Source organism: Chitinophaga sp. Ak27 (assembly GCF_012726295.1).
Lineage (GTDB): Bacteria > Bacteroidota > Bacteroidia > Chitinophagales > Chitinophagaceae > Chitinophaga.
Genome location: NZ_JABAOB010000001.1, coordinates 1 through 57,671, shown reverse-complemented (window position 1 = coordinate 57,671; position 57,671 = coordinate 1). Strand labels below are relative to the sequence as shown.

Below are 57,671 nucleotides of genomic sequence, written 5' to 3'. Positions count from 1 at the left end.
CAGCTGTTGCTCAAAGATCGGGGAGTTGGTCATTACCACGTAAGCCGGGTCTTCGTGAATCACGAGCTTTCCATGGATGTACTCAAAAATGGCATTATCTCCGGTAGGATCAGAAATAGATAAATGTAACGTAGCCAGTCTCGGCTGTCCGGGCACATTGTCAGTAACCACATCAAACTTGTCGGCTTTCAGGGCAGCCACCACTTCTTTTACGGTCGTAAAGTTATCCAAAACATATTGCATCCAGATGGCTACCGACATTGCCGGGCGCTTGTGGTCCCATTGAGGATACTCCGATTCCGCCAGCCAGAGAATATTGGCTACCAGGCCCTTTTCATTCATACCGTCGGTGGTGGAAATATCATAGCCGGAAACAATTACGCTGCCATACTTCGAGGTCCACTTTACGGAGGCCGGGCCCACTTCGCCATTACGCTCCATGCCCCGGGGGAAAATCCACATATTGCTCAGGATATCGTCCGACCAGTCCATTGACCTGGCCGTCATCAAGATACCATCCAGGCCCTTATATACCACGCGGGTACAGGCCATCGCCATTCTTACAGTCAAGGGCGTTAACAGCAATACAAAGAGTAAAGAAAGTTGCTTATAGCGTTTCATAAGACCTATTTGAGGGTTAAATACTTTCTCAAACAAGCTACCTGCACAAAAGTTCAATGATTCAGTATAAGTGCCGGGTATGCATCAGCGCGCGGGCAAACCGGAGTGATAAATGCAGTATAAAGCGTAACCAGGAGGTACGATATATAGATGTTGACATGATTAATTATGGTTGTCGCAGGAAGGTAAAGATGATGTCCGCCACATAATCAGGCAGGCGGCCTTGTTTATCTGGTGCGCACACTTCGCCTGGAGCTCCACTGCAATGACCTGGTAACTTTTAGCAGCAGGGGCAGGATCCGGCTATAAGTACTCTGAATGGTGGAACCGCCGCCAGGTATTAATATCAGGAGAAAGCCGGCGCCATGCAGCTCGTAATACATTTTTAAGCCGTTGACAGTGGCATATTGACCGGTAGTGTGTTGAGCATTCATACGTGTAAAGATGGATGTTAACAGGATTAATATGAATAAAGAACGATTAATCATAAGGCATTGTTTTCGAACGTAAACTTACGCCAAAAAGCAGCCCTGGGGCGGGGCAAAAACGCCAATTTGAGGGAAGATTACGTCAATGTTTTTCGTGTGTCAGATATCCCATTTTCCGGGAAATGAAAAACGCTATACCGGTGACGCTCATACGAATTTATCCCACCACCCCCGGCAACCGTTTATTTAGTAACTTACGGGCCATATGGATCAGAAAGCAGACATTCTTAATTATCTTACCCGGTACTTCCCTACGCTGGACACTCAATTGCGGGATCACCTGTCGGCCGTAGGCCTGTTGAAAGAAGTAACCGCCGGTACAGTGCTCATGAAACAGGGGCAGTATATCAAGTATACCATGCTGGTGTTGGAAGGCCGTATCAAGTTGTACCGGGAGGGGGAGGAAGCGGGTGAGTTCTTTATGTATTACCTGGAGCCAGGCGATGCTTGTGCTATTTCTATGGTTTGTATTGCCTCCGGTAAATCCAGCGAGGTAATGGCCAAAGCAGTAGAGGATGCGGTAGTACTGATGATACCGGTACAACATATGGAAGCCCTGATGAAAGATTATAAAAGCTGGTACCAGTTTGTGATAGAATCTTATCGCCGGCGTTTTGAAGAGTTGCTGATGGTACTGGATAGCACCGTTTTTAAAAGCATGGATGAACGACTGCTCAACTATATCCGTGAGCAATCCAGGCAGTTACAGACCCGCGAGCTAAAGTTAACCCACCAGGAAATTGCTAATGACCTCAACTCCTCCCGGGAGGTGATTTCCCGCCTGTTAAAGAAAATGGAGCAGAAAGGTATGGTGAAATTATACCGGAGTTATATTGCTGTGTTGGCTGTGTAACCGTAGTCACCAACTTTGGCGGCCGCCCACCGTAATATTGCGGTATGGAAATGATAGGTTATATAGCGGCTGCCTTCATTGGCATTTCGCTGGGTTTAATTGGGGGAGGAGGATCTATTCTTACGTTACCGGTGCTGGTTTATCTGTTTGGTATCCCACCGGGCCTGGCCACGAGTTATTCCCTTTTTATTGTAGGCGCCACCAGCCTGATTGGCGCTGCAGGCAGCTTCAAACGTAAACAGGTAGATGTGCGGGTGGCCCTGTTGCTGGGTGTTCCAGCAATTGTCACTGTTTTTATTACCCGTCGCTTGCTCATACCGGCACTCCCTTTAAATTTATTTTATATTAGTGATGTTCCTGTTACGAGGGAACTGGCTACCATGTTGCTTTTTGCCGCACTAATGCTGACCGCCTCCGTGTTCATGATCCGCGGGCATCAGCCTGTGGCGGAAATACCCGCTGGGCCCATGAATGGTAGTAAGCAGGCGGCATTAGCAGGCTATGGTATTGGTATTGGCCTGGTAACGGGGTTACTGGGCGCCGGTGGCGGATTCCTCATCATCCCTGCCTTGATATTGCTCGCCAGGTTGCCCATGAAAAAGGCCGTAGGTACCTCTTTACTGATTATGACCCTCAGCACCAGTATCGGTTTTATGGGGGATGCGGCGTTGCCGGACATCCATTGGCCTTTATTACTGGCTATTACCGCTATCGCCGTGGCAGGTATTGTAGTGGGAGGAAAGCTGGCTACCCGGATAGGCAGCCAGCAGTTAAAAACTGCCTTTGGCTGGTTTGTATTGGCAATGGGCATTTATGTGATCGTACTGGAAACTGTATTCAAGTAAATATATTCTGTAACAAAAGTCACCAACCACCTGAAAGGAACCGCGCAATTTCGCACCGGCAAAAATACAACAGTAATGGATATATTTAATTTTGTAAAGCAACCCTGGCCCTGGTATGTGGCAGGGCCGTTAATTGGGCTTACAGTACCGGTATTGTTATTAATCGGCAATAAATCTTTTGGTATCAGCGCATCGTTGCGGCATATCTGTGCGGCCTGTGTACCCGCGAAAATTCCTTTCTTCCAATACAACTGGAAAAGCGAAAGCTGGAATCTCCTTTTCGTAGGGGGCATCCTGTTAGGTGGTATTGTAGCGGGAGCGTGGCTGTCCAACCCAGCGGCCATGACCATACACCCCGCCCTGGCGAAAGAGTTGGCGGGATATGGGATCACTAATTATCAATCCCTGGTGCCGGCAGAATTGTTTAACTGGCAGGCATTATTCACCGTACGGGGACTCCTTATGATGGCGGGAGGTGGATTCCTGGTAGGTTTTGGTACCCGCTATGCCGGCGGCTGTACGAGCGGACATGCAATCATGGGGTTGTCTACCCTGCAATGGCCCTCTCTGGTAGCCACCATCTGCTTTATGATAGGTGGATTGGTGATGGCCAACGTTTTTCTGCCCTGGATACTTGCACTTTAATGTTAATGAACCGTTTTATGTATAAATCGTTAAGTCAGTTAAAATATTTATTGGCCGGCCTGGTATTCGGCGTCATATTCGTAAAAGCGGAAGTGATCAGCTGGTTCCGCATCCAGGAAATGTTCCGGCTACAGTCGTTCCATATGTACGGCGTAATTGGCAGCGCCGTGCTGGTAGGTATGTTGTCGGTGTGGATGATAAAGCAATTCAATATTAAAACCATCCAGGGAGAAACTGTTACCTTTCAGTCCAGGAAGTTCAACCGGGGACAGATCTACGGCGGACTCATATTTGGCTTGGGCTGGGCCATCACGGGTGCTTGCCCGGGCCCGTTGTTCGCACAGATAGGTACCGGTGCTACGGTGATCGTTATTACCTTGCTGAGCGCTATTGCCGGCACCTGGGTATATGGAAAGTTTCGCGAAAAATTACCTCATTAAATACTATAGATATGGATATTCAACAATTTGAAGATAAAGGGCTGGCACATTACTCTTATGCCATTTACAGCGAGCAAACCAATGAAATCGTATTGATAGATCCGGCCCGGGATATAATCCCCTACCTCGGTTACGCAGCCCAACAGAAGGCGAAGATTGTAGGGGTGATTGAAACGCATCCTCATGCTGATTTTGTGAGCAGCCATCTCGAGTTACAGGATACCACCGGTGCCGCCATTTACTGTTCCCGCCTGGTAGGTGCGGGATACCCGTATACCGGTTTTGATGACGGAGACGAAATATTGTTGGGAGATATCACCCTCCGGGCGCTGAATACGCCCGGCCACTCGCCGGATAGCATCAGCATCGTATTGGCCTATAAGGGGCAGGACAGTGCTGTTTTTACAGGAGATACTTTATTTATCGGTGACTGTGGCCGTCCTGATCTGCGCGAAAAGGCCGGTAATATTACAGCTGGCAGGGAGGAGCTGGCGAAACAGATGTATCATTCTCTCCGGGAAAAATTAATGGTGCTGGCCGACGATGTCCTGGTATACCCGGCACATGGCGCAGGTACGCTCTGTGGAAAATCGCTCAGCGATGCCGATAGCAGTACCATTGCAGCCGAAAAGGTGAGCAACTGGAGCCTGGGAGATTATACTGAAGCGGAATTTGTTAAAGAGCTATTGTCGCAACAGCCTTTCATCCCAAAATATTTTCCTTACGACGTATCGCTGAACAGGAGCGGGGCGCCGGCGTTGCAGGCGCAATTAAATAAGGTACCGGTGATCGCCTCCGGGGAGCCGGTTTTTGAACCTGGTGTATTGATCATCGATACCCGTCCTGAAGCGATATTTAAACAGGGGCATGCCTCGCTGGCAGTCAACCTGCAGGATGGCGGTAAGTTCGAAACCTGGCTGGGCAGCATTGTAGGGCCGGGAGAACGCTATTACCTGCTGGCGGCTGGTACGGAGCAGTTACAGCAAGTGATCCGCAAAGCGGCTAAGATCGGGTACGAGGTGAATATTAAAGCAGCCGTCGTATATAACGGGGGAACAGTAACAGTGAAACAGATGCCGCTGGCCGATTTTACCGCGCATCCCGGTCAATATACCATCGTGGATGTACGGATGGCGGGTGAGGCAGCTACTTCCCCCGTGTTCAGCAACGCCCTCGTGCTGCCGCTGGACCAGCTGCGGGAACGTATCACAGACATCCCTGTCGATAAGCCTATTGTAGTGCATTGTGCCGGTGGCTACCGGAGTGCGGCAGCCAGTAGCATTGTAGCTGCTGCCGTGCAGGGTAAAACGGCTGTGTATGACCTGGGAGAATCGGTGAAAACGTTCCTGCCTTAGCGGTGTTAGCCGTTAATGAAAGATGTTAGTATACCTGACTAATAAAAGAATAGCTGTAAATTCGGGTTATTACTTCACCAGTAAAAACTTGTATTATGTTCGGTAACACAAAAGCATTCAGCGGGTTTTCTGTGAATGACCTGGAGAAAGCCAGGGCATTTTATCAGGATCAACTGGGACTGGAAACAGAAGCATTGGGTGAGCATATGTTCACGCTCAAATTGGCAGGAGGTACCTCCATCCTGGTGTATGCTAAACCTAATCATGTGCCGGCTACCTTTACGATCCTTAATTTCCAGGTAAGTAATGTAGAAGAGGTAGTAGATAAGTTGTCGGCGAAGGGGATAAAATTTTTACAGTACACCGGTCCCATTGCCACCGATGCCAGGGGTATTCACCGCGCTGGCGTAGAAGGGCCTACAGTGGCTTGGTTTACTGATCCTGCTGGCAATATACTTTCCGTAGTAGAGGGAAAATAAATGATAGCACTGCTAACCATGCCGATGCCTAATTTAGGCATCGGCATGGTTGTTTAAGAATATTTTATATTTTCGGCACGCTGATAAAGTGAATGTATACTGTTTGTAGCATGCCCATTACCATACTTATTGAAACCTGACTGTTAATGGAAATAACATGCCCCCAGATTGTTATTCGTCACCTATCTGTTGCTTCTATAATCCATTTTTAAACAACATCAAACGACAAAAAATGAAGAAGACCATTTTGTTTGCTGCCCCGATTGCAGCCGCACTGGCATTTAGCGCCTGTGGTGCTGAAGGTAAAAAAACTGGTGGCGATAGTACCGCTACCCAGTCGGCTGCACCTGTATCCGCATCTGTTAAAGACGAAAAACTGAGTGGATTTATGCTCGGAGGTATCTATTTTATCAATGGCTATGGCGGTGTGGATGCGGTGAATAAAATGATTAACAGTACGGATAAAGCAGCAATTGTAGACAGCTATAAACAGATACTGGAGTTTCCTTTCAAACCTGATGATGCTGCGGGCGCACAGGACATGCTCCGGGAAGGATGGGATATCCGCGATAAAGAAAGCCTGGTAAAAACGCTGGATAAGTTAACTCAGGGCGATCCTAAAAATACCCATCGTGCCTGGGATTATGCCCGCCTGGTGAACAATGCCTGCATGGGTTATGCCGCCGGTTATATTACCCGGGGAGAAGCGGAAAAATATATCGCGGCTGCTTTGCCACTGGCGCGAAGGGATTTCAAAACCTGGGACGATTACTTCGCCGACTGGCTGGAAGGCCGCAAGACGTGGGGTGGTGATCAGGAAAATAATAAGACGTATGAAGATCTCGCTAAAACCATTACCAGGGGAGAAAACAGTATTTACCAGATACAACCGCTTAACTAAGCCATTTTTTATCTTTTAAAAGTGGCAGTACCACCTTGTATAGTTTTTCCTATTTTTGCCGGCTAAATAAGGAAAATATTTATGGCTACCAAGATTACGGTTAACAACAACGGCTCCCTGAAAGTAGAGGGAGATTTTCAGATTGTAGATAAAGACGGCAATGCGTATGACCTGGGAGGTCGCGAAGTGGTGAGTATCTGCCGCTGCGGACGTTCTGCCAACAAGCCTTTCTGTGATGGTTCGCATAAAGGACATTTTGAGCATGAAGCCGTGGCTTTTGCGCTTCCTCCTAAAAAACAATAGGATCAACTTATTTTCAGGGGCATCATATCACAACAGATATGATGCCTTTTTTATTTCCCGCTGCTCTATCTGATATGGTCTAAATTGACAAAATTGTACCTGTTTTTGTACCATAATTAATTGCACTTTTGTACCTCACATTTACAGGAGCCATGAACATACCTTATTTCCAGGTAGATGCCTTTACCCGTGTACCTTTTAAAGGTAATCCCGCTGGTATTTGCCTGTTGGAAGCCATGCCGGACGACACATTACTAACGGCTATCGCTGCAGAAAATAACCTGTCGGAAACAGCCTTCCTGTTGCCGGAAGGCGCAGGCTATCGCCTGCGCTGGTTTTCACCGCTGGTAGAAATTCCGCTTTGTGGGCATGCTACGCTGGCCAGCGCGCATATGCTATGGGAAAATGGGCTGGCGCTGCAGGGTGCGCCTATTTCCTTTTATACGTTGAGCGGCACGCTTACAGCATACCAGGAAGATGGATGGATAGTACTTGATTTCCCTGCCAGGAGCCATGAACCGGCTACATTGCCGGATGCATTAAAGCCTTTGTTTAAAGAGGCGGTACAGGTAACGTATAGTGTTGACCGTTATATCGTAGAACTTCCCTCCGGCGGAGCGGTGGCTACCTTTGTGCCGGATCCTGCTATTTTACGGTCTTACCGCTGCATTATTACCGGCAAGGCAGATGCGGCTACTCCCTATGATTTTATTTCCCGTTATTTTGCCGGACCTGTTGGGGTAGATGAAGACCCGGTTACCGGGTCGGCTCATTGCAGCCTGGCGTCCTACTGGGCGGAGCGGTTGCACAAAAATGAATTCCTCGCCTGGCAGGCTTCAAAGCGGGGCGGCGAGCTGAAAGTAACACTCCGGGGCGACCGGGTGCTGTTGAAAGGAGAAGCCGTTACCGTCCTGAAAGGCCAGTTCAGTATTTGATAAATCTATAATTTCCATATCATGAATCAGTATACCTTATTTAAGTCACTGCACGGGCAAGATACCCCGTTGTTACTCGGCAATGCCTGGAATGTATCCAGCGCCCGTGTTTTACAGGACAGCGGTATTATGGCTATCGGCACCTCCAGTTCTGCAATTGCAGATACGCTGGGATATGAAGACGGAGAACAGATATCCTTCGACGAGTTATTTTTTGTCATAGAGAAGATATCTCGCCACGTGCGTGTGCCGTTATCGGCCGACATAGAACGGGGCTACAGCGCAGACCAGGCGCAGGTAGTGAAGCATCTCGAACGGCTGCACGATATCGGGGTAGTGGGTATTAACCTGGAAGACTCTATGGTGGGCGATAGCCGCGTATTGGAGCCACTGGACTTATTTTGCCGCAGATTGGAGTTTATCCGGAACGAGCTTTCCCGGAAAAATATCGACCTGTTTATCAATGCCCGTACAGACGCCTATTTACTGAATGTTCCCAACCGATTGCAAGAAACGTTGCTGCGGATGAAAGCCATTGAAAACGCAGGCGCCGATGGAATCTTTGTTCCCTTTATACACGATCTGGCCGACATACGCGAGGTGACCGCCGCCACTACGTTGCCGGTAAATGTATTATCTATGCCGGGGTTACCGTCTTTCGATACATTGCAGGAAGCCGGTGTTAAAAGAATCAGTATGGGTGGCAGCGCTTACCGCGCAGCAAATAACTGCTTGAAAAATGTAATCGGGAAAATCGTAGAACAGGGGTCATTCGCCAACATATAAGCAGCTGGATCTATTTTAATACCCAGTAGCCCAAAGCAAGCCATAGCAGCCCTTTCAGCAGGAAAAAAAGAAAGCCCCAGAAGCCCACTCTTTTTATCCATTTAATGATTTTTGCTTTCCTGGTGTTATCGGTGTTCATAGTATATCAAAATTACAGCTTTTTTGAATAGAGCAAATGTATCTGGATAGACTATAGCATCCCGAAAATACCCGCCTTGGAAACAATGATTAAATGCGTACTTTTGCGCTCTTTTAGCAACGATTTCAACAAATGCGCCTAGCAATACCGAATAACAAACTATTATTGCCGCTGCTTCTCGGGCTCTGTGGCAGCGCCGCAGCACAGCAACGAACAGATTCTTCCCTGCCGGCTTACCATCTTGATGAGGTGATTGTCCAGGAAAACAGGCTGGCAGCGCCGGTAAAGGCGATCAACCGGAATATTACCATTATTACCCGTAAGCAAATTGAAGCCATGCCGGTTACTTCTATCACGGAAGTGCTGAGCTATGTACCGGGGCTCGATGTAAGACAACGCGGTCCTGCAGGTATCCAGGCCGATATAGGTATTGATGGCGGTACTTTTGACCAGACCCTCATCCTGGTCAATGGGGTGAAAATTACCGACCCGCAAACCGGGCACAACGTGATGAACCTGCCGGTATCTTTAAACGATGTGGATCATATAGAGGTGCTGAAAGGCGCCGCTGCCCGTATTTATGGCATCAATGCATTGAATGGCGCTATCAATATCGTGACACGCAAAGCCACAGAAAATGGTATAGGGATAAATGCCAGTCTCGGTAGCAGCTTTAAAAAGAACGAGAAAGGCAATCTATATGGGGCTGTAGGATTCGGCGCCAACGGCGCCCTGGTAAAGAAAGGCAATAGCCAGTCTTTGTCTTATAGCCGTAACCAGGGCAATGGATACCGCTATAACACCGATTTCGATAACTACCGGGCCTTTTACCAGGCGGCCTTTGAAAACGACTCCCTTCACAAATACAATGTCATGGCGGGATTTGTGAGCAACGATTACGGCGCTAATGGTTTCTATGCTGCTCCGGGCGACCTCAACTCCAAAGAAACAGTAAAAACTGTGCTGGCCGCCGTTAGCAACACTTCCCGGATCAATCCCAATTGGGTTATGGCGCCACGTATCAGTTATCGGTATACGAAAGATGATTACGTTTACATTAAGCCCGATCAGTACCGCAATCTCCATAATACCCACGTGGTAGACGCAGAGCTGAATAATACCTTCAATACGCATATCGGTACTTTCGGCGCCGGTGTGGAAGGGCGTTATGAACATATTAAGAGTACGAGTCTCGGTAACCACGACAGAACTAACCTGGGACTGTTCGGAGAATATAAATCCATTGCCGACCGCCGTTTTACCTTTACCGTCGGGGGATACCTGAACTATAACTCCTTCTATGGTTGGCAATTTTTCCCGGGTGCAGATGTTGGTTTTAACTTGACGCCAACGCTGAAGCTCTATGCCAATGCGGGTACCGCCCAGCGGCTTCCTACCTATACCGATCTTTATTACAAAGGGAAAGGTATTATCGGTAACGAAAACCTGGGACCGGAAAAAGCCCAATATGCAGAGCTTGGATTACGTAAGTTTACCGGCCAATTCTCCTATGGCGCGTCCGCATTTTACCGCCAGGTTAATAACTTTATCGACTATGTAAAAGATACCGCAGGCGTGAGCAATCCGGCAACGCTCAACTGGCAGCCGCAAAACTTCCAGCGGGCAGATATGAAAGGATTCCGGTTAAATGCCGGTTATAATACCACCTTGCAGGCCCATGGTATATTCAATAGCCTGGGTATCAACGCCGGTTATAACTATCTTTCGCCTTCCTTTAAAGGAGATGCACTCTCTACTAAAATATCCCGGTATGTCATTGAAAGCCTGCGTCATCAGTTCAGCGCCAATGTTCAAACTACCGTGTGCCAATATTTCAATATCTCTGCTGCCGCGCGTTACAATATGCGTATTAATTATAAGGACTATACAGTTATCGATGCCCGCATAGCGTACAAGCGTGCCCGTTACCAGGTGTATATAGATGCCAATAACCTGCTGGACGTTACCTATATTGAAGCGGCTGCAGTGCCCATGCCTGGCAGATGGATTACCCTGGGAGGCGGATATAGGTTCTAACGATATATCAAATGAAAGCAACGGGCGCCTGACTATCCAGGCGCCCGTTGCTTTTAGGGAATGGCGTAATGAAAAATGAATGCGTTATTTGGCATTAGCTACCAATACAACATCCAGGTCGAAGTCATCATAGATTGCTTTATCCCCGATGCCTTCAAAGAAGCTTTTAGAGCCATATTTAATATTGTATTTGGTACGATCCACCTTGATGACCGCCCTTGCAGTGAGCTTGTCGCCAATCACAGTTACAGTAGCAGGGAAAGTGATCAGATTAGTGATGCCTTTAATAGTTAACTTACCGCTTACTTCATAATTGCCATCACCTTTCGTTACAACGCTGGTTGTAGTAAAGTTGGCCGACGGATATTTTTCTACGGAGAAAAAATCTTCGCTTTTCAGATGACCAAGTAGTTTGGCGTTGCTGCCCCCGTCTTTAATGTCGGTCACTGCTATGGTGCGGGTATCAAGTGAGAAACTTCCTCCTTTCAGGATATTGTTTTCAACGTCCAGTTTACCATCTGCGATGTTGATAGTACCCTGGTGTTGACCGGTTACTTTTTTACCTGTCCAGTTCAGTTTACTTTCTTTACTGTCTACCAGGAATACAATTGTTTTCCTGGCCGTAATAGTTTTGGTTGGCTTTTCTCCATTGTCAACAGTAGCAGGCGTGGTAAAAGACATGAGGATAACAGATCCTCCAATAAAGAGCAGAGATGCTAATCGTTGCATATATGTGTGTGTTTAATTTGCTGCAATTTAAGCGGGACAAGCGGATTAGCAGTTACGGGATCCGGAAAATAATGTTAAAATTATTTTTCTTCGTTGGTTATTCGCTTCGATGCTTTTCGCCTTTAGCTTTCTGCTTAAAAAGGGGTATTTTTGCGCCTTAAACAATTCCCGACTTGAGTAGTACTGTTTTTTTTATAACGCCGCCATTTACACAGTTGAACACGCCATATCCGGCCACTGCTTACCTGAAAGGATTTTTGAATACCAAAAATATTGCATCCTTCCAGGCCGACCTGGGTATTGAAGTGACTTTGCGTTTGTTTTCCAAAGGGGGATTGCAGCAACTGTTTGCGCATATTGCCGCGCATCCGCCGCAGGAAATGACGGAGAACATAGCCCGTATACTGGTATTGCAGGAAGATTATATAGACACGATAGATGCGGTGATTTTGTTCTTGCAGGGAAAGAACCCTACGCTGGCACATCTCATCTGTAAACGGGATTATTTGCCGGAGGCAGCCCGCTTTGAACAGCTGGATGATCTGAACTGGGCTTTTGGCTCCATGGGTACGCAAGACCGGGCAAAACACCTGGCTACCATGTACCTGGAAGATTTGTCGGACCTGATCATGGCATGTGTAGACCCGCATTTTGGCTTTAGTCGTTATGCAGAGCGCTTAAGCCGCTCCGCCAACAGCTTTGATGAACTTTATGATGCCTTACAGGCCGAGTATACTTATATCGATCAGATTTTAACCGAATTATTTGCCGCGCATATGGAGCGGGTGCAACCAGCCATGGTAGCTATTTCTGTGCCCTTTCCCGGAAACCTCTACGCAGGGTTGCGCTGCGGGCAATGGATCAAACAACATTACCCGGATGTGAAAGTAGCTATGGGAGGCGGTTTCCCGAATACAGAGCTGCGTTCACTGGCTGATGCCCGGGTATTTGAATTCGTGGATTTCATCACCCTGGATGATGGAGAGGCGCCGCTGGAAAACCTGTTGCAGTTCCTGGAAGGACGAAAAACCGCCGCGGAGCTGAAACGTACCTTCCTGCTGGCCAATGACCAGGTGACCTATGTAAACGATAAGGCCACGCATGATTACAAACAATCGCAGCTGGGCACCCCGGATTATACCGATCTGCTGCTGGATCAGTATATTTCGGCTATCGAGGTGGTAAACCCCATGCACAGCCTCTGGAGCGATGGGCGCTGGAATAAGCTCACCATGGCGCATGGCTGCTATTGGGGAAAGTGTACCTTTTGCGATATTTCACTGGACTACATAAAGATTTATGAGCCCATTACAGCGTCGCTGTTGTGCGACCGTATGGAAGAAATCATCGCGCAAACCGGGCAAAACGGCTTCCACTTTGTAGACGAAGCCGCGCCGCCAGCACTGATGCGGGCGCTAGCGCTGGAAATCATCCGCCGTAAGCTCACCGTAAGCTGGTGGACCAATATCCGTTTCGAGAAGAGCTTTACCCGAGATCTGTGCCTGCTGTTAAAAGCATCCGGTTGTATTGCCGTTTCCGGCGGGTTAGAAGTAGCATCCGACCGGTTGCTGGGCCTCATACAGAAAGGTATCACGGTGGCCCAGGTGGCCCGTGTAAACCGCCATTTTACCGAAGCGGGTATCATGGTGCACGCCTACCTGATGTATGGTTTTCCTACGCAAACCGCGCAGGAAACCATTGATGCCCTGGAAATGGTACGGCAGATGTTTGCCGCAGGGATCCTGCAATCGGCCTTCTGGCACCAGTTTACCATGACGGCCCATAGCCCGGTAGGACTGGAGCCCGCAAAATTCAAGGTAGAAAAAGAAACAACCGCTATAGGCGCCTTTGCCAACAACGATATCCAACACATTGACCCTACGGGGGCAGACCATGAAAGCTTTAGCTATGGCCTGAAGAAGTCGCTGTTGAATTATATGCATGGGGCCTGCCTGGATTATCCTTTGTCGAAATGGTTTGAGTTTAAAGTGCCCAAAACCTCCGTGACGCCCGATTTTATTGTGAAAGCCTTATTGGAAGAGGAAGCAGGGGTGATCAAGCCCACGTCAAAAGTGATATACCTGGGCAAGCAACCAGCTATGGAAATCATTACCAAATCAAAGAAGGGTAGTACCTGGGAGATGTCTTCTTTTACCTTCCAGGGTAAAAGGGAGAAGATAAACATCAGCGTGCAACCGGAGCAAGGGGCCTGGTTAGCGGGCATGCTGCAACAGCTGGCTGTATCCAATCCTAAAACGCATACCCTCCAGGAAGTGAAAGACAGCTATGAAGCGGCGGGGCTGGAGGATTTCGAGCTTTTCTGGGATAATAAGCCGGTGAATGGATTACACCGGGTAGGGTTGTTAAAATTATAGGCAGTCGGTGGAAACGATCGATTTTTTTGCTTACCGGGTATTTTCCCGGTATTAAGCATGACTGAAAAGTTAAATATTTGTTTCCATTAAACTGACCTACTATGAGTGATCAAATGTCCTTTGCAGGCTATGGTTGTGATGACCAGGGCCATCTGAATCCCAGCACCGAGCAACTGGATTACCGGATGCCATTTACCGATGCGGTGCAAACCTTTGGAATGCCGATAACCGTGGCGGCCTATTTTGGGATGCTGAACAACTTCTATAAGCAGTTGATCGCAAACCCTGAATTACTTCAATTTTTTAACGGTACTTTCTTTGTAGATTTCAGTAAAGCATCGTTACTGCGTATCCTGAGCCAGGAAGGCTGTGAGTTTATCCGCTTCCATTTTGCTATTCCGGAAGCCAACAACAAGATCAGCCTGGTAGCAGAAGGGCTTACCCTTAGCCAGGACCAGGTGGGATATCCGCAGTTGCTGGCAAAAGCCACCACTAATACGATGGTGCATGATGCTATTGATCCTAAGATTGAAGAAAGAGGCAACGGCGCGCCTTATCCGCCACCGTTGAAAGCCTTGTTCGATTTACTCAGGGCGCAAGGGTCCCCGCTTGCGACAGTAGACCTGGGTACAATACTTTAATGTCAACATTGAATCTAAACCTTTGTGCCAATGAACGGATGGGTATATGCTTATTATGTACTGCTGGTAGCCTGTTTTATTATCAGTTTGTTTCACCTGGAATACCGGGAAGTAAAGATATTGACCGTATTGCTGGCAGTATCCATTATCACGGAAGTGATCGTGGAGTTGATTGGTACAAAGGGATTAGGCTTTTTTATAGTATACCATTTCTTTGTGGTGCTGGAATATAGTCTGATAACAATTATTCTTCGATCAGGGATCAGGGACTATCGCTGGAGATTATTAATGGGTGTCTCTATTTTTATATTCAGTATAGTTTCCCTGTTTTACAGCTTTGTATTGGGAGGATGGCATGCCTTTCCCGGCATTAACATCACAATAGAAAGCTTTTTGGTCATCTGCTGGTGCCTTTTATCCTTTTTTTCAATAACCCCGGATAGTGAAGCGTCTATATTTCAGCACCCGATTTTTTGGTTAACCCTTGCTTTTTTTATTTACTTCGCCGCTTCGGTAAGTGTTAATGCATTCTATAACCTTTTGCTGGAGAACGACACCAACAGGGCCCGGCACTTTTTCGCGGTTTTGAACTCATTATCCAATTACCTGTTGTATATTATGCTGATAAAAGGCATAGTATGCTTCCGGTCAAACAGGATCTCTTTGTAGCAGTGGTTTTTATTTCATTGTTGGTTACCATCATGGGACTGGTGGTAGTAGCTGCAGTGATTAGTTATAAGAAAAAGCAGGATGCTTATTTACACCAGCTTAAGCTTATGAAAGAAGATTACGACAAACAGCTCATGTGGTCCCAGATTGAAATGCAGGAAGAAGCCTTTGCCCACCTGGGGCAGGAACTGCATGATGATATAGGCCAGTTACTGAGCAGCACCAAACTCCTGATTAATGTAACCCAACGGAGTATGGAGGCTATTCCCGATACCTTGCAGGCAGCGGAAGATACGTTGGTATTAGCCATTCAGCATCTTCGGGCGCTGTCAAAATCATTCAGCCGCCAATGGCTCGACCAGTTCAGTATGATAGATAACCTGAAGGCAGAAGTAGACCGGATTAACTCCAGCAGGGCCATTGCAGTAAAGTTTACCCATGAACTGATGGTACTACCCCTGCAGGCGGAACCACAGATCATCCTGTTTCGTATTATCCAGGAAGCTATTCAAAACTGTATCAAGCATGCCCGTCCACAGGTGATTGATATCAGTATCCGGAAAGATGCCAGTGAGCTCATCGTCATTATTGCCGATGATGGCGCTGGGTTTGATAAGGCCGGCATGGCTTCTATCGGCATGGGGATCCGTAATATGCAGCACCGTACGCGGCTGCTGGGTGGGGATATCCGTTGGGAGGTAACTACTTCCGGAGGTACGGCTGTTTTAATTACATTACCGTTAGAATAATTTTAATCTATGAAAATCCATATTGGCATTGCAGATGACCACCAACTCTTCCTCAAATCACTTAGTTTACTGATTGGTGGTTTTGAAGGCTTCCAGATTGTAGCGGAGGCGATGAACGGAAAAGAAATGCTGGATAAATTACAACTGTTGCCCACCCCGCCCGACATGCTTTTACTGGATGTAAATATGCCGGTAATGGATGGCGCAAAAACTACAGAAGCCGTTTTAAAGCTATACCCCGGTGTAAAAGTGATTGCGCTGTCGATGAAAGATAACGATGCTACCATCGTTGAAATGCTGAAAGCAGGCTGCTGTGCTTATCTCCTGAAAGATATCCATCCCACAGAACTGGAAAAAGCGCTACGGGAAATATACAGCACCGGCACCTATTACAATGATGCGGCCAACGTAAACTACCGCCGCCTGCTACTCCAATCCGAACAAAAGCAAACCCTCACCGAGCGGGAACATGAGTTCCTGACCCTGGCCTGCAGCGATCTTACCTATAAAGCGATTGCCGCTAAAATGAATGTTACTGAAAGAACCGTAGACGGATACCGGGAAATCCTGTTTAATAAACTAAATGTGCAAAGCCGTACCGGTATGGTGTTGGAAGCGCTGCGCCGGCAACTGGTGTCGTTATAGTTTTCACCGCCGGGATGCCGCCGTTTACCGGTATTTCGGCGGTCTTTGCCTTTTTAGCTCCTGGCAAACAGGTGATTGTTGTACTTTCGACCTGCGTTTAAAACCCGCTTCCAATGAATGAACAATCACCTGCGAGCGCATCACCCATCCTGGATGTGCAGCACCTCAATGTCAGCTATGGCACATTCCAGGCGGTAAGAGAGGTATCTTTCAGCGTATATGGCGGCGAAATTTTCGGTTTACTGGGACCCAACGGCGCCGGTAAAACCAGTACGCTCAGTGCGGTGGAAGGTCTGTTAAAACCCGATACCGGCACCATCACCGTGGCCGGGTATGATACCCGTCAAAAGCCCCTGCATGCCCGGGCTAACATGGGTGTACAATTACAGGCAACCAGTTTCCAGCCGGAGCTGACCATCGCAGAAATTATCCGCCTCTTTGCCAGCATCTACGGTGTTAACCTGGACGATGCCTCTGTTAAGGAAAAGCTGGGGGCCATCAACCTGGAGGCTGCCGCAGGTAAGAAAATCGCTGAGCTATCAGGCGGACAACAACAACGGGTATCCCTGATCATTTCCACTATACATAATCCCCAACTGGTGCTGCTGGATGAACCTACCACAGGGCTCGACCCACAGTCGCGGCGGCAGCTGTGGGAGCGAATGGAATACTTCCGCAACAACGGGCACGCCGTATTACTCACTACCCATTCCATGGAAGAAGCCGAGGCTGTTTGCGACCGGATCGCAATCATTGACCACGGACGGATTATTGCCATTGATACGCCGGAAGCGCTGATCGATAAGCACCGGCATGATCCCGAAGTGCTGAAAGCAATGAGGAAAGGGAAAGTAACCCTAGAAGATGTTTTTATTGGCTTAACGGGAACGGCCGTACGTTCTTAAAAATATACCTGTTATGTTGGAAACAAGCATACCTAAAAATAGCGCGGTACTGGCAGCTTTGCTGAGAGCCGATTTTACCATCCTTTGGCGCAACCGTCGTTCCCTGCGACTGGTATTATTGCTGCCGCTGATCATTCTGTTTTCCTGGAAAGGCCTGGTAGATAAGTTGGGTGGCGTATTTGTACTTTCCTCCTGTATCACTATTGGTCTTACCAGTATAGGCCTGATGGGTTATACCAACGCTATTGCGCGGGATCGCGACCGCGGCGTTTTTCAGCGGTTAAGGGTAGGCCCGGTATCGGCATGGACCATTATGACCAGTCGCTTGCTGGTACAGGTGGCCATGATCCTGCTCATGACGATATTGATATTTATTGGCGGTTATTTCGTAGATCATATACAGCTTTCACCTGCCGGATATATAGCCGGACTACTGCTGGCCATGTTGGGGGGCGCCGTATACCTTGGTATGGGACAGGCGATTGTAGGGCGTATTAAAAATCCGGATACAGTTAACTCAACCACCCGACTGGTGTATTTCGTGTTTATCATGATTGGTATGTTTGGCGAGTTTGGTATGCTGGGAGAGATATTAGGAAAGGTCGTGGTATGGTCGCCCTACGGTGTAGTGAGGAGGGTATTGGCTTCCAGCTTGGCGCCGGCTACTTGGACTACAGAAAATACTTACGCGTTGCTGGCATCGGTGGGGTATGCTGCGATATTTATTGTATTGGGCGTGAAATGGTTTAAGTGGGAGAGTAAGTAACGGGGATCAAATTTACAGGGAGATGGTATTTATCCATCTCCCTGTAAAATACAATGATTATCTGGCTGCTTTCATTTTCGAGTTGATAAATTCCCATTCATTGAGGTGAGTATTCCGGTGTTCTTTTTTCACGATGGCGTCAAATTCTTTTAGCAGGTCGGCGTGCATGCCGGCAACATCGTGTTCTTCTGCTTTATCTTTATTGAGGTCGTACAGCTCCCAGTTGGCGCCGGGATTTTTCTTCAGCCCATTTTTAATGCCTTTCCACTGACCCATGCGAATGGCAATAGCCCCGCCCTTTTCCGGGTATTCGAAGTAGATATATTTCCTGGTGGCTTGTTGCGCATGTTTTCCTGTCATTTCCGGTAACAGGGAGATACCATCATTTGCGGGGGCCTTAATGCCGGCAATTGCTGCCAAAGTAGCCATTATATCGTATTGTACGCCCGGTAGCTCGGACGTTTTGCCAGCCGGTATTTTGCCAGGCCAGCGGGCAATGAGCGGTTCGCGGATACCTCCTTCATAGAGGTCCATCTTTAATCCCCTGAGGCCGCCGGTGCTGTTGAAGAACTGCGGATCTACCCCGCCATTAAACGTGGTGCCGTTATCGCTCGAAAACAGGATGATGGTATTATTGTCCAGTCCCAGCCTGGCTACCAGTTGCATAATGATACCTACCTGTGTGTCGAGATAAGTGATCATGGCCGCATAGGCTGATAGGGGATATTTATGTGCGGCATACCCCTGCTGGCCATAGTAGGGCTTTTCATCGAACTGCCCGATATAGCGTTGCACGGCGCTATCGGGCACTTGTAGCGACACATGGGGGAGGGTATAAGGCAGGTAGAGGAAAAAGGGTCCGTTACGATGACTGCTGATAAACTGTGTGGCTTTTTTCGTCATTTCATCTACCGCATAATCTTTTCCTTTGAAATAATCGAAATCCTGGTCGGTAGCGGTTTTAGGGTCTACATGGCGGTGTACATCGATAAAGGTATTGTGGAGGCTGTCGGCTTTCCCGTTTTCCCATAGATGGGTAGGGTAGTAGTTATGTGCCTGTTTCTGATCGAGGTAGCCGTAGAAATAGTTAAAGCCCTGATTATTTGGACTACCGGTAGTAAAAGGCATGCCCAGGCCCCATTTGCCGATGGTGGCGGTGGTGTAACCGGCTTGTTGGAGCATGTGACCAATGGTAACGGTACCTTCCGGCAGCGGCATTTGTCCTCCTTCCAGCGAGTCGGCAAAACCGCCCATTTCATAGTTGCCACGTATGTAGGAATGTCCACCATGGCGGCCGGTGAGCAGCATACATCGCGCGGGTGCGCATACCGGCGTGCTGGTATAAAACTGGTTAAAGTGGATGCCTTCAGCTGATAAGCGATCGAGGTGAGGTGTTTTTATTTTTTGTTGGCCATACGGGCCTGTTTCTCCGTAGCCCAGGTCATCCGCATAAATGAAGATGATATTGGGCTGTTGCCGCGATTGTGCTGTCATTGCCAGGCAATATAGCAGCACAGCAACAAATAAGGAAGCAGCTTTCATTATAACGTGTTTTTGCGTCAAGATAAGCTGCGGGTGGCGAAAATACTACGATTTTATTGCGCAAGCGTTTGCGTACGGATGATGACTTCATCTATCCGGTGGTGATCCATTTTTTTAACTTCGAAGCTTACCTGGTTCAACAGCACTTTTTCGCCGGGAGCCGGAATATGTGCCAGTTTATCGATAAGGAGGCCCGCTATGGTGATATCTTCTTTTTCATATTCCCGCAGCCATTCGAAGTTGAGGGTTTCTCGGATGTAGCTTAACCTCGTGTAACCATATGTGAGCCAGCTTTTATCGGGTTGTTGTACGAGATATCGTTCCCGGGCGTTATAACCGGGGAGGCTGCCGCCCAGCAGGCCGGATACAATATCATGGTAGGAAATGACGCCTTCACATTCGCCGTATTCGTTGATCACTACGCCCATGTTTGTGTTTTCGCGGCGCAGTTGCTGAAAAATATCATATACCGCTTGGTTGATCGCCAGGAAAGAGACAGGTGCCATCAGCTCCGGCAACGGTTTCTCGGGGTACAGGAAGAATTCTTTCGCACCCAGCGCGCCTAACACTTCTCTTTCGCTGGCTACCGGAAAGGTGCGATGAATGCTACGTTTGATCGTTTCCGTTATTTCGTCCCGGTTCATACGGTCGTTGATATACGTAATCATGCTGGCGGGTGTCATGATGTTTTCTGCGGTAAGGTCATAAGCAGAGAAGAGATTTTTATGCAGGGTAAATTCGCCTTTGTCGATCAGTCCCTGTTTATAGGCTACGATGAGCATGCCACGGAGGTCATTCTCCGTTAGTTTTTCCTCGTGGATAGCATTAATATTAAACAGGCCCAGTATGGACTTGGTACTGGCAGTGAGTAGTTTAATAAAAGGCCAGGTTACGCGGGAGAAGAATATCATAGAGGGTGTAATGAGATAAGATACTTTCGTAGGGTTAACCAGTGCCAGGGTTTTGGGGATGAGCTCACCTATCACAATAGTGAGGTAAGTAATCGTTCCCACGCCGGTGATGAGCGCCGTAAGATGAGCCACCGCCCTATGCATGCCCCAGCCCCTGAAAACGGGCTCCAGCCAGGCGGCCATGAGGTCGCCTCCATAGAGACCTTCCAGTATACCCACCAACGTTATACCTACCTGTACCGCGCTGAGGTATTCATCGGGATCTTTCACCAGCTTAAGCACGCTGGCAGCCCTGGCGTTGCCGCTATCAGCCTGTTGTTGCAGGGTGGTCTTATCTACGGATATCAGCCCGATCTCCGCAATAGAGAAATAGAAATTGAGTGCAATGAGAAGGACAATGATGAGGATAGAAATCATAATCAGCATAGTTGTTACCTGGATTAACAACTCCTGGCATAGATTGTTTATGGCATATATAACTGAGAAAATATTTCACCGGAAATTTTTGGAAAAAAGAAATCGCTGCTTATCTTTGCAACCCCTGACACAATATCAGTTGCCCAGATGGCGAAATTGGTAGACGCACTGTGTTCAGGTCGCAGCGCCCGCAAGGGTGTGCTGGTTCGAATCCAGTTCTGGGCACTAAAGTGGACAAATCGAGATTACTCTTGGTTTGTCCATTTTTATTTTTATCTAAACCCGCGTCCAGCGCGTATATTAGCCTCACAGCTTCGTTGAGGCGGGCGGTTCGATAATGGCTTCCGTAAAAAGTGAGTTTTTCCGGGAAAATCGAACCATATATTCTTTTAAAATTGAGTTATTCTCTCACTGCATTAACTTTCAATTAACGCATACTATTCTTTGGGTATTTAACTTTCAGGTCATTCATTTAACCTGAAAAAACTGCATTCCTCTATATTGGATTGCTGATAAGAATAAGTACAATGGCAAAAAAGAAAAGTGTAACGTTAATCGATCAATCTTTATTCATCGAGCTTTCCGAGCTTATCGAGCAAAGTCAACAGCAAGTATTTTCATATGCTAACAGTACTCTTACGCTACTTTTCTGGCGGATTGGCCAACGCATTAATGATGAAATCCTTAAAAATAAGCGGGCGGAGTATGCTAAGCAGATTGTGTCGACACTGTCGACACAATTAAAAAGCCACTATGGAAGAAACTTTGAGATAAGAAATTTAAGAAGAATGCTTCAATTTGCTGAGCAATTCACAGATCTGGAGACAATCCAACCATTGTCACGACAGCTAAGCTGGTCGCATTTTGTGGAATTACTACCGTTGAAGCACCAGGAAGCAAGGCTTTTCTATGCACAACTAGCCGTTGATCAGACGGATTACAAAACACATATATGGAAAAGGATCTCGAAGAAGCAATACTTCGGGAACTAGAAGCTTTCATATTGGAGCTGGGCAAAGGGTTTGCCTTTATAGAGCGTCAGAAAAGGATGATTATTGATGGCGAAGATTTTTATTTAGACCTATTGTTTTACCACCGAAATTTAAAACGTCTGGTAGCTGTTGAGCTGAAACTGGGAAAGTTCGAAGCCCAGCATAAGGGACAAATGGAATGATATTTAAAGTGGTTGGATAAATACGAAAAACAAGCAGGAGAGCAATCTCCGATTGGTTTAATCTTATGTGCCGAAAGCAGACGAGAACAAGTAGAATTGCTGGAAATGCATAAGGATGGGATCATGGTAGCGGAATATTGGACAGAACTACCTCCTAAAAAAGAACTGGAGAAAAAAATACATCATCTCTTCATTGAAGCTAAAGAAAGGATTGAACGGAAGAAGGTGCTGGAGTAATAGCTTGGTCAATTATATTTCAAATGCAGGAGCATGATGAAATTGATCGTTTGGGTTTTACCAAAACATAGCTGGCAACCAGGCAATGACCAGTTAATAATACTCTCTTTTCATCAGCAAGTAAATTTCAAAAGATCCCTTTCTAGCTGGTGAAAAAGAATAATAAATCCCCTGGACTAATAACTGACCTTGAATTGCGTATTATCCGGAAGTAACCTTTGGTTCGAGAAAAGTACACTCCGGTGCATGTAATAGGCTTGTAAGTAATTGACTTACAGGCCTTTTTTAATTCTTTCAAGTGTCAATTATGAACATGCTGCAAAGATTAAGTAAGAAAGGAGATAAAATCATAGAAAAGAATCACAACAAACAAGCACTATCACTTATAGAAATTAAAAAAAAGCCAGCTAGCCATCGAGCAGCAAGCAATTGGCAGTGCTTTTATTCCTTCTCATAAGTTTAAAGCCAACTTTTTGGAATACTATGAAGAATACGTAACGGTCAACACACGTAAAGGGAACCGCCGCTTAACCAATAGCCTTAAACAATTCAGGAATTTCATTAAGGCTGATTTTATTGCACCAATTGACATCAGCGAGAACTTCTGTAAATGCTTCCGACAATACCTATTGGACAATTTTACCGGAGAAACGCCATTGAACTACTACTCCAGATTTAAATGAGTTTTAAAGGCGGCGACAAATGATGGTTACTACAAAGTGAATCCAACGGAATATGTCAACGCTAAATCTAATCCAAGCAAGAAGCGAAGAGAAAATCTGGAAGCTGAGGAATACATTCCGCTCCTACAAACACCTTGTATAAATGAAGAAGTAAAAGAAGCCTTTATTCTATGCTGCTATACAGGCCTTAGGCATGTTGACGCTGATTTATTAATGGGTGCAATAGAATACTAAAGAAATGGATGGCAGATACTGGCATTGATAAGCTTATTACCTGGTCATGTGCTCGGTTGAGCTTCTCTATTTTGTTACAGGATAATAATGTGGACGATGCAACTGTAGCCTACTTAATGGGACATACTACCACTGATCAAGTTAGAAAAACATATAAAAGACATAGACCCAAAGATCAGACGGTAACTATTAATCACCTAGTCCTGAACTAATGCCTTACTTCCTGAATTTATCAAACTAAATGCAGAAGAGGGCGTCTCAAAAATAACTGAGACGCTCTCTTCTTTTTTTAATCTTTTAATCCGAGATATGCTTTTACAGCAGCATAATTGGACCAGTTTACCGGAGCAGCCGATCTTGCCTGCGCATTGCCGGGTATGATCATGTAACGGTATTGTTGATACTTCTTGCCATTGACAGACCGCGTACCCACATCCGCATTGGCATACAATTCAATCTTCTGTGTGTAAGCCGATACATCGATTCTAAGACCTGATTGAGCAGTATAAGGCAACGAATAAATGACAGGATCACTTATATCGTTGGAGTTGATGTATACTTTTACATCTACGCTGCTTAACAGCTCTTTGGTGAGTTTAGGGGCGTCGATAGTGGCATAATAACCTATCGTATCAATTCTACCACCTGCAAGGTGTATGGTATCCGGCTTAAACGGCACATCCAGCCATCCGGAATAGAACACAGTGCCAACGCCGGAATCACCTTTGGGGCCAGTATCGCCTTTGGGGCCATTTGCGCCGGCAGGACCAACGGCACCATCTTTACCGCAGGATATCATGAACATAACAAAAAAAAGCCCTGACAGCAGGGCTAATGGGGAAATAAGGTTGTGTCTTTTCATATTTAAATTAGTGTTAACGGCATGAAAGGTTAGGGGTTTCACACCTGATTTTGATTAGGGAAACTAAAATACAAATTAATCCGACAATTTTTTATCACCACATGATAAGTACAGACCCATGTACGCCGCCTCCTGGTGCGTGGAAGAGGAATCTTAGTAAAGAAAGAGGCTGTCTCGCAAATTGAAGTGCCCCAAAAGGTTAGACACTTTTGGGGCACTTCAATTTGCGAGACAACCTCTTTTAAATTTTGCTCAATTCTTATCCCAACCCTCTCTTTTTCATACAGAAATATTTTCTTGCGTATTACGCTTGAATTCAGGCTCAAGCTCTAACAATCAGCTCTAAAACATAAAAATGGACTTCCCGACAACATGCTTAAAAGTCATATTAAATATCGAAAGCTTGCGATCTATACCCAACGCCGCTTTGCAGGCTTTGAGAGAAGGATGTGATACCCCTTTGCTCTATATTCTAGCAGGATTCTCAGATTACGATGACACTTCCGACATCCTACATTATTACGATATTGCATTACATGAACCAGGTATTGAATGCCGGATAAATCCACCGCAGCCCTTGAAGTAGCACTTTCCATAGCTGATGAGATATTTGATAATAAAAGAGATGTTATCGAAGTAACCACGAAAATAGAAAGGATAGCTATTGGGCATCTAAATGGCTGCACTGGCCATGATAATGCGAGTGTCCTTACAAGCGGCAGCATATATTCCAGAAGAAAGGCAGCGATACTTGAAATGCAAAATTTTTCACCTCAAGCCTTAAGGAAGGAAGATGATTATTTGAATTTTAAGAGGAAGCAGAAAGAATAATGTGATTTTATTGAATTATACTCTAAGCCAGTCAGCTGAAATCTGTGTAATAGTCCTATTACATTTTCATGATAATTATAAATTGAAAACATTAGATAAAAGTTTCATTATCAACATGAACTGGTTCGATAATATTCCCCTAGTGGGCACTAAAAACCGCAAAGAAATGTTTTCTTTGCGGTTTTTTTTATTAACGGCTGTTCTCTGCATTATTCATTCACCCAAAGACTCCACTTAGCATCAAACTTGTACCATTTACCGTCTGAACCTTCCCACTTCCAGTCTGGTACTTCGCTCCATTGTTTACCATCTGTACTCCAGACAAGTTTGCCCTGATAAATTTTAAGCCATTTGCCCTCTTTGTCTGCCCACAGGCCATCCTTTACCGCTGCCCATTTCTTTCCGTCTGCACTCCACCAAAGACTGGCATTTTTGTCCAGTTTATACCAGTATATTTTTCCATCCTTCATGCCAGGCCATGTCCCAGTGGTTGATTTTTTCCATTCAACCGCGGGTGCGTGTATGCTGAGGGATAAGTTGGTATTGGCCATTGACGTGTCCACGTTGCTGATAATGAGTAACATTACCATCGCTGTACTAAGCAATTTGAATATCTTTTTCATGTTTTAGTATTTAAATTTTGTTTTGAAATTATACGATAAAAGGTTTTACGATGGCCAGCACCTGGTTGGCTGTAAGCGGTTCATCAAAACTTTCGCTTGCAGCATTTGCGTTCACAAAGTTCTGTATGTTTATCCCAGCCTGGGTTGTGAGTTCCTCGCCGTTATAGCTGGCCTGTACTGCACTGCCAATGCCGCCTGTATCGTTCCCGGTTATCCAGGGTTTAATGTTGGCGCCTCTGGCCTTGCGCATCTGGCGTATGTGAGAGGCGTGCCTTGCTTCAACTGAATGGATTTGCAATGCAGCTGTCAGTACTGCGTGGTTGGAAATCAGATCCCCCGCTCTGCCTTTATAGGCCCTGACTCCGGTGTCTTCAAAAGTTTGGGCCACCGCCAGGAAGGTATCATAGTTAGTGAATACATTGGCAAAGGTCCCACCTGCTGTAAAGTCGAATGTTGGTTTTGATACAGGCGTTGCACCGAGCGAGTTAAGAGTGGTTTTCAAAAACGCAACGTGGGCGTTTTCGTGGTCCCTGATGGTATTGATAGCTCCAACAGCAGGAGTACCGGCGGGAACAACACCTGAAGCAGCTCCTTTGGTATAGAACTCGGCTTCCAGGTATTCAAGCGTGAGTGCATAATTTAGAACGGAAGATACGTCGCCGGTAGATTGTCCGTAGGCCGTTTTGAACATACTACCCAATGCGAAAGGTATCGCAGCCATAGCAATTTTGCCGCCTATTTTCGCGAATTGTTGCATTGCGCCTCGTCTACTATCAAGGCGATCATGCAACTCCGGATCTATCTTTTCGATTGACGATATAATATTTGCGAGATTCATAACTACTTTTTTTCAGGATGAATGTTTGGAGACTTCAGGATGTTGGAAGATTACCTGCGTAGAGTTTCGATTTAAGGAATACACTGGCTGTCGCCAATACATCGGTAGGTTTACTGGAAAGGTCGAGACCATTCAAATTAACGACTGTATTGTCGGCAAAAGAACCATTACTGATAAGATCGCGTATCAGCGCAGCGTGACGGGCTTCAACGGATACAATCTTACCTGCCAGCAGCAGGTAGCTGCTGTTTTTAATAAGTTGCCCCGCCCCATTATAGGCTGAAACGCCAAGATCTTCGAATGCCTTCGCGGTAGCAAGTACACTGTCGCGACTTCCAAAATTTACTGAAGAGAAATTTACCTCAAGGCTTTTGATCGCCATTGTTCCTAAGGCAGCCTTAAAAAACTCACGGTGCGCTATTTCATGATCACGTATATCTGTCAGCAACAACTGCTCATTGGCAGTCATTCCGCTGAAGGGGCTACTAATTACCTGCGTGTAGAAGGCCGCTTCCAACTGTTCCAGTGCGTATGCACAATTAAGTATCCCCATGTCGCCAGCTCCAAGATCAATACTACCGGGCGGCACGGTATTTTTGTCGTCTTTGTCTTTTCTGCATGCTGCAATCACAGTAGCGGAGGTAGCGGCGAGCCCCAGGTAAGAGAGAAATCTTCTCCGCCCCGGCATTTCGGGCAATGAAAGGCTGTTATTGCCATGCGCCGGCAAAAGAGTGTTTTTGTTGTCCATAATTCAGATGTTAGGTTACATAATCATTCAAGAATAGTTTTGGGTTGCATGGAAGCATACTTACAGCTGACTTGTTTTCGTTGATGCCAGTCAGTTGCCATCTGAGATACGAGATGTTTTCTCTAAAAGTTTGGTTGGTTGATTTTTTTAAAAAATAAAGCCGCCTTATTGAGGCGGCTTCTGCATTTGAATCTGCTGACGTGAACAACTACCAGCTATTTATGATTTCACATTTCCGATTACGAACATTTGGTCCAGCGTTGGAGTTGGGCTTCCGCCCGTCTTTTCAAGGGTGATGGCAAATGTCTGAGCGCCGGTTACCTGCTTCTGATGACAGAGAAAAGACGCGCAGTTTGATATTATGCCGGCATCCACCGGTTTCCCATCTATCAGTGCCCACAGTTGATATTGTTTGCCGGATGGTGTGGGAGGAAGATTATTGACCATCAGATATACGTCCTTGCTCTCTGTATCCCAGTATACGGTGGCAAGGCTACCTTCCTTCCCTGTAACGCCAGTCAGCGGTATTTTGATCACACCTGGCTCAGACAAAACCTTCAGTTCATGATCGAAAGTTATTAATCGTGCCTGATAAGCCTGATTCTCCGCAAGTACTTGAATTTGGTCTTTTTGAAGCGATATAAAATCACCGGTGGCTTTAGTATATTTTTTATAGAGATAAACATTCCCTGCGGTACTTGCGAACAGGGCAAGCAGTAATGCAGCAGCTATAAATTTTAAACGGCGGTTGATGAAATGTACAGGTTGGGATGTAACAGCAAATTCTTTATTGAGAGATTGCAGCAACTGATCCTTAAGAGCGCCAGGCGCGGGGCGACCGGTAGCTTCTGAAAATTCACGAAGCCATTGTTCCCGTTCCTTTATTGCAGCAGCAATTGCAGGATATTCGAGACGAAGGCGCTGAAGTTCAGCAACTTCTTCTGCATCTGCCATGCCTAATACATAGCTTTCAATCACTCCACTTTCTATGTATGCCTTGATATCCACGTTAAAGATTGATCTTTTTTTTAAGTTGTAATAATGCTGCTCTTAATCGTGTTTTAACTGTTCCCAAGGGTATTTGTTCCATCGTTGCAATTTCTTTTTGAGTATACCCCTCAAAATAAGATAATTCGATGACGGTCTTATATTCTTCTTTTAAGGTATAAACTATTTTCCGTAGCTCAGGAAGGTCAGATAAGGGCCGCGATTTATCAGGCAACTGGGCATAGTCCTCAGTTAAACTATTATTCCGCTTACTGTTTCGCCATTCCTTGCTGCGAACAAGGTCAATAGCTGTACTACGGGCAATGTTGAACATCCAGGTAAACAGCTTTCCTTTGCCAGGATCATAGTTGTCGATCAACCGCCAGATTTTTATAAATACCTCCTGAAGAATATCTGTCGCGATATTGGCATCCGGAATTATATTGTAAATTACGCCATTCAGTGCAGACGAATAATGATCGTACAGGTAGCTGAAAGCAGCTTGCTCGCGTTGCTTTAATCCATTTACCAGTTGCTGTTCGGTAATGTATGTTTGTGGTTCCTTCAAAGCCAGATATATTCAAATGCGCATGTATTTACGAAATACATTTTTGAAAAGTTTGCCTGAATAAAAATTTCTTATTCCCGTCTTTTGTCAGTTGTCGAGCGACTTAAATACCAGATGCTGCAGGAATTCGACTAATGGCCTTACTTCTTTGGATTTGCCAAAGTCGGTTAAACGCGGAAGGTATTCTTTGAAGTACATCTGCCGATGTGCGGTTTCAATTAAAGTACTCGCCAACGAATGTGGATACGCAAATTCAGGATTTAACTCCAGGAAGATCTCAGCAATACGGTGACAAAGGTCTTTATATGGCTTAAACAACATAGATCTATTATCTTCCGTCACATTCTTTGTAAGGTATGCTTTGTCGCCTTCGCAGATTACTATGCCATGTAAAATACTTTTGTCAATATGTTCTACAATAAATTTGTCCTGCACCTCGAAGGTGAGCAATTTTATAACGATATCTATTTTTTCTCTTGGATGCTTGAGGTTGTTGGTATGAAATATCAATTGGTACTCCAACCATGTCCAAAACCAGGTAGTAATATAGGTCAGTAACCGGTGCTTGTTTTCAAAATACCGATAAATGCTGGCCTCTGTACTTCCGACCTCTATAGCCAGCTTTTTAAAAGTAAAGTCCTCAAAGCCAATATCATGGATTAGTTTTATACTGTGCTTAATGATATTACGGCCTAGTTCGGTACTATCCGGGTCTCTCAGGTAAAGCTTGGAATTCATTTTTATCTGCAACTGCAACTCCATACTTAAGTAATTAATGGGCCTAAATTACGATTTAATAGTAAATCGCTCTTATTTCCTTATTTTACTATAAATAATAATAGTATTACTATCATTTTAAATAGTTTTATATCTTTGCGGCAATTGATGATTATGCTTGAAAATTTGAAAATAGGAATTTTAGGGGGCGGTCAGTTGGGTGCGATGATTACACGGCACGCCATAGATCTGGGGCTCAGTGTTTCGATTATGGACAAGGACGCTAATGCACCTTGTGCACGTTATACTTCTTCTTTTTTTTGCGGTGATCCTGCTTCTTTCGAGGCCGTTTTGGAGTTTGGTAAGGGGCTCGATGTCATTACGATAGAAAAAGAAGCTGTAAATATTAACGCTTTACGCCAGCTCGAAAAGCAAGGCGTAAAAATTTTTCCGGCGCCTGATACTATCGAAATAATACAGGATAAATTTACACAAAAGCAGTTTCTGCTATCACATAATATACCTGTGGTACCCGGAGAAGCCATTCAGGGCAAAAGTGACTTGTTTCAATACGAAAATAAACTACCTGTCTGTCTAAAAAAGCGTCGTGATGGGTACGATGGCTATGGAGTTATGGTCTTAAAGACAAAGGAAGATATATTAGCGGCCTTTGACGCACCATGTGTGGTTGAAGAATTAGTTAATATTAAACATGAAATCTCTGTAATCGTGGCAAGAAACGAGCATGGTGCTGTAGAATGCTATGACCCCGTGATGATGGTGTTTTCTGAAGAGAAGTTCGTACTTGAATACCAGATAGCGCCCGCCCAGATAGGCGACGAAATATTAAAAGACGCAATAGCACTCGCTAAGCAAATTGCGGGTGCGCTCGAGCTGGTCGGCATTCTTGCTGTAGAAATGTTTGTTACAAAAGATAATAAACTCTTAGTGAATGAACTGGCTCCAAGGCCGCACAACAGCGGTCATCACACGATAGAAGCCAGCACCACGTCACAATATGAACAATTACTCCGGGCTATACTCGGACTGCCCCTGGGCGATCCCCGGCTCTGTTGCCCGTCTTTAATGATGAATATACTGGAAAGTGCTCCATTAAATGCTGATAAACAAGGAAAACTGAAGCGTTTGTTAGACGTCCCGGGTTCCCACCTTCATTGGTATGGCAAAGAGGGTAAAAGGCCGGGTCGGAAAGTAGGCCATATAACTATCACAGACCATACTATCGAAAGCGTCATCGCCAAAGCTGAAACAATTCGAAAAATTTTAAATTAAAAAAATATGAAACAGGTAGAGGTAGGCATTATTATGGGCAGTAGTTCCGATGCACCTATTATGCGTCAGGCAATAGAAGTGCTAAAGAAGTTTGAAATAGGCTACGAGTTTAGCGTGGTATCGGCACATCGCAGTCCTCAAAAAATGTTTGAATATGCTGCTACTGCTGAAGAACGTGGCTTAAAGATTATAATCGCAGGCGCTGGCGGCGCAGCACATCTTCCTGGTATGGTTGCCGCTATTACTACTTTACCGGTAATTGGCGTGCCTATTAAGTCTACAAACTCTCTCGATGGCTGGGACTCCCTTTTATCTATAGTACAAATGCCGGGTGATATACCCGTAGCCACAGTGGGGGTTAATGGCGCGCGCAATGCCGGTTTGCTCGCGGTACAGATTTTAGGGACGAGTAACAGCAAAATCAGGGAAATGCTCGCAACATTAAAAAAAGAGAATTATGACAAGGTTAACAAGCAAAATGAAACATTAGATCAAATAGTATAGAAGGCTTGTACCTTGAATTAATGCCATGACTAATTAAATCTGCAGGTATTTGCTTTGTTAACCTAAATGCCTGCGCCTGTTTAATGCTGTATAAATAATTTCCAAACTTTAAAACATGTACAAGCACTCCAAGGAATCACAAAATACGCTTGCACCAGAAATGGCGCTTCAGTATCTGAAAGAAGGTAACTTAAGGTTTGTTAACAACCTGAGAGCCAACCGGGATTTGTTGAGCCAGGTAAATGCCACAAGAGACGGGCAATATCCGTTTGCAACTGTACTTAGCTGTATGGATTCACGCACTTCTGTAGAGCTCATCTTCGACCAGGGGCTGGGTGACATATTCAGTATACGCATAGCGGGCAATGTCCTCAACCAGGATATTCTTGGTAGCATGGAATTTGGTACACAGCTGGCAGGTTCTAAAATAATCGTGGTCCTGGGCCATACACAATGCGGAGCTATAAAAGGAGCCTGCGAAGATGTACACCTCGGTAACCTCACCCAATTATTGGACAAGATAAAGCCGGCTATCGACCGTGAAACAGCTACCCCTGCTGAAAACAGGAACGGAAAGAACGCCGGATTTGTAAAGAATGTAACTGAAAATAATGTGCGTCATGTAATGGAAAAGCTAAAAGCAGAAAGTTCAATTATAGTAGAACTGGCAGATAGCGGGGCAATAAAGATAGTAGGTGGTATCTATCACCTGGAAACGGGGGCAGTCACTTTCTTTGAGGAGTAGTGCCCGCCGGTACCGCGACAGGCAGCAACGCTGCCTGTCATTCAATTAACATCTTCTTCTGTTTGGGTATTAGCGCTTCCAACCCATTGCTTATTACCTCTACCCGTACTTTATCTATAAGATTACCGCTCCATCAATAGCCAGATAGCTTCCTCTGCCAGCAGCAGGGGAAGGCACAGTATCTGGCATCATCTGCAGACGCCCATTACTATTATTATTACAAAAAACTGCCACTTCGTATTCATCTGGTAAGATCTTAAAAAAAATAGTTGCCAAAAAAGCTTTTTTGTATAGAAAAATAGCAGAACTGTATGGAAATATTCTGTAAGCAGCTGTAGTTTTATTTTCCGTTGTAACAGGAGGAGTAATTGTACCTGCATTCATATGACGTTGTGATGAGATACCTTGAAAACCTTGTTGTTAGCAGCTGCTATTACCTCAGATAACCTCGTAATACTTAATTTGATTAAGATGCGTAATCCCTTTTTTCATCAACTATCCAATAAACCTGTAATCCTTTGCATGTGTGATCCCTTTCTTCCCCGGCAGTACGGACCGCCGGGCAGATAGTTATCCACTTTTCTGTCCCGATCTTATCATATGACTTATCTGGTGTTAGCCGGAAGGCGATTGTCTGTTCGTATTTTTTCAACGATGGTGTAATTGATCAGTTATCCTAACTATGATATACTATGGAACCAAACGAAGATAAATCCGGGAAAAGTAAAATTTCCATACAAGAATTGTCGCTGCCCAAAGGGGGCGGGGCTATGAAAGGATTGGAAGATTCCTTTCAGCCAAATATTTTTACAGGTACCGGCACCTATTCCATACCCCTTCCAGTAACAGCTGCCAGAGGCTTTGAACCCAATCTGGCGCTCAGTTATAGCTCAGGGAACGGTAACAGCACCTTTGGATTAGGCTGTTCATTATCTCTCTCAAAAATATCTGTCAGCACAACAACGGGCACCCCACAGTATCATAGCAATATGATCTATGAAATGGAAGAAGCGGGACAACTGCTAATAAAAGAAATGAACGGGAACCCACGGAAGGAAACCTTTAACAGTATCTCCTATACGGTTACTATCTATATCCCCAGAATATTGAGCAATTATTCCCTCATAGAACAATGGAAAGACGATACTACGGGTCTCTCTTTCTGGAAAGTGCTGTCTGCAGATAATGTTCTCAGGTTTTACGGGCAGACGGGGGCGTCGCGTATCAGTAACCCTGACCAACCGCAGCAGATTTTTCAATGGTTGATAGATGAGAGCCAGGACAGTAAAGGAAATAAAAATAGCTTCAGCTATAAAGAAGAAAATACGGATAATGTACCTGCCACCATTTATGAGCAGAATAGAACAGTGACAGCCAACAGATATATTCATAGTATCCAATTTGGCAATTATCTGGATGCGTCTCAAAGAGAGCAATTCGCATTTGAGCTGATATTTGATTACGGAGAATATGATCTTGCTGATCCGGCAAAGGCCTACATCCCAATGAAAAGCTGGGCCTGCCGGCCGGATCCGTATTCCGTGTATAACAGTGGCTTTGAAATACGCACTTTTCGTTTATGCGGCAACGTTTTACTGTTTCATCACTTTGCCAGCCTGCAGGCAACGCCGCTGCTGGTGAAATCCCTGGGCCTGGAGTACCTGCACCAGCAGGCTTATAACAATATTGAACTGCAATGTATGTCGATGTTGAATAAAGTAACCCTCAGCGGTTATCGCCTCAATGATGACGGCACTTTTTCAACACTCGCGCAACCCACAACGGAACTGCGTTACTCCGCCTTCAATCCGCCGGTGGCGCCGGAATTTAAAGTGCTCCAGATGGGAGAGGGCTTCACTATTCCCGGTGATCTTAGCAACGCGGAATACCTGCCGGTAGACCTCTACGGTGATGGATTACCCGGTTTCCTTTATAGCAACAATGAAACCTCTTTTTACCTCGCACCACTTGGCGAAGGAAAATACGCCGGTCCGGCATACTGTCAGCAATTTCCGGTTAACAGAAACATACAGGATGGAAATGCCACGCTGGTGGATATCGACGGCGACGGACAGCTGGAGATGCTCATCAGCAACCCAGGGAATGCAGGGTTCTATGATTGCAACAACGATGGTACCTGGGATAATTTCAGCACTTTCCGCCAGTATCCTAATACGGCGTCTCTACCATTCATGGAGCCGGTAGGTATCAACAATAATGGCAAAACAGATCTGCTGCAGGCGGAGCCTAATTATATCAATATCTTTTTCTCTGAAGGAAAGGAAGGATACAAACCACTCAGAAGTGTACCCAACACCAATAGCATTCCGGCCCCAACCAGTGCCAGCCAGGAACTGGTGACGTTTACGGGCATATTTGGAGATGGGTTGTCGCATAGAGTGCGCATCCGCAGCGGTATCGTGGAGTGCTGGCCCAACCTCGGCTACGGGGTGTACGGAAAGAAAGTGCTGATGGGCAATGCCCCCCTCTTTGATAATAACTTCAACAGTAACCAACTCTACCTGGCAGATATCGCCGGTACGGGCACCACAGACCTGATTTACCTCTTTGCCAATCATATAGCAATATACCTCAATCAGAATGGTAATAGCTTCGCCGATCCTATTAGGATAGAGCTCCCGGCATTGTATGATGCGATGGACCAGCTGAGTTTTGCAGATGTACTGGGCAATGGCACTACCTGCCTGGTATTAACCAAAATAGCGCCGACACCTATCCACTATTATTACAATTTTACTGGAGAAATCACACTATACGGCAGCACCACCGCCAAAACGATGAAGCCCTTTCTGATGAATGAGGTGGACAATAACATGGGTTGTATCACACAACTACATTATTGTAGTTCCACCAAATTCGCATTGGAAGATAAACTGGCAGGTAAACCCTGGGTGACAAAACTGCGTTTTCCAGTGCAGGTGGTAGAATCAAAAGTAACGATCGACCTTATCACCAATACCCGCTACAGCACCGCATATAAATACCATGATGGCTACTACGATCCTGCAGAGAGAAGGTTTTGCGGGTTTGGATATGTTGAATCCTGGGATACGGAAACGTTTGATGATTTCACTTCCAATCAGGTTTTTTCCCAACAGTTCAATCCTGAGTTATTCGTGGCACCAGTATATACCCGGCAATGGTTCCTAACCGGCGTATCTGAAGGGTATCAGGCAAATATGGCTTATTATAAGCGCCAGTTTTTCCAGGGAGACAAGTCCGCATACGATTTCCCGGATAGTGTAATGGAACTGGGGGATTATAACGATGATGCAGAGATCGTGAGAGAAGCCTACCTGGCGCTGAGCGGTCAGCTATTGCGCAGGGAAGTATATGGAACTGATGAAAGTCCGGAAGCGGCCAACCCTTATACGGTAGAAGCATCTAATGTGACAGTCACCCTGGTGCAACCTGCCAACGGACAGCGCTATGCCGTATTTACTGTTCATTCAAGAGAAGGCATCGCCTACAATTATGAACGCAACCCGGATGATCCGCGTATACAGCAGAATTTTACTTTGTCGGTCGATGAACTGAGCGGACAAGTGAAAGCATCTGCGATCATTTATCTGCCCCGCAGAAACAATATGTCTGGCACTTTGCCGGACCAGCTGATACTAAAGGCAACGGGCGCCCAATATGAGTACATCGATACTGCTGAAAATGCAACCTACAGATGGAGAGGGCTGCTATGTGAGCAGCAACAATTTGAATTATTCGGGCTGGCTCCCGATGCGAATAATCAATACTTCAGCTACAATGCGGCCAAATCACAGGTGGATACCGCATTTACGAATGTAGTACCCTATGGAGGCGTACTCGATCCTTTGAAGAAAGAAGCCAGGCAGCTGACATGGAACCAGGTCTATTTTTGGAACGAAGATCAGTCTGCCGTGCTGCCTTTTGGCCAGATCAGCGCAAACGGGCTAACACATCACCTGCAATCGGCGGCATTCACACAAGCCTTTATAGATGCCGCTTTTACCAATCATCTCACCCAGGCCATCCTGGCAGACGACGGCGGCTATTACTACGATACGACTAATGGCTACTGGTGGAATCGTGGGTTGATACAGTATTATTATGATCATACCCAGTCCGGATATTTCCATATGCCTTATAAAACGGAGAATTCTTTTGCTGCGTCCACTTCTTCGCTGTTTGAGAAGGTAACACTGGAATATGATACGCCTTTTGTTTTGATGCCGATTGTACAGAAAGAATACCTGGACGATACAACGATCAATCAGCAGACTTGTGAAATAGATTACCAGGTGATGCAATACAAGCAGGTGATCGATATTAATAATAATGTTAGTCAGGCTATTTTTGATCCACTTGGCCTGGTAACAGTGACCAGCACGTTTGGGAAAGAGGCTGCTGTAGATACAGGAGGAATGAGGCTCTATGCCTACGATAGTAAACCTGCGGAGTATCAAAACAGGTTGACCGGATCTTCCGGAAACGCTATCACCTTTGATGATGTGCTGGCACATAAAGATTATTATCTGCAGGGCGCCACTAACTATTTCTTTTATTCCCTGCATACCTGGAAGCCTTCCAATCGGGACTCCCAGCCGATCAGCGCTATTCATCTGGTACGGGAACAATATTATTACGTAAATGCGGCCAGCACTCCTTTTAGCTGTCAGACTACGATACAGTATGAAGACGGAATGGGAAGAGATATCGAGAGTAAGCTCTTGGTTGACAAAGATACAACTACGGATCAGTGGATGGTCTCCGGTCGTACAGTGTACAACAACAAAGGAGAGCCCTGCGAGCAGTATCTCCCATTTTTCTCCGACTCGCCTTACTATGAAGGCGTGGATGATATTGTGCTGATACCGCCTACCAGTACCTACTATGATCCCTTGATGCGCGTGATAAGAGTAGATACCCCTAAAGGCTTCTTCACCGAAACGACGCGTACTGCCTGGGAAGAGAAATATTATGATGAAGATGATACGGTACTGGAGTCATCTTTCTACAAAAATAATTATCCGGATAAGGTATCCCCCGCAGAAAAGCTGGCACTGGAAAAAGCCGCGGTTTTTTTTGATACGCCTACCATTACCGTGTCCTCGAACACAGGCAACGCTTGTATGGAGATTCATACCATGGCTGATGGCAGGCAGCTGCCAACGCATACGATCCATGATATTCAGGGCAGGGTAGTGGAATCTGTTGATCCGCGCTTATATGAGTCGAATCAGCAAGAGGGTACCCATTATTATAATTTCAGGTATCTCTACGCGATGGAGGCCGAAAAGCCACTGAGTACCGATAGCGCAGACGCTGGTGTAATACAGGAACTGCTCAATATCTTTGATAAACGCCTGCTGGATTGGAATTCGCGTAACTATTGTCAGTTTACCAGTTACGACAAATTGCAGCGGCCTCTCCAACTGTTGGTGAAAAAGTTGGACAACACTGGTCCCGTCACTTCCTTCCAAGATTTTAGTCTTGCTGAAGTATACACCTATGGCGAAACGCGCGCCGACTCCTATAACTATAACCTACGAGGACAGGTCTATCAGCTGAATGACTTAAGTGGCATCGTTATCGACAGCAGTTATAGTATGGCGGGGCAAGTTATGCAGTACAGCCGCCAGATGGTACAGGATTACAAACTGCCGGTAAACTGGAAAGACCAGGTACCGCTGCAACCAGAAGTATACTTGCAGAAGGATACTTACAACGCCTTGCAACTACTCACCACCAGTACCACTCCAGATGATACCATCACGACCAATACCTATAACAAGGCTTCATTGCTTAAAAGTGTCGATCTGACATTCAAGGATAACAATACACAGGCCGTCATCAGCAGTATTATTTACAATGCTAATTCACAGCGAACAGTGGTGGTCTATGGCAACGGTACTGCTAGCAATTATACCTATGAAGATACCACGCAGCGGCTGATGGAACAGCAAACAACCAAACAAGGTGGTGCCAAAGTGTTCACAAAAACGAAGACCAGGGTAAACGTGGTAGATGCCAATTTGTTAATGGATATAGTATACACTTATGATCCGGTAGGTAATATCACGCAAACAAATGATACGAGCGTGGAAATTGTTTTTAACAATAATCAGCAGGTAGATCCGGTCGCCAATTTTACCTACGATGCAGTGTACCGGCTGATAGAAGCCAGCGGGCGTCAACACATTGGCATTAATGGCAATACCTACAAGAATAATAAGGTAGATAATAGTTTTAAGCAATCTATTTTCAGCCAGTTACCATCTTCTAATGACCTGGTAAAATTAGAGAACTATAGGGAGATATATACTTATGATGATGCCAACAATCTTATTAAGAAACAGCATATCGCCAGTACATCTTATACGGTGGATACGCCAGTGCTGGCGAATTGTAACCGGCTTAGCGGCATCGAATACGATGAAGCCGGAAACATGCGGCAGCTGGAGATCAACAGCCTGGTACCATTATCTTACAACTGTTGTAATAATCTGGTAAAAGCTGCGATTATTACGCGCCCGGATCAACCAGACGATGCAGATTATTATCTCTATGATGCCTCAGAAATGCGTACGCTTAAAGTAAATGAAACCCTTGATCATGGAGGTACGGTCACAAATATTTCGCAGAAGATATATCTCGGCAATTATGAAGTGACGCGTGAATACAGTGTGGGCGGCAGTGGTAGTCCTGCCCTTACATCGGAGCGGCAAACACTCCGCGTGATGGACACCGGTAACTGTGCGCTGATTGTTCACTATTGGGTAAGCGCCAGCAATCAGCGTAATGGGCACGCAGCAGGTGATCGCAGTTTCCGTTTTCAGCTGAGTAACAATGTTAGCTCCGTAGCCATGGAAAGAGATGCAGCGGCTGCCTTGATCAGCTATGAGGAATACTTCCCCTTTGGAGGCACCGGCATTATAGCAGGGGAGAGTGAAACAGAGGTAGATCTTAAAGACTACCGTTACAACGGCAAGGAGTGTGATGATAGTACCGGGCTGTATTACTATGGTGCACGCTACTACCTATCGTGGCTGGGAAGGTGGAATAAGCCGGACCCCGAAGGTACGGTAGATGGATTGAACCTTTATACCTATGTGGGTAATAATCCACTGATTAATTATGACCCTACAGGAACTTCTTTTGAAGCCCCTGTGGCGGCATCTTCCAACCCTGCTGGCAGAACGAGGCTTTTTCTCGGTGAATCCGATTTCACTTATGCCCTGGCATTTGCCACCAAGCATCCGGAGATAGCGCATACGATGGTGGCAACGACATATGAAACAGAAGACCAGCTGGAAGAGCTGGATTTCTACGACACGATGTATAAAAACAAAATGGCGTTGAAGGCAATGGGGGTGCAGGTACTACATGGTGTAGATGCCACCGATTTTGGCACCTGGACAGATACCGAAGCATTGGGTATTGAACAGATATATTTCAGTCATCCACATACACAAAGCCGTAAATACCATACTTCTAATGTATTGGCAGGCCTATTCCGTGAGGTCAGAACATATTTGGGTGATGATGTCAAAATTCACATTCCGCGGGTATGGAACAGAAGAAAACAAAAAGAAGTAGAATCCATGTATGGTTTTTCCAAAGTATTAGACGCGGGAGCAGAGAACGGTACCTGGGTGCTTGATAGTAAGCATAAGTTTAGCGCCACACGTTATCCTGGGTATAAACACACCATGACAAAAGGCGGCGGTTCTGCCGATGTCACCAAACACGGTTCTACGGAATTTGTATTCCGACGGAAAAGGGAGAATGACACGGCGGATGCTGCAGAGTATAAGAAAGCAAAAACGGCGGTGGATACCGACAATGAATCGGAAGATGAATCAGACACACCGCCACCTGTGAACCCTGCATGGGAAAGAGTAAAAGCGGATTTGCTGAAAGGTTTAGCAACTCCGGTATTCGGTTCATTATCATAAACTTCATTTGCCATGGCAAAGAAAACAAATAGCATTAAATCCCCCAGCCTGTCTGCATTCTATAAACAGCATCCCGACGTTGATATCAGCCAATATAATCTGGGAAGAAGAGAAGGCGTCCATCAATTGAAAACCCATTTGAAAAAAAACGGTGTGCCTGCGGGAGAGATGTCTGAAACAGTGGAATTGCTGAAAACGCAGCATAGATTGGGACATCTTACCCGAAATGTTAAAACGCAGGAGCAGTTGATGGCCATGGGGCTCAATTCTGCTAACCATATTGCCCGTATCCCGCGCAACGATTTTATGGCGAATCATGCAAAAAAACTGAAGCTGAGTCGCACCGATGCCCTGCAGATGCATAAAACGGCAACGGGGATACGAAATAAATCCATGCATCTTTGGGCGAGCCTCCGAGGTAGCGTGGTATCACCCTTTTACCGCAAATCACCGCTGAACAACGTCAGTGCCGCCATTGCCGAAGAGTTCCAGGACCTGCCCAGTTACCAGGAAATGTTCGGAACGCTCGATTTCTGCGGATGCCCGGAATGCCGCTCCATCTTCGGACCCGCAGCATATCTCACGGACTTGTTACGCATCATTCAGGAATACGTGTATGAGCCCAATAAAGATACCATACCACCATCGCTGTATTTCGCTACCCGAAGACCTGATATCGGTGAAATTGAGCTTACCTGCGGCAATACCAACACCCTGATACCCTTTATTCAGATCGTGATAGAACGATTGGTGGCCTATATACAAGCGAAGCTGAACCTCAGTTCACCCGATGCGGTATTCGAACAGGTAGCCACTACCATCAAATACCCTATGCAGCTGCCTTTCAATTCACCCATGAGTACCACACAGATCCTGTTTCAGAAGGCCGATGTTACTTTTGGAGCAGTGCTCAGAGCATGGATGGCCCCTGCAAATATCAGCGCCCCCCGCAATCTGGGCATCTCCCCGGAAGCCCAGAGCATTCTTATTACGCCGGCGACGACCAGCGCTGGTGTCGCCCCGTTTTATAATGTAACAGATATTGCTGTACTCAATATCGCCGATACCTTTATCGCTAAAACGTGGATCAATTTTGCAGAATTGCTGCTGATACTAAACCAGGATCTGTCTGATGCAGAGCAGCAGGCAGGGCTTCAGGTAAATTTTTTCATTAACCAGGGACTGGCGGGTAAATGGGTATCCATCAAACAAGAAAAAGATAAACCTGCGGAATTGCTCAACCTGGATGTTGCTCCGCTGGATAGCATCAACAGGCTGCGTCGTCTTTCGCTGATTACGGGCAAAGCGATGATGGACCTCGACTGGATGCTGCGTTGTATCAGGAAAGGAAGCTCGCCTGTTATTGACGATGCCGCCCTCACCGGTGTGGATCAGCTATTGCAACTGGCTACGTCGCTGGAATTGGACATACTAAAGATCACCTCATTGCTGGGACCTATCAAAACATATGGCATCAGTGAAAATGCGCTAGGTAGTCAGTTCGATCAACTTTTTAATAAACCCGGCGCCGTTGCAGAAAAAGATATTTATCATCCATCCGGAAATCCACTTAATCCGGGATATAAAGATACACCATTGCCCTGGACCCCAGACTCCAGCACTGGCGCCGATTTGGCGGCAATCAACCGGGTATTGCCAGGTCTGGGTATTGCGCTTACAGATGCTAATCTTTTGGGAGTAGCCCTCTATGGGAATAATCAGCAGCAATTAACGGTAGATACACTGTCGCAGTTATACCGCCATGTTACCCTCAGCAAAGCATTGCAGTTGACGATGCCCCGCTACCTGATTTTCGTCTCCCTGATGAAACTGGTGGATATAAAAGCGCCCTCTCTCGATGAGATCAACAAAATGATCGCAGTATCCACGTGGATGGAACTCACTGGTATCACAGTGTATCAGTTGGATTATATCATGAATGCAGTTAGCAGCGTATATGTAAACCCAATGTACCTTCCCGACCTGGTAGATGAATGGCTGCGTAGCCTTTGGGTAAGCGTGCCCGCAGATTCGCCTGCAGTGGGTGCCGACATCACCGCGCAAGTGGCTATTCTTTTTGGCAGTGATACAACTATGCTTATTCCGGTGATGCAGATGGCTGTGGCCGCTGTGGCACTGCCTACAGGCGTTACAACCTGGGAGGAAGGATTTATGACTGCCGACACAGATGGCAAAACACCCAAATACAGCGATTATGTACATAAGGTACTGGCCTACGTTTCGCGCTGGCTGGTACTTTCAGAGACATTGGGTGCCACTGCCGCCACCATGGCCAATGTAGCTTTATGTCCAGCCGCCTACGAGCTGACGTCCAAATTTGATATTATCTCCCTAAATGCGATACAAGAGATAGATCTGGTGCAGCAGATGATGAAACTATATGGGGATCAGCAAAATAAGCTGTTGGCCTATATTCAGCAATCCACCGATGGCGTGGCCATTGAAACGCGCCTGCAGACACTGCAAGATGCCACCGGCTGGAACCCGAGGGAAGTGAAATCTTTGCTGGACGGGCCATTGAAAGATATATCTGTGCTGACCATACAGCTGAAAGACCTGCAATCCTGCTTTGATCTGATGACCGCATTGGGAGTGGACACGGTGTTTATGTCAACATTCGTGAGCACGATGTCACTGCCTACTGTCGGCAACTGGACCAAGTATCTCCAGGTGGCCGCAGACACGCTGGCGAAAACTGCCGGGAGGTATGGCAGCGGCTGGGATACCGTTAGTAACAGCATCAACGGGGATATGATGCTGGCCGTACGCGATGCCCTGTTGGTGCTGGTAATGGCGCTGTTGAATGAGGAGTATCCGGGTATTACTGCGCCCAGAAATGTATATGAATTTTTACTGATTGATGTAGAGATGGGAGCCGAAACCCAGATCTCCTATATCAAAGAAGCACTGAATGCTGCACAAACTTACCTGCAGCGCTGCCACCTCAGATTAGAGCCAGGTGTGACAGATATGTCGAGAATACAGCCAGTTTGGTGGGAATGGATGATGAATTACCGGGTATGGGAAGCGAACAGGCAGATCTTTGTATATCCCGAAAACTACCTGATCCCCAGTTTGCGCACCAATACCACGCCGCAGTTTACAACACTGGTGCAGGCGCTGCAACAATCGGATATTACCAAGGCGTATGTGACGAATGCCTTTACGAACTACATGAATGGCTTTGAAGAAGTAGCCGAACTGAAGCCGGTAGATGCTTACAGCACGGTAGTGGAAGGCGTAGATACCACCTTCCTGCTAGCCAGAACGAAGACAGACCCTTATACTTTTTATTATTGCTCACAGGAAGAAGGCCTGCCATGGTCCCCCTGGGAGAAAATCGATCTCAGTATAAACTCTCCCAACTGCTCTTTGGTATATGCGTTTAACCGGCCATTTATCTTCTGGAATGAAATTAAAAGAAGTAATGCTTCCGCTGTTTCCGGTACGGATGGCAGTGTACAGACGGATAACAGCATCACCTATACGGCGTCGGTATACTATTCTTTCCTGAATGTAGAAGGAGTATGGGTGCAAGCGCAAACCCTGGTAGATCAGGAAGTAGTACTTTTTGAAGCTCAGGATAACAGGAAAGTGAACCTGATGGACGAAAGTATCTTCGAAGGATTGTTTAATATGGACGCTCCTTATTGGAATAAAGTATACGCATTCAATGTAACGGCAGATAATTATGTTATCCCACCCGGCAATAAATCCGAAGCAGAAAGGTTAGTGGTAATGTATGGCCCTTGTATGCAGAATACCGGCAAGATGGTGGATGCACAGGTAACACCTCCTTCCAACGATCCTAATTCTGGCACCTTTTGGGAAAATCTCCACCGGCTCGCCGAAAACCATAACAGCATGGTCAAAGGGGAGCTCTCCGGGAATGTTAACCTGCAGCCTGTATATGTGCTTAATGCAGGCCTGGAAGATGGCGTGCTGATGAAGAGGACCGAATGGCTGATGGCAGACCCTTATGTGACCCAGTCGCTCATGTACCTTATTCATGGCGAAATGCAAAGCTCCGGTGACGTCATGCAGGTCTCACATACCGGGCAACCGGTTACCGATAACCGCAATATTGTAGGCACCGTGAGTTTGAATACGACCAGCGCTGCCACCACCCTTGACGGCGATGCTTTTATAAGTGTGGGCATATCTCCTGCGCAGAGCTCCTCCGTTTTCGCTGCACTGAAAACTGCGGGTGTAATAAAGGGTGATAATACAATAGATCCTGCAAAGATGCTGACCCTGGACCTTTTCACCGTACTAAAGCCGATGACGGTTTACAATGATTTTGGCCCGGCCCAATTCCCTGCGGTATTACAGGTACTGTTCAGCAATATGGCGGCAACCCCGCTTTTCAGCGCGTTGGCAGACTCCCAGGCCAGGATATGCCCGGTGGAAGGACTGCCCGGTTCATTCCTCTTTTACGCCAGCGATGAAATATTCCTGCTTAGCCCTCAGCGTACGGTCCCTAATCAGCCCATGTTCAGCAATTTTGCCCGTGGGCTGACGGTGGGGCCTCCGCTGATCTATGCGCCTTTCTGTATCATGAATTACCAGGGAACTACACCTGGATCGATTGATGCGGATGCCTCTTCTAAAGTGTTTGACGCGCTGGCGAAATTTAGCCTCATCGTCAATAACAGGCCAGTCGCTAATATCACACAGGCGATGGTGGATTTTGCGCTGGCTAACCTGGTGGCGCTGGGTACTATCACTGAAGCACAGGTGCCGTATATCTTTAATGCATTGATCAATGCACCATTTCTCTTCATGGAAGATTTCGTGGGTCCGAAAATGAATAAAGACGCAGCCGCAAAAGTATACCAGGACCTACAGAAATTCAGTATCATCGATCCGAATGGGAGAGTGGTGAATGCAAATGTTACCGGCCCCGCTGTAAGAATAGCCATGGGTAATCTGTTGCTGTTAGGAACCATCACGCAAAGCCAAATTACCACTATCTATCAGGTGCTGGCCCATGCCCCAATGGCCTTGTCGTTGACTTACATCAATGATGGTGACGCAAAAACAAAAACATCTCCGGCTGATTATATTTTTAATGTAACGAGAATGTCCACAGGGGCCATCAATAAAGTAAATCGCGCTTTGTTCGTAAATGGGGTGGATGCTTTACTGACCCTTAAGATGCAGGATATCCCGGTGATACCGGTACAGCCGTTCGACCGCTTTGCGCCCTCCCGCACCAATCTCAACTGGCCATCTGCACTGGATGCCACCCAAGTGGATTTTGATGGATTGTATGGTCAATATTACTGGGAAATATTTTTCTTTATACCGATGTTGATTGCCGAAGGTCTCGCAACTAATCACCGTTTCCCGGAAGCGCAGGCCTGGATGCAGTATGTCTTCAATCCCACCGTGGGTGAGGTGTTCGTGACGCCTGATCTTATCTACAGAGAATCGGATATGCAAATATCCGAGCAACAGGGTACCATTATCGTTACCACGTTAAAATCCCATAACATCGGTACACCACCGGCTCCTATACTCAATGCCGCCGGAGAAGTAAATCCAAACTTTAAAGCGAGCGATGACCTGGCATTCCTGAAAGTAGCAGATCCATCGCTAACCGATGAACAGATCATCATGGTGCGCAATATCTTGCTGAATAATCAGCTGAATGCGCCTGCCAGCCACTTCTGGCAGTTCCGTCCTTTCCGGAATCATACCCTGGAATCCCTTTCTGAGATGCTGTCGGACAGCAATCCTGCCATCAGGATTTATAACGATCATCCATTCGACCCATTTGCTATCGCGCGTTTACGCATAGGAGCATATGAGAAATCTGTCTTCATACAGTATGTTGATAATCTCATCGCATGGGCAGACATGCTCTTCACCCAGGATACCTGGGAAACCATTACAGCGGCTTATCTGCTCTATGTATATGCGTATGATTTGTTAGGCCCTAAACCAGAGATGGTAGGTGAATGCCCCGGCAGCGACGTGGTATTGACCTTTAACGAAATATTGGCGAAATATCCGAATGGGATTCCCCAGTTTCTGATTGACCTGGAGAATTTCGTGAATGGTAACGGTTCCGATACACCCATGCTGGGTCATGCTTTCAACGATCTCTATGTATACTTCTGCGTGCCCGAAAACAGTGAGCTGATGGCGCGTTGGGATACAATACAGGATCGTATGTACAAGATCAATAACTCTCTGAATATCCAGGGTGTGTTCCGTACGTTGGCATTGTTTGAACCGCCACTGAACCCACTGGACCTGGTTAAAGCTGCGGCCGCCGGTAACAACGTGCAGATTAGCGTTAACCCGGCTGCGCAATTATCGCCCTACCGCTTCTCATCCGCTATCTCCGCAGCAGATACACTTTGCTCCGTTGTGATTGATCTGGGTAACGCGCTACTCAGTGCACTGGAAAAGAGTGATGCAGCAGCGCTGGAAATGATTCGCAATACCCAGGAGGGGCAAATACTCGATCTGACAACCAAGATAAAAGAAGATCATATCACTGAGTTAGAGCATACCATTGCCTCACTCAATAGTAACCTAAGCAGCGCTAAAGAACGGCTGACCTTCTACACAGATGTTATAGACAGAGGGCTGAATTCTTTTGAGCAGACCAGCCTGGATGCTGCCGCGGCTGCAATGGCATTCAATGTTCTGGGAAGCATCACCAAAACATCGGCCTCTATTGGCTATGCGGTGCCACAGGTAGGATCTCCATTTGCCATGACCTATGGTGGCGAGCAGCTGGGGAATGCCTTGAATGCCGCTTCCGGCGTATTCGAAATCAGCGCAGAAGTGAGTACCTATATCTCCTCGAATTCCGCTACCATGGGAGGCTATGAACGCCGTAAGGAAGACTGGAAATTACAGAAGAAGATCGCACAGGCAGATGTCGACAGCATCACCCAACAAATCGATGCCGCCAATATGCAGCTGTCGTCTGCACAACAAGACCTGATCGTACAACTAAAGTCCATCCAGCAGAACAAAGACATCGACAAATATTTAAGAACACAGTTTACCAATCAGGACCTTTATCTATGGATGATGGGACGTCTCGCAGCCGTGTATTATCAGACCTATACATTGGCTATGCAAACCGCTCGTCAGGCGGAAGCGGCCTATCAGCTGGAACTGGGCAGTAGCCTTACTTTCCTTTCCTTCGATTATTGGGATTCGTTTTATAAAGGACTGACTGCCGGTGAAGGATTGCGCCTGGCATTGAACAGGATGAATACCAGCTATCGTACCAGCAATACACGTTATCTGGAAATCGTGAAGAACATCTCACTGGCATCTATTGCGCCACAGGCACTGCTTGATCTCAAAACAAAGGGAGAGTGCGATTTTGACTTGAAAGAATCCCTGTTTGATTATGATTATCCGGGGCAATATCTGCGTATGATCGCTTCCGTTAGTGTTTCCATTCCTGCTGTGCTGGGGCCTTATCAGAATATCAAGGCTACGCTGACACAAAAAAGCAACTCGGTGGTAACTGCGCCGTCCATCGATGCGGTGAAATACCTGCTCGGAATTGATGCTACACCGCCATCAACAGGACTACGCCAGAACTGGAGAGCTAATGAAATGATTGCATTGTCTACCGCAGTGAATGATTCCGGCATGTTCGTCTTGAATTTTGATGACGAACGTTACCTGCCTTTTGAAGGAACAGGCGTGGTATCCAGCTGGCATCTATCCATGCCGATGGAAACAAATCGTTTCAATTTTGAACAGATTTCGGATGTCATCCTCACCCTGAACTATACGGCGGTGAATGATAATTCACTCGGCGTAAAAGTAAGACAGGCCCTCGGCCAGGCGCCACTGAATGGCGGTATGTACGTGGACGCAAATACCCAAAGCAGCGCATGGTTTACCTTCCTGAATGACCATAGTAACACCACCAAACAGGCGCTTACATTGAATCTTGACCTGGCGCAGCTTGGCTATTTTAAAACAGCCACCTACACGACCGTGATGGTGCAGCTCAATCTTGGACCGGGTGTCACTATTCCTAATGGAGCTACTTTCCTGACGATCAAAGCGGGTACACAGCCGGATCAAACCCCGCCGATCAACAACGACATGATCAACATAACAGGACTCACCTGGAATGCCAAAACGATTCCGCCGCAGTGGAGATTTGAATTTGCACTGGATGACCCAAAGATAGCGTCTTTGCTGAAAGACGGATTTATCGATGGCGCCAAACTGATCGACATGCAGGTGATCGTATTGTATGAGGCAAAAGTATTTTAGAACATAATAATCTTTTTTTCAGATGAAAGAAGTAAATACCGCACACTCGCTGGAAGAACAATGCACAGAGATGGCCGCTATTCTTGGCCTGGAGGAACCGGTTACAACGCAGGTACTGCTTTCCGCCCTGGCAAACCCTGTGTATGCACATAATCTGCTGGTCTGCAGAAACGCCCCGGAGTTCATGCAACAGCTGCTTAAGAATCCTCCTGCGATAGTAGCAGAAGATGGAGTAGTGCCAACTACCGCTACGCTGATCTCTAATGCAGCTAAATCATTTGCACGCTGGGCTGCTACCGGTTTCTCCACCGTTTCCAATGAAACCTATGAGCGCCGGCTCAGCGCCTGCGATGCCTGCCCCGACCTGAATGTACCTCCTCCCAAACAAGGAGCGCTATACAAAATGATGGGCGCCAAAGTAGATGAGCGCAAGGTATGCCGCAAATGCGGATGTGTAGTATCCGTAAAGGCACGTCGCAATACAGATACTTGTCCTGAGCCAGATCCGCAACGCCCAGGCTTTAATCGCTGGCAGGAGCCCATCCCGGGCTAATACCCCCTATAAATCCGGAAAAATTATTCCATAACACAAAATCCTATTTTATGGCAGAAGTTAAAGCAAAACCCCAAAAGGCGGTGATCGCAGCATCTTACGATCCCAATACCTGTAAACAAAAGATCCTCGATGCACAACGTATTCCCTGTGATACCCTGAGCCTTCCTTACCATTGTGATACACTCACCGGCGTAGGTGGCGATTATCACCAGGAATGCGTAGATGCGGGTATCATTTATTTTCAGGTCCGTGTCGCCGTTTGCAAGAACGCTCCCAAAAATGAGTGGAAGTATTTTCCCCCTTCCACTTATTTCCAGCAGTGTAATGCACTTATACAGCAGGACCCAAACTGGACAATGGACTGGTGCTATTGCTGTTGCGCATGTTTTGCCAAAGAAACACTGGTGGCAGTGCCTGACGGGTATGCGGAGATCTACACCATCCCTGTTGGAGCGGAAGTCTTGACGGGGTCGGTGAACGGCGGCGTAAAACCCAAATGGTCCAACTCCCTCGTGAAGTTAAGCATGGGAACAGGAGAAGGCCCGCAGCCTATGATGGTCTACATCGGCTTCGGTACTGATCAGGCGAAAGATCTTATCTGCACACAGGACCAGCCTTTCCTGTTGTCTAACGGAAAATATACGACTTCCAGTCGCCTGGTACCCGGAGATAAGCTGGTAGACAAAGAAGGGAATGACGTTGAGGTAGTATTTGTGAGCATGGGTAACTACAATGGCGCTGTACATCACATCGCTGCGGGAGAATTATGGAATAAAAATCCCGATGGACACCTGATCCTCACCGGGGGCGTCGTTGCAGGCGACTTTGAATTCCAGCTGAATTTCGATTCCTTACCCAGTGACAGGAAAGTAGATAATTACGAAAACCTGCCTCGCATCGGTACTGTTGAATATGATCGGAATATGAAGAAGCATGTGGTCAAATCTGATGTCTTCTTCCATTTCAATCACCAGGCTACCACTGGCCCCGATGGTGGAAAAAAACGTACCGCTGGTGGAATGTTCACCACCTACCGCCGCCAATCTGCGCCTATTCCAGTAGGAGCACAAAGGCTATTGACATCCGCTCAGTCAGAAGACATCCTGAAAAATGGAAAATTCATTTCCCTGGGAGATCCGATGGCGCAGATAAATTATGATACCGTCCGCCGCCAACTGCAAGGCTCTTATCCAGATATCGTTTTCTATTATGATCCGTTTGACCTGATGCCGCAGGTGTATGCATTTGAAGCCTATGGTCAGAAAGTAGTGATATTGACCGGAGGGCTGGCACGTCTGATAGGTTTCAATTATGAAGGCATCGCCATGGCGATGGGTCATGGGGTAGGTTGCTTCTATGGCGGAGAGCCTAAAGTACTGGAAGGTTATTCAGCTGTAGGTCAGGCAGACAGATATTCTTTTAGTATCGTAGGTTCCAGACTATGGATAAATACGCCTGCCTTCCAATACATCACAGCAGCCATTAGCCAATGGGAATATATGTTTAGTCTCATTAACCCGGAAAATGCAGGAGGTAATCCGCTGGATCCATTACACGATCCATCTATTGCCTGTCGCACCACCATCATTCAAAGCGCTCCATTCGGCGGCGGATTGCCTGAATGTGCTGGTGGCCCTCCAGCGAAGAAAATAGAATTACAATTGGCCAATGCCACCAGTCTGACAGATGTTTCCCTGACATTCAGCCTGGCCCTGGATCCAGCAACAACGGATGATCCAAAGAATTATGAGTTTGATCCAACTGTGGAGGTAGTCACCGCCAGGAGAAATCCGCAGCGTGATTTTGTGGTAGACCTGGTCGTAAATGTACTGAAACCGGATACCACCTATAAAGTGACAGCGAAGAACCTGAAGTCGGCGCTTGGTACTGGTATGGATCCTAAATACGCGTCTACTTCTTTTAAGGCGCCAGGAAATAAATGATGCTATAATTGAGGGTTTTTATAACCGGGTCAGTTTTCTAACTGCCCGGTTTTTCATTGTCACAGCAAGAAACACCGCGGGGAGAGATGCCGAATTTTTTCCTGAACTGGTGGGAGAAGAACCCCGGATTACTATAACCTAATTGCTGGCATACCTCCACTACTTTATATTTGCCCGATTCCAGCAGCTTTTTCGCATGCTCGAGTTGCTTTTCAATGAAGAGTTGCTTGGGCGCAATGCCATAAATTTTACCGAAGAGTAATTTATATTTTGATACAGACATATTAGCTTTCATCGCCAGCTCCTCCAGGCCAGGAAATTCAGCTTCAATATTGTCGGTGATATAGGCAGCGGTACTATAAATGGCGTGCTCGTCGGCGCCATATACTTTATGCGTGGTTAGCAGAGGTTGGTTCGTCAGCATATCCTGGAAGCCCGCTAGCAGGGAATAGGAGGCAGCGGTAAGATGCAGCCCGAAGGCCGCATGACGGATATTGATCTGATCTAACTCACGAATGATTTTACATGCCCGCGGATCCATCTTATTCTGCATAAATATGGCATGGAGAGGAGGATTAAACAGCTGGTATAAAGTCGCCTTATTCAACAGCCGGACGCCCATTTTTAATGCGGATTTCTTCTTCATGATCAAACAAATTCCATGCTGCCGGGTGCCTGATTTACCCGGATTCCCGGGATAGGCAGATTGCATCTGGGCACAATTCATCAGGGTAACGGTGTTTGTCAGGGAAGGAGGAAGTAATCCCGGAGATGAAGGCAGGTAAAGGTTTTCCTGTTGGGAGAAATGTAAAAGACAATAGCCGTCATCATTGAGCATATTCAGGTGAACAGGGGAGTGATATTGCAGGTTAGCATAACGTACTGCCATATTTTCATTCAGCTGTAAGTAACAGGATACACCCTCTGCAACCGATGGATGTGCCCAGCATTTAATGATGCGATAACCGCTGGCAGTATAGCCCATTTGCGTACGCTCCATTAGCGCCACGCTGAGTGCTTCTATCCAACAGGGAGTAATTCCTATTTTGCAAGAAAAAATTCGTTCTTCCATGTCACTAAAACATCAATGAAACTACCGTGAGAAAATAATTGGGTAAAATGGTTACTTTGATAATATTATTTGAGGGTATCGGGCTAAACGGGGACGCTGTACCCGTTTCTGCACCAGGTAATTTAAAACAATTAAATGAAGACAAAAAATTTAAAACCAGTAAAATAGGAGATGATATGTACCCATCAATAATAAAGCCATAGGCTGGATTTCCTGGTTGAAGGGTTGTCACAATGGTGAATACAGAAATGATCGAGGTGCTTTGAAGTCAGATACAGACTTGTTTCAGTTAACAAATCTCAAATAGTCGGTTTTGTATAAGGAAAAGTCCTAAATGGGCAAAGGTTGGGTGAGTATTTAGCAGTATGTTTGAATTACCAATTACCTTTGCTTTTATTAGTCGGGTTACAGGTTTATCTCTAAAATTCCATGTCACTAAAATAAGTAGCTCAGCGCCCTGAAGAAAGTGGCCTGCGGAAAAAATCAATTATAAGATGGTTAAAGTAATGAGATTATTATTGTGTGGGGTAATTTTTTTCCTATGCCCTGCATATTTTACCTATGCCCAGGTTAAGGCTCCAGCTCCTATTGGCCCGGTGCCCACGGCAAATCAGATCAGATGGCAGGAAATGAAGTATTACGCCTTTGTACATTTCTCCTTAAATACTTATACTGATCAATCCTGGGGATTTGGTAACGAAGACGTTAAATTATTTAATCCTGCAAAGCTCAATTGTCGCCAATGGGCACGTATTTGTAAAGAAGCAGGTATGAAAGGGATTATTATAACTGCAAAACACCATTGTGGTTTTTGCTTATGGCCATCCAAGTATACGGCATATTCCGTAAAAAATGCGCCGTGGAAGCATGGAAAAGGAGATGTAGTGCGGGAGATGGCGGATGCCTGTAAGGAATATGGCCTGAAGTTGGGTATATATTTATCGCCTTGGGATAGAAACCATCCTGATTATGGAAAACCGGAGTATATCACCTATTTCAGAAATCAGCTAACAGAGCTCCTTACGAACTACGGGCCGATTTTTGAGGTCTGGTTTGATGGCGCTAATGGCGGGTCCGGATATTATGGGGGCGCTAACGAAACACGTACTATTGACCGGACTACTTATTATGACTGGCAAAATACTTATAAGCTCATTCGAAAGCTACAACCAAACTGTGTCATATGGAATGATGGAGGCGATAGAGGAGACTTGCGTTGGGTAGGAACAGAAGGTGGCCTGGTCGGCGAAACGAACTGGAGTCTGCTGAATGCAAAAGGAGAAGTTACATGGAATATGTTGCATTATGGTCTGGAAACAGGTGATGCCTGGGTGCCTGCAGAAGTAAATACTTCTATCAGGCCCGAATGGTTTTATCATCCGCACGAAGATGGACAAGTGAAAACTGTTCCGCAGCTAATGGAAACCTGGTATAATTCGATCGGACGTAATGGTTCCTTATTGCTGAACTTCCCGATTATGCCGAATGGCTTGATCCACCCTAATGATGAAAAAGCCGCACTTGCACTGGCGGAAGCGGTAAAAGAAGCATTTGCTGTCAATCTTGTTACAAACACGAAAGCCACTGCTTCTAATGTCAGGGGAAATGCAATGCAATTTGGACCGGCAATGGCAACAGATAATAAAGCTGATACTTATTGGGCAACTGACGACAGTGTAACCGGTGCGACATTAATACTGACGTTCGATAAACCAACTATCTTTAACCGTTTTATGGCCCAGGAATATATACCATTAGGGCAGCGAGTAAAGTCTTTCACTATTGAAGCGCTTGTTGATGGTAATTGGAAGGAGCTGGCAAAAGCAACGACTATCGGATATAAACGTATCCTGTGCTTCACCGCGATAAAAGCGGCAAAATTTCGTTTCAATATTACTGGCTCAAAAGGTGCTCCTGTAATTTCTGCTATAGGCATTTATAATGCACCACAAATTCTGGCGGCGCCGGTAATTACCAGAAACCAGGTGGGAGAAGTAACTATTAAGCCGGCAGATGCTGCCTCGACTATATATTATACCTTAGATGGTACACGGCCGACAACGAAATCGAAGAAATACAGTGGCCCTTTTCTCTCCGAAGGAAAAATAGAGATAAATGCTTTTGCATATGATCCTTCTTCCGCTAAAAGCAGCGCTGCGTCAGCGGAAAAATTTGACATTTCCAGAAAGTATTGGAAAATTTTGGAGACAAATGATGAAAAGGCAAGTCTCATCTTCGACGGAAATCCAGCTACAGCATGGCACCAAAGTCAAACCGGAAAAATGCCTGTTGACCTGTTAATTGATCTGGAAGACATCCAGACCTTATCAGGATTTAGATATTTACCAGATCCCGGAAATACCTCAGGAGCAATTACACGATATCAATTTTTGGTTTCGAATGATAATGCAGAATGGAAACTGGTAGAGGAAGGTGAATTCCCGAATATAAAAAATAATCCAGTGTGGCAAACAAGAGTATTTTCACCGATAAACGCACGATATATTAAACTTCGTGCTTTAAGCGACATTTACGGCAAAAGCACCGCAGGATATGCTGAGATGGATGTAATTACTAAAGATAGATGATAGTTATCTAGATTAGCCATGCCGCTTTAATTGTGGTTATTACATTAGGCCGGCTTCAAATAACATACATATACTCCACGAAGCACAAAAATGACTTTTCTCAATTTTTACATTGCAAAGTATCAATTAAATCAAACAATATCGAAGGTACCTTTGCGCCATGAGAAGATCAACAGTTTCCCGCCCGCGGATCAATTTTACGCCTAACCATGAGTGGATCGATATCAACGGATCAGTCGGATTTGTAGGTATTTCTGCATTTAGACTAAAGAATATTGAGAATATTGTTAATGTTAAGTGGTTCAGTCCGAAAGGCATTATTAATCGGGGAACCGTGGTGGCTGAAATCCATACCTCCGACGAAATCATTCCCATATTTGCTCCTATCTCCTGTAAATATCTTGGGCAGAACCAACAGCTGTCCGGAAATCTAAACCTCATCCTGGAGAGCCCGCAAGACAAAGGATGGGTGTTTTTTGTAACGCCCTTGAAATTTCACAATCAGGAACCTCTCTTATCACCAGAAAGTTACCAAAAGCTAATTCGGGGTAGGGTAGCCCATTAATTATTTCTGAAAAGAACTGCCAGCCAGGTAATAATAAAAAGAAGATGAAAAGACATAGTTTGAAGAAATCCGGTTTTATTTCAAGTATTATAAAGAATAAATGTCCCCGCTGTAGAACAGGGAAGCTATTTAAGAATGATAATCCCTACAATTTAAACAAAGTACTGGATATGCAGGATAATTGCCCGGTTTGTGGCCAGCGGACAGAACTCGAGATTGGCTTTTGGTACGGAACAGGGTATGTAAGTTATGTGTTGGCAGTTATGTTTTCCATTTTAAATTTAACCTGGTATTGGCTGATATTTGGTATAACGTGGCGAGATAATAGTATTTTCCATTGGTTGATCGTGAATGGTATTATACTTACCCTCTCAATGCCTGTGTTGATGAGGCTTTCCCGTACTTTGTACCTGACTTTTTATATAGGTTATGATCCTGAAGCAGAAGATCAGCACTAATTTTTCCTGTCCCGTATTTTGATCCGGTGAACCATTTTTGAAAATCGAACGCGGAATGCATCGTAAAACATAGCAACGACAAGTATAACGGAAGGGATGAAAAAAGTATAATATTTTAAGTGTAGAAAGACATATCCTCCCAAAATACACCCGGCAAGAAAGAAAAATATGATTACCAACCGTAGCACAATTTTCTTTCGAATGCTGCCATTATTTTCAGGTGATGTTGAAACCAGCGCGTAAAGGTCAATCCCTAAATCAGTAAACATACCGGTTAGGTGCGTAGTTCTCACCACATTGCCTGAGATGGTGGATACCAAAGCGTTTTGCATGCCCATCGCAAAAAGAAGGCTGCCCGCAAAATATTCCGTTTTAATAATCGAGCGATCAAAAGTATACCCGAAGCTACCTACAAGCACAAGGATTGTAATTTCAGCTATGATGGGAACGGTATAACCAAATCTCCTGTTTTGTCCTGATTTTCCGATGCAAAAGCTGGAAAAGAATGCACCGGCAAGAAAAAGCACCAGCCATAGACCGACCATGCGCGCCGATCTAAGATCGCCCGTGGCCAGTTTATGTGCCAGTAGCGCCGCATGTCCGGTTACATTGGTTGTCAATACAGAAAACGCAAATAGTCCGGCCGCATTTACCATTCCCGCAGTGAAGCATAGCAGCACTGCTAATCGTAAATTATGTCGGTAGTTCCGTTTCCTGCCTATATGACGAAGCATCGGTTGTTTTGTGTGTAATCTTATTGTTCTGATGAAAGAATTTAGTTGCCTGCCTTCGCACTTTCTGCAACAAAAGGTGACTTTTTTATGTAAATCAGCGCATAGCGAAAACAAGCCCATTGAGTGCTATTCCAATCAAGGGGAGACAAACGCTCTATCCAGAGCTGTAGTTGCGAGCTGAAAGATTTTTGCATTCCCTGGTATCCGGCATGTTCAATACCATTGATAGCCGTTGAAATGATACGCTCTACCTGCTCATTATTTTGGGCTAATTTCAATTTTTCTGTCACTGATAATAAATAACTATCCTTATCCGCTGTCATTACCTGGATTTTAATTATTAGTTGTATCTATCTCTTTATCCACATTTTTAATAAGAAGTCAACTGTAGCATCTACTAATTGATAGCTGGGAGGGACTTCATCTTCCAGGCTGTGAAATGTTACCAGTCTTGTGCCGCTTGGTTTATTCTCCAGAGATTTAAACATAGAACGGGCATAATAATTATATAAACTGACGGAGTATTCTATTTGTTGGTCTATCTGACCTTCATCAACGAGGTTTTCAAAAAAAGAATTGTAAAAATAGAAATGGTCATATTCGTCAAAGTCCACCTGTGTGAAATTGCAATTGATGAAATCAACATTTCCGGTACATGTCAATTCCCTGGCGGCTTGTGCGAAATTAAACAGTTCTTTTCGTTGCTCTACACCCGAAAATGTTGCTTCAGGAAAAAAATATCCTCCTATTAAGCAGAACTTGCCAACACCACTTCCAATATCCAGAATTTTTTTTCCTGTTCCGGCGGACAGGAATTTAGCGGACTTTTTTGCAACTTCCATCGGTGTCCAATGCCGTTTTGATAATTGCTGTATCCTCTCCGGATATAACCAGTCAAACGCCGCGTCATTTGCATACCAAATGGGCTTCGGCAACATATTGTCTAAAGTTGATTCGATCATAAATTTTGAGTAAACTGAATGTTAGCGTGAGTAATAAAAGTCAGGTGGCTACAAATGGTGACAGAAATTCATCAGGCAGCTAGCTTTCACAACAAAAACGCGGAGCAAAGCTAGGTTATATCTCTTCTCTTTTAATTGATACTTTTCAATAGAAAAATTGAGAAAAGTCAATTTTGACTCATTATGTTCACTTATAGCGGGCTTTGGGGCTGACCAAAAAGGTCGGCCCTTTTCTTTGCAGAGAAAGGGCCGATTAGTAATTTTAATTACCACATTGAAATTACTATGGCCAAAACTAAGACTAAACAGGTATTTAAACAATATACGCCTAA

General features: G+C 45.8%; 51 protein-coding genes and 1 tRNA gene (1 of these 52 running past the window's edge). 34 read left to right on the top strand and 18 right to left on the bottom strand.

Annotated elements, in window-relative coordinates; genetic code table 11:
• Window positions 1–621 carry the 5' portion of a linear amide C-N hydrolase gene (locus tag HGH90_RS00250; RefSeq protein WP_169190069.1) on the bottom strand. 432 nt of this gene lie to the left of the window's left edge, so only the first 621 of its 1,053 coding nucleotides appear in the window; its start codon is at window positions 619–621; its stop codon lies beyond the left edge, outside the window.
• Between the two features lie 227 nt (window positions 622–848).
• Window positions 849–1,055 (bottom strand): alpha/beta fold hydrolase, encoded by a 207-nt coding sequence (locus HGH90_RS00245; RefSeq protein ID WP_169190068.1) that lies wholly within the window; start codon window positions 1,053–1,055, stop codon window positions 849–851.
• Between the two features lie 259 nt (window positions 1,056–1,314).
• Here HGH90_RS00245 and HGH90_RS00240 point away from each other — a divergent pair, with 259 nt between their 5' ends.
• The 10 genes from HGH90_RS00240 to HGH90_RS00195 all read left to right on the top strand — a co-directional run bounded on the left by HGH90_RS00240 (window position 1,315) and on the right by HGH90_RS00195 (window position 8,651).
• Complete coding sequence (locus HGH90_RS00240) at window positions 1,315–1,962, top strand: Crp/Fnr family transcriptional regulator (RefSeq protein WP_168765507.1); 648 nt, start codon at window positions 1,315–1,317, stop codon at window positions 1,960–1,962.
• Window positions 1,963–2,006: 44 nt separating this feature from the next.
• Window positions 2,007–2,807, top strand: coding sequence for a sulfite exporter TauE/SafE family protein (locus HGH90_RS00235; protein WP_169190067.1), 801 nt, complete (start codon window positions 2,007–2,009; stop codon window positions 2,805–2,807).
• Between the two features lie 75 nt (window positions 2,808–2,882).
• Window positions 2,883–3,452, top strand: coding sequence for a YeeE/YedE thiosulfate transporter family protein (locus tag HGH90_RS00230; RefSeq protein ID WP_211172560.1), 570 nt, complete (start codon window positions 2,883–2,885; stop codon window positions 3,450–3,452).
• Window positions 3,453–3,469: 17 nt separating this feature from the next.
• Window positions 3,470–3,892, top strand: coding sequence for a DUF6691 family protein (locus tag HGH90_RS00225; protein ID WP_247679950.1), 423 nt, complete (start codon window positions 3,470–3,472; stop codon window positions 3,890–3,892).
• A gap of 11 nt (window positions 3,893–3,903) precedes the next feature.
• On the top strand, window positions 3,904–5,247 hold the full coding sequence (locus HGH90_RS00220; protein ID WP_169190066.1) for an MBL fold metallo-hydrolase: 1,344 nt from the start codon (window positions 3,904–3,906) through the stop codon (window positions 5,245–5,247).
• Window positions 5,248–5,342: 95 nt separating this feature from the next.
• Complete coding sequence (locus tag HGH90_RS00215; RefSeq protein ID WP_169190065.1) at window positions 5,343–5,726, top strand: VOC family protein; 384 nt, start codon at window positions 5,343–5,345, stop codon at window positions 5,724–5,726.
• 232 nt (window positions 5,727–5,958) lie between these two features.
• On the top strand, window positions 5,959–6,627 hold the full coding sequence (locus HGH90_RS00210; protein ID WP_168765502.1) for a DUF1266 domain-containing protein: 669 nt from the start codon (window positions 5,959–5,961) through the stop codon (window positions 6,625–6,627).
• A gap of 81 nt (window positions 6,628–6,708) precedes the next feature.
• Window positions 6,709–6,930 (top strand): CDGSH iron-sulfur domain-containing protein, encoded by a 222-nt coding sequence (locus tag HGH90_RS00205; protein ID WP_145673430.1) that lies wholly within the window; start codon window positions 6,709–6,711, stop codon window positions 6,928–6,930.
• A gap of 152 nt (window positions 6,931–7,082) precedes the next feature.
• Complete coding sequence (locus HGH90_RS00200) at window positions 7,083–7,865, top strand: PhzF family phenazine biosynthesis protein (RefSeq protein WP_169190064.1); 783 nt, start codon at window positions 7,083–7,085, stop codon at window positions 7,863–7,865.
• 21 nt (window positions 7,866–7,886) lie between these two features.
• Window positions 7,887–8,651, top strand: coding sequence for an isocitrate lyase/phosphoenolpyruvate mutase family protein (locus HGH90_RS00195; RefSeq protein ID WP_169190063.1), 765 nt, complete (start codon window positions 7,887–7,889; stop codon window positions 8,649–8,651).
• 10 nt (window positions 8,652–8,661) lie between these two features.
• Here the strand turns inward: HGH90_RS00195 and HGH90_RS00190 are convergent, their stop codons facing one another.
• The gene (locus tag HGH90_RS00190) at window positions 8,662–8,790 is read right to left on the bottom strand and encodes an alanyl-tRNA synthetase (RefSeq protein ID WP_145673435.1); all 129 of its coding nucleotides are present in this window, start codon (window positions 8,788–8,790) and stop codon (window positions 8,662–8,664) included.
• A gap of 132 nt (window positions 8,791–8,922) precedes the next feature.
• Between HGH90_RS00190 and HGH90_RS00185 the strand changes: the two genes are divergently transcribed.
• Window positions 8,923–10,827, top strand: coding sequence for a TonB-dependent receptor plug domain-containing protein (locus HGH90_RS00185; protein WP_168765499.1), 1,905 nt, complete (start codon window positions 8,923–8,925; stop codon window positions 10,825–10,827).
• An 84-nt stretch (window positions 10,828–10,911) separates the two neighbouring features.
• Here HGH90_RS00185 and HGH90_RS00180 read toward each other — a convergent pair whose 3' ends face one another.
• Window positions 10,912–11,556: a YceI family protein gene (locus tag HGH90_RS00180; RefSeq protein ID WP_169190062.1), complete on the bottom strand. Its 645-nt coding sequence runs from the start codon at window positions 11,554–11,556 to the stop codon at window positions 10,912–10,914.
• A 173-nt stretch (window positions 11,557–11,729) separates the two neighbouring features.
• On the opposite strand from HGH90_RS00180, the gene HGH90_RS00175 reads away from it, so the two are divergent.
• The 7 genes from HGH90_RS00175 to HGH90_RS00145 all read left to right on the top strand — a co-directional run bounded on the left by HGH90_RS00175 (window position 11,730) and on the right by HGH90_RS00145 (window position 18,306).
• Window positions 11,730–13,931, top strand: a complete 2,202-nt coding sequence (locus HGH90_RS00175) for a B12-binding domain-containing radical SAM protein (RefSeq protein WP_169190061.1) — start codon at window positions 11,730–11,732, stop codon at window positions 13,929–13,931.
• Between the two features lie 101 nt (window positions 13,932–14,032).
• Window positions 14,033–14,572, top strand: a complete 540-nt coding sequence (locus tag HGH90_RS00170; protein ID WP_168765493.1) for a hypothetical protein — start codon at window positions 14,033–14,035, stop codon at window positions 14,570–14,572.
• Between the two features lie 30 nt (window positions 14,573–14,602).
• Window positions 14,603–15,241 (top strand): hypothetical protein, encoded by a 639-nt coding sequence (locus HGH90_RS00165; RefSeq protein WP_168765492.1) that lies wholly within the window; start codon window positions 14,603–14,605, stop codon window positions 15,239–15,241.
• Window positions 15,211–15,990, top strand: a complete 780-nt coding sequence (locus tag HGH90_RS00160) for a sensor histidine kinase (RefSeq protein WP_168765491.1) — start codon at window positions 15,211–15,213, stop codon at window positions 15,988–15,990. The genes HGH90_RS00165 and HGH90_RS00160 overlap by 31 nt, the downstream gene beginning before the upstream one ends.
• 9 nt (window positions 15,991–15,999) lie before the next feature.
• Window positions 16,000–16,635 carry a response regulator transcription factor gene (locus tag HGH90_RS00155; protein WP_168736699.1) on the top strand — a complete coding sequence of 212 codons (636 nt, stop codon included), beginning with the start codon at window positions 16,000–16,002 and terminating at the stop codon, window positions 16,633–16,635.
• A 113-nt stretch (window positions 16,636–16,748) separates the two neighbouring features.
• Window positions 16,749–17,540 carry an ABC transporter ATP-binding protein gene (locus tag HGH90_RS00150; protein ID WP_169190060.1) on the top strand — a complete coding sequence of 264 codons (792 nt, stop codon included), beginning with the start codon at window positions 16,749–16,751 and terminating at the stop codon, window positions 17,538–17,540.
• Between the two features lie 13 nt (window positions 17,541–17,553).
• On the top strand, window positions 17,554–18,306 hold the full coding sequence (locus tag HGH90_RS00145; RefSeq protein WP_168765489.1) for an ABC transporter permease: 753 nt from the start codon (window positions 17,554–17,556) through the stop codon (window positions 18,304–18,306).
• A gap of 57 nt (window positions 18,307–18,363) precedes the next feature.
• Here the strand turns inward: HGH90_RS00145 and HGH90_RS00140 are convergent, their stop codons facing one another.
• Window positions 18,364–19,848, bottom strand: coding sequence for an arylsulfatase (locus HGH90_RS00140; protein ID WP_169190059.1), 1,485 nt, complete (start codon window positions 19,846–19,848; stop codon window positions 18,364–18,366).
• A gap of 53 nt (window positions 19,849–19,901) precedes the next feature.
• Entirely contained in the window at window positions 19,902–21,185 is a 1,284-nt protein-coding gene (locus tag HGH90_RS00135) for a hemolysin family protein (RefSeq protein WP_168765487.1), read from the bottom strand.
• 132 nt (window positions 21,186–21,317) lie between these two features.
• Here HGH90_RS00135 and HGH90_RS00130 point away from each other — a divergent pair.
• The 5 genes from HGH90_RS00130 (at window position 21,318) to HGH90_RS32190 (ending at window position 23,270) form a co-directional block, all read left to right on the top strand.
• Window positions 21,318–21,401 (top strand) — tRNA-Leu (locus HGH90_RS00130).
• A gap of 302 nt (window positions 21,402–21,703) precedes the next feature.
• The gene (locus HGH90_RS31570; RefSeq protein ID WP_211172558.1) at window positions 21,704–22,168 is read left to right on the top strand and encodes a DUF1016 N-terminal domain-containing protein; all 465 of its coding nucleotides are present in this window, start codon (window positions 21,704–21,706) and stop codon (window positions 22,166–22,168) included.
• The gene (locus HGH90_RS31565; RefSeq protein WP_211172557.1) at window positions 22,129–22,350 is read left to right on the top strand and encodes a PDDEXK nuclease domain-containing protein; all 222 of its coding nucleotides are present in this window, start codon (window positions 22,129–22,131) and stop codon (window positions 22,348–22,350) included. The genes HGH90_RS31570 and HGH90_RS31565 overlap by 40 nt, the downstream gene beginning before the upstream one ends.
• 12 nt (window positions 22,351–22,362) lie before the next feature.
• A complete protein-coding gene (locus HGH90_RS31560; protein ID WP_211172556.1) occupies window positions 22,363–22,587 on the top strand; it encodes a PDDEXK nuclease domain-containing protein in 225 nt (74 codons plus the stop codon).
• A gap of 473 nt (window positions 22,588–23,060) precedes the next feature.
• Complete coding sequence (locus tag HGH90_RS32190; RefSeq protein ID WP_168765484.1) at window positions 23,061–23,270, top strand: phage integrase SAM-like domain-containing protein; 210 nt, start codon at window positions 23,061–23,063, stop codon at window positions 23,268–23,270.
• Window positions 23,271–23,793: 523 nt separating this feature from the next.
• Here the strand turns inward: HGH90_RS32190 and HGH90_RS00115 are convergent.
• On the bottom strand, window positions 23,794–24,366 hold the full coding sequence (locus HGH90_RS00115) for a collagen-like protein (protein ID WP_169190058.1): 573 nt from the start codon (window positions 24,364–24,366) through the stop codon (window positions 23,794–23,796).
• Window positions 24,367–24,918: 552 nt separating this feature from the next.
• Between HGH90_RS00115 and HGH90_RS00110 the strand changes: the two genes are divergently transcribed.
• Window positions 24,919–25,197, top strand: a complete 279-nt coding sequence (locus HGH90_RS00110) for a hypothetical protein (protein ID WP_169190057.1) — start codon at window positions 24,919–24,921, stop codon at window positions 25,195–25,197.
• Between the two features lie 209 nt (window positions 25,198–25,406).
• Here the strand turns inward: HGH90_RS00110 and HGH90_RS00105 are convergent, their stop codons facing one another.
• From HGH90_RS00105 to HGH90_RS00080, 6 genes are all read right to left on the bottom strand, one after another.
• Window positions 25,407–25,820: a hypothetical protein gene (locus tag HGH90_RS00105; RefSeq protein ID WP_168765482.1), complete on the bottom strand. Its 414-nt coding sequence runs from the start codon at window positions 25,818–25,820 to the stop codon at window positions 25,407–25,409.
• 28 nt (window positions 25,821–25,848) lie between these two features.
• Window positions 25,849–26,658 carry a ferritin-like domain-containing protein gene (locus HGH90_RS00100; protein WP_169190056.1) on the bottom strand — a complete coding sequence of 270 codons (810 nt, stop codon included), beginning with the start codon at window positions 26,656–26,658 and terminating at the stop codon, window positions 25,849–25,851.
• 34 nt (window positions 26,659–26,692) lie between these two features.
• Window positions 26,693–27,406: a ferritin-like domain-containing protein gene (locus HGH90_RS00095; RefSeq protein ID WP_169190055.1), complete on the bottom strand. Its 714-nt coding sequence runs from the start codon at window positions 27,404–27,406 to the stop codon at window positions 26,693–26,695.
• 219 nt (window positions 27,407–27,625) lie between these two features.
• Window positions 27,626–28,414 carry an anti-sigma factor domain-containing protein gene (locus HGH90_RS00090; RefSeq protein WP_169190054.1) on the bottom strand — a complete coding sequence of 263 codons (789 nt, stop codon included), beginning with the start codon at window positions 28,412–28,414 and terminating at the stop codon, window positions 27,626–27,628.
• 1 nt (window position 28,415) lies between these two features.
• Complete coding sequence (locus tag HGH90_RS00085) at window positions 28,416–28,961, bottom strand: RNA polymerase sigma factor (protein WP_168765478.1); 546 nt, start codon at window positions 28,959–28,961, stop codon at window positions 28,416–28,418.
• An 87-nt stretch (window positions 28,962–29,048) separates the two neighbouring features.
• Entirely contained in the window at window positions 29,049–29,723 is a 675-nt protein-coding gene (locus HGH90_RS00080; RefSeq protein ID WP_168765477.1) for a TetR/AcrR family transcriptional regulator, read from the bottom strand.
• A 129-nt stretch (window positions 29,724–29,852) separates the two neighbouring features.
• Here HGH90_RS00080 and HGH90_RS00075 point away from each other — a divergent pair, with 129 nt between their 5' ends.
• The 3 genes from HGH90_RS00075 (at window position 29,853) to HGH90_RS00065 (ending at window position 32,220) form a co-directional block, all read left to right on the top strand.
• Window positions 29,853–30,971 carry a 5-(carboxyamino)imidazole ribonucleotide synthase gene (locus tag HGH90_RS00075; RefSeq protein WP_169190053.1) on the top strand — a complete coding sequence of 373 codons (1,119 nt, stop codon included), beginning with the start codon at window positions 29,853–29,855 and terminating at the stop codon, window positions 30,969–30,971.
• A 6-nt stretch (window positions 30,972–30,977) separates the two neighbouring features.
• The gene (gene purE, locus HGH90_RS00070; protein ID WP_168765475.1) at window positions 30,978–31,475 is read left to right on the top strand and encodes a 5-(carboxyamino)imidazole ribonucleotide mutase; all 498 of its coding nucleotides are present in this window, start codon (window positions 30,978–30,980) and stop codon (window positions 31,473–31,475) included.
• A 115-nt stretch (window positions 31,476–31,590) separates the two neighbouring features.
• Window positions 31,591–32,220 carry a carbonic anhydrase family protein gene (locus HGH90_RS00065; protein ID WP_169190052.1) on the top strand — a complete coding sequence of 210 codons (630 nt, stop codon included), beginning with the start codon at window positions 31,591–31,593 and terminating at the stop codon, window positions 32,218–32,220.
• Between the two features lie 114 nt (window positions 32,221–32,334).
• On the opposite strand, the gene HGH90_RS00060 is transcribed toward HGH90_RS00065, so the two are convergent.
• On the bottom strand, window positions 32,335–32,604 hold the full coding sequence (locus HGH90_RS00060) for a hypothetical protein (RefSeq protein ID WP_169190051.1): 270 nt from the start codon (window positions 32,602–32,604) through the stop codon (window positions 32,335–32,337).
• Window positions 32,605–32,912: 308 nt separating this feature from the next.
• Here HGH90_RS00060 and HGH90_RS00055 point away from each other — a divergent pair, with 308 nt between their 5' ends.
• From HGH90_RS00055 to HGH90_RS00040, 4 genes are read left to right on the top strand one after another with little or no spacing between them, the layout of a single operon-like run.
• On the top strand, window positions 32,913–40,172 hold the full coding sequence (locus tag HGH90_RS00055; protein ID WP_169190050.1) for a Rossmann-like fold-containing protein: 7,260 nt from the start codon (window positions 32,913–32,915) through the stop codon (window positions 40,170–40,172).
• Between the two features lie 12 nt (window positions 40,173–40,184).
• The gene (locus HGH90_RS00050; RefSeq protein WP_169190049.1) at window positions 40,185–48,461 is read left to right on the top strand and encodes a neuraminidase-like domain-containing protein; all 8,277 of its coding nucleotides are present in this window, start codon (window positions 40,185–40,187) and stop codon (window positions 48,459–48,461) included.
• A 22-nt stretch (window positions 48,462–48,483) separates the two neighbouring features.
• A complete protein-coding gene (locus HGH90_RS00045) occupies window positions 48,484–49,014 on the top strand; it encodes a hypothetical protein (RefSeq protein WP_168765470.1) in 531 nt (176 codons plus the stop codon).
• Between the two features lie 50 nt (window positions 49,015–49,064).
• Window positions 49,065–50,960: a hypothetical protein gene (locus HGH90_RS00040; RefSeq protein ID WP_168765469.1), complete on the top strand. Its 1,896-nt coding sequence runs from the start codon at window positions 49,065–49,067 to the stop codon at window positions 50,958–50,960.
• A 37-nt stretch (window positions 50,961–50,997) separates the two neighbouring features.
• On the opposite strand, the gene HGH90_RS00035 is transcribed toward HGH90_RS00040, so the two are convergent.
• The gene (locus HGH90_RS00035) at window positions 50,998–52,032 is read right to left on the bottom strand and encodes a helix-turn-helix domain-containing protein (RefSeq protein WP_169190048.1); all 1,035 of its coding nucleotides are present in this window, start codon (window positions 52,030–52,032) and stop codon (window positions 50,998–51,000) included.
• Window positions 52,033–52,526: 494 nt separating this feature from the next.
• Between HGH90_RS00035 and HGH90_RS00030 the strand changes: the two genes are divergently transcribed.
• The 3 genes from HGH90_RS00030 (at window position 52,527) to HGH90_RS00020 (ending at window position 55,643) form a co-directional block, all read left to right on the top strand.
• Entirely contained in the window at window positions 52,527–54,620 is a 2,094-nt protein-coding gene (locus tag HGH90_RS00030; RefSeq protein ID WP_248276948.1) for an alpha-L-fucosidase, read from the top strand.
• Between the two features lie 160 nt (window positions 54,621–54,780).
• Window positions 54,781–55,185 carry a glycine cleavage system protein H gene (locus HGH90_RS32185; protein ID WP_168765467.1) on the top strand — a complete coding sequence of 135 codons (405 nt, stop codon included), beginning with the start codon at window positions 54,781–54,783 and terminating at the stop codon, window positions 55,183–55,185.
• Window positions 55,186–55,229: 44 nt separating this feature from the next.
• Entirely contained in the window at window positions 55,230–55,643 is a 414-nt protein-coding gene (locus HGH90_RS00020; RefSeq protein WP_169190047.1) for a DUF983 domain-containing protein, read from the top strand.
• Here the strand turns inward: HGH90_RS00020 and HGH90_RS00015 are convergent.
• From HGH90_RS00015 to HGH90_RS00005, 3 genes are read right to left on the bottom strand one after another with little or no spacing between them, the layout of a single operon-like run.
• Entirely contained in the window at window positions 55,640–56,377 is a 738-nt protein-coding gene (locus HGH90_RS00015) for a YoaK family protein (RefSeq protein ID WP_168765465.1), read from the bottom strand. The two genes, HGH90_RS00020 and HGH90_RS00015, sit on opposite strands and share 4 nt — an antisense overlap.
• A gap of 41 nt (window positions 56,378–56,418) precedes the next feature.
• Window positions 56,419–56,700, bottom strand: coding sequence for a hypothetical protein (locus tag HGH90_RS00010; RefSeq protein ID WP_168765464.1), 282 nt, complete (start codon window positions 56,698–56,700; stop codon window positions 56,419–56,421).
• A 27-nt stretch (window positions 56,701–56,727) separates the two neighbouring features.
• The gene (locus tag HGH90_RS00005) at window positions 56,728–57,339 is read right to left on the bottom strand and encodes a class I SAM-dependent methyltransferase (protein ID WP_168765463.1); all 612 of its coding nucleotides are present in this window, start codon (window positions 57,337–57,339) and stop codon (window positions 56,728–56,730) included.
• Between the last annotated feature and the right edge of the window lie 332 nt (window positions 57,340–57,671).

Coding starts and splice junctions, on each gene's coding strand:
- HGH90_RS00245 (WP_169190068.1), bottom strand. CDS start 1,055: ATGAATGCTCAACACACTACCGGTCAATATGCCACTGTCAACGGCTTA.
- HGH90_RS00240 (WP_168765507.1), top strand. CDS start 1,315: ATGGATCAGAAAGCAGACATTCTTAATTATCTTACCCGGTACTTCCCT.
- HGH90_RS00235 (WP_169190067.1), top strand. CDS start 2,007: ATGGAAATGATAGGTTATATAGCGGCTGCCTTCATTGGCATTTCGCTG.
- HGH90_RS00230 (WP_211172560.1), top strand. CDS start 2,883: ATGGATATATTTAATTTTGTAAAGCAACCCTGGCCCTGGTATGTGGCA.
- HGH90_RS00225 (WP_247679950.1), top strand. CDS start 3,470: ATGTATAAATCGTTAAGTCAGTTAAAATATTTATTGGCCGGCCTGGTA.
- HGH90_RS00220 (WP_169190066.1), top strand. CDS start 3,904: ATGGATATTCAACAATTTGAAGATAAAGGGCTGGCACATTACTCTTAT.
- HGH90_RS00215 (WP_169190065.1), top strand. CDS start 5,343: ATGTTCGGTAACACAAAAGCATTCAGCGGGTTTTCTGTGAATGACCTG.
- HGH90_RS00210 (WP_168765502.1), top strand. CDS start 5,959: ATGAAGAAGACCATTTTGTTTGCTGCCCCGATTGCAGCCGCACTGGCA.
- HGH90_RS00205 (WP_145673430.1), top strand. CDS start 6,709: ATGGCTACCAAGATTACGGTTAACAACAACGGCTCCCTGAAAGTAGAG.
- HGH90_RS00200 (WP_169190064.1), top strand. CDS start 7,083: ATGAACATACCTTATTTCCAGGTAGATGCCTTTACCCGTGTACCTTTT.
- HGH90_RS00195 (WP_169190063.1), top strand. CDS start 7,887: ATGAATCAGTATACCTTATTTAAGTCACTGCACGGGCAAGATACCCCG.
- HGH90_RS00190 (WP_145673435.1), bottom strand. CDS start 8,790: ATGAACACCGATAACACCAGGAAAGCAAAAATCATTAAATGGATAAAA.
- HGH90_RS00185 (WP_168765499.1), top strand. CDS start 8,923: ATGCGCCTAGCAATACCGAATAACAAACTATTATTGCCGCTGCTTCTC.
- HGH90_RS00180 (WP_169190062.1), bottom strand. CDS start 11,556: ATGCAACGATTAGCATCTCTGCTCTTTATTGGAGGATCTGTTATCCTC.
- HGH90_RS00170 (WP_168765493.1), top strand. CDS start 14,033: ATGAGTGATCAAATGTCCTTTGCAGGCTATGGTTGTGATGACCAGGGC.
- HGH90_RS00165 (WP_168765492.1), top strand. CDS start 14,603: ATGAACGGATGGGTATATGCTTATTATGTACTGCTGGTAGCCTGTTTT.
- HGH90_RS00160 (WP_168765491.1), top strand. CDS start 15,211: ATGCTTCCGGTCAAACAGGATCTCTTTGTAGCAGTGGTTTTTATTTCA.
- HGH90_RS00155 (WP_168736699.1), top strand. CDS start 16,000: ATGAAAATCCATATTGGCATTGCAGATGACCACCAACTCTTCCTCAAA.
- HGH90_RS00150 (WP_169190060.1), top strand. CDS start 16,749: ATGAATGAACAATCACCTGCGAGCGCATCACCCATCCTGGATGTGCAG.
- HGH90_RS00145 (WP_168765489.1), top strand. CDS start 17,554: ATGTTGGAAACAAGCATACCTAAAAATAGCGCGGTACTGGCAGCTTTG.
- HGH90_RS00140 (WP_169190059.1), bottom strand. CDS start 19,848: ATGAAAGCTGCTTCCTTATTTGTTGCTGTGCTGCTATATTGCCTGGCA.
- HGH90_RS00135 (WP_168765487.1), bottom strand. CDS start 21,185: ATGCTGATTATGATTTCTATCCTCATCATTGTCCTTCTCATTGCACTC.
- HGH90_RS31570 (WP_211172558.1), top strand. CDS start 21,704: ATGGCAAAAAAGAAAAGTGTAACGTTAATCGATCAATCTTTATTCATC.
- HGH90_RS31565 (WP_211172557.1), top strand. CDS start 22,129: ATGGAAAAGGATCTCGAAGAAGCAATACTTCGGGAACTAGAAGCTTTC.
- HGH90_RS00115 (WP_169190058.1), bottom strand. CDS start 24,366: ATGAAAAGACACAACCTTATTTCCCCATTAGCCCTGCTGTCAGGGCTT.
- HGH90_RS00110 (WP_169190057.1), top strand. CDS start 24,919: ATGCCGGATAAATCCACCGCAGCCCTTGAAGTAGCACTTTCCATAGCT.
- HGH90_RS00105 (WP_168765482.1), bottom strand. CDS start 25,820: ATGAAAAAGATATTCAAATTGCTTAGTACAGCGATGGTAATGTTACTC.
- HGH90_RS00100 (WP_169190056.1), bottom strand. CDS start 26,658: ATGAATCTCGCAAATATTATATCGTCAATCGAAAAGATAGATCCGGAG.
- HGH90_RS00095 (WP_169190055.1), bottom strand. CDS start 27,406: ATGGACAACAAAAACACTCTTTTGCCGGCGCATGGCAATAACAGCCTT.
- HGH90_RS00080 (WP_168765477.1), bottom strand. CDS start 29,723: ATGGAGTTGCAGTTGCAGATAAAAATGAATTCCAAGCTTTACCTGAGA.
- HGH90_RS00075 (WP_169190053.1), top strand. CDS start 29,853: ATGCTTGAAAATTTGAAAATAGGAATTTTAGGGGGCGGTCAGTTGGGT.
- purE (WP_168765475.1), top strand. CDS start 30,978: ATGAAACAGGTAGAGGTAGGCATTATTATGGGCAGTAGTTCCGATGCA.
- HGH90_RS00065 (WP_169190052.1), top strand. CDS start 31,591: ATGTACAAGCACTCCAAGGAATCACAAAATACGCTTGCACCAGAAATG.
- HGH90_RS00060 (WP_169190051.1), bottom strand. CDS start 32,604: ATGAATGCAGGTACAATTACTCCTCCTGTTACAACGGAAAATAAAACT.
- HGH90_RS00055 (WP_169190050.1), top strand. CDS start 32,913: ATGGAACCAAACGAAGATAAATCCGGGAAAAGTAAAATTTCCATACAA.
- HGH90_RS00050 (WP_169190049.1), top strand. CDS start 40,185: ATGGCAAAGAAAACAAATAGCATTAAATCCCCCAGCCTGTCTGCATTC.
- HGH90_RS00045 (WP_168765470.1), top strand. CDS start 48,484: ATGAAAGAAGTAAATACCGCACACTCGCTGGAAGAACAATGCACAGAG.
- HGH90_RS00040 (WP_168765469.1), top strand. CDS start 49,065: ATGGCAGAAGTTAAAGCAAAACCCCAAAAGGCGGTGATCGCAGCATCT.
- HGH90_RS00035 (WP_169190048.1), bottom strand. CDS start 52,032: ATGGAAGAACGAATTTTTTCTTGCAAAATAGGAATTACTCCCTGTTGG.
- HGH90_RS00030 (WP_248276948.1), top strand. CDS start 52,527: ATGGTTAAAGTAATGAGATTATTATTGTGTGGGGTAATTTTTTTCCTA.
- HGH90_RS32185 (WP_168765467.1), top strand. CDS start 54,781: ATGAGAAGATCAACAGTTTCCCGCCCGCGGATCAATTTTACGCCTAAC.
- HGH90_RS00020 (WP_169190047.1), top strand. CDS start 55,230: ATGAAAAGACATAGTTTGAAGAAATCCGGTTTTATTTCAAGTATTATA.
- HGH90_RS00015 (WP_168765465.1), bottom strand. CDS start 56,377: ATGCTTCGTCATATAGGCAGGAAACGGAACTACCGACATAATTTACGA.
- HGH90_RS00010 (WP_168765464.1), bottom strand. CDS start 56,700: ATGACAGCGGATAAGGATAGTTATTTATTATCAGTGACAGAAAAATTG.
- HGH90_RS00005 (WP_168765463.1), bottom strand. CDS start 57,339: ATGATCGAATCAACTTTAGACAATATGTTGCCGAAGCCCATTTGGTAT.